We start from the raw sequence: 57671 nt of genomic DNA on the forward strand, positions 1-57671 counted from the left end.
CCTGATTGACATCGACCCCGGGCTTCCTGACCACCACCAGCAGCGGCCGCTCGTCCCACTTGGGGTGATAGATGCCGATCGCCGCAGCCTCGGCCACCGCCGGATGGCCGATCGCTGCATTCTCCAGTTCAACCGAACTGATCCACTCCCCGCCAGACTTGATCACGTCCTTGGTCCGGTCGGTCAGCTGCAGCGTCCCGTCCGGGTGGATCAGGCCAACGTCACCGGTATCGAACCACTGTCCGGCCACAACCGCATCGGCCTCGGCCTTGAAGTAGCGCTTGACGATCCACGGCCCGCGCACCTGCAGGGCGCCGGACGTCTTGCCATCGCGTGGCAGCACCTTCTCGGGGTCGCCCAGATCGACGCAGCGGATTTCAACCCCGAACGGCGGACGGCCCTGCATCGCCTTGACGGTGACCTGTTCGTCGAACGAAAGCTCATCCCAGTTCCATGTCTCGGCGCCGGTCGTGCCGATGGGCGAAGTTTCGGTCATGCCCCAGGCATGGGCCACACGCCGCCCGGCGCGCATGAAGCGCTCGATCATCGCGCGCGGCATCGCCGATCCGCCGCAGACGATGGTCTGCAGGGTCGGGGGAATCTCGCCCCCATTATGGGCATCGACATGCTGCAGCAGCGCCAGCCAGACGGTCGGCACGCCGGCAGAGCACGTCACCTTCTCGCGGTTCATCAGATCGCACAGCACCGCGCCATCGTTCACCGCCGAATAGACGAACTTTGCCCCCGCCGCCGCGCCTGCCCATGGCAGACCCCAGCTTGCCGCGTGGAACATCGGCACGATCGGCAGCATGACCGAGCGGCAGTCCATTCCGAACACCGGCGGGCTGATCGCGCTCAGCGCATGGAGCATGGTCGAGCGGTGTTCGTAGAGCACGCCCTTGGGATTGCCGGTGGTGCCGCTGGTATAGCAGAGCATGCACGGATCGCGTTCGTCGCCATCATGCCATTCGGCCTGCCCGTCCTCGCTGCCGATCCACTCCTCGAAGTGCAAGGCAGGCTCGCTGCTGTCGAAGCAGATATAGTGCTCGACCGTCGGCCAGCGCGGCTTCATCCGCTCGACGATCGGCGCCCAGACCCTGTCGAACAGCATCACCCGGTCTTCGGCGTGGTTGACGATATACTCGAGCTGATCGTCAAACAGGCGCGGGTTCAAGGTGTGGAGAATGCCGCCGACGCCAACCGCGCCATACCACGAAACCAGATGTCGGTGATGGTTCATCGCCAGCGTGGCGATCCGGTCCCCGGGCTGCACGCCAAGCTTGCGCAGAGCCTGGGTCATGCGCAGCGCATCGTGGCGGATCCCGGCCCAGTTGGTCCGCGTCTCGCTGCCATCGGCCCAGTGGCTGACGATCTCGCGGCTGCCATGCTCGCGCGCGGCATGATCTATCAGATGTGTGACCCGCAGCTTCCAGTCCTGCATCGCGCCCAGTTGCTGCATCTCTCTCTCCATCCGGTTCTTATTCGACCAGCCGCAGATGCCTTTCCGGTCTTGCGGTCAGGGCCACATTGGCGAGTCCTTCTATCGGAATCAATCGCTCGATTAAGTCGCTGTCCAGTTTAAAATCATTGCCGAGCCGGACCAGTGGCTCCTTGGGCCCGCCAGTCCGAAGCCGCGCCAGCACTTCACCGGTCGCACCGGCCCCGCGCGGCAGCAGCATCGCCAGCTCCGAAATGGCCTCGGGCTTGCTGACCTCAAGCTTGAGCAGCATCCGCGATGAGCTTGTCACCGAAGCCAGCGGCCTTGCCCCGCGCACCGTCACGCGTGGCGGCTCGTCCGGATTGGGCCGATCCAGTTCAACGTTCAGCAGCACGCAAGTGCCTTCGCGCGCCCATTGCTGGAACGGTTCGACCAGGCTTTCCTCGAAGCACGATGCAGAGAACAGCCCCGAACTGTCCGAGAAGTCCGCCATGACGAAGTCCTTGCCCTTCTTCGTCTTGCGCTTCTGCACGTTCTCCACCAGCGCCGCCATGACCGCACCCGAACGCCCGCCCGGTTCCCCGCTGCTGGTCATCAGGCTGCCATAGGAGCGCGCACCATTGGCCGACGCGACCGCGCGATATTCCTCCACAGGATGCGCAGCGAAGTAGAACCCGAAGTTCTCACGCTCCGCCGCCATCTGGTCGGCCCGGCTCCAGGGCTTGGTCTCGGCAAGGCGCGTCGCTGGCGTGGCGTGATCGTCCCCGCCGAACAACCCGCCCTGCCCCGATGTGCGCGAGCGCGCGGCCTCGTCCGCCACCGCCATCAGCAGTTCGGCATTGGCGATCACTTGCGCGCGGTTGGGCTCAAGGCAATCGAGGGCCCCGCCCGCCGCCAGCGCTTCCAGCTGCCGCCGGTTCATCGAACCCGCCGGGATGCGCTTGAACAGGTCATCGAGCGACGAATATGGCCCGTTCGCCTCCCGCTCCTCGACGATCTGCTCCATCGCCTTCTCGCCCACGTTCCGCAGGCCCGCCAGTGCATAGCGCACGGCAAAGCCATCCTGCGTCCGCTCGACTGTGAATTCGGCCTCGGAATGGTTGATGTCCGGCCCTGCGAGCGCCACGCCATTGCGGCGCATGTCGTCGACGAAGACCGAAAGCTTTTCCGACTGGTGCATGTCAAAGCACATCGATGCCGCATAGAATTCATGCGGATAATGCGTCTTCAGCCACGCCGTCTGATAGGCCAGCAGCGCATAGGCCGCAGCGTGCGACTTGTTGAAGCCGTAACCTGCGAACTTGTCGATCAAGTCGAACAACTCGTTGGCCTTGGCCGCCGGAATATCGGACACGGTCTTGCAGCCATCGACAAAGCGCTGGCGCTGCGCGTCCATTTCCGCCTGCACCTTCTTGCCCATCGCGCGGCGTAGAAGGTCGGCGTCGCCCAGCGAATAGCCCGCCAGGATCTGCGCGGCCTGCATGACCTGTTCCTGATAGACGAAGATCCCGTAGGTCTCCGACAGGATGCCCGCGAGCTTCTCGTGCGGATACTCGATGCTTTCGAGGCCGTTCTTGCGCCGCCCGAACAGCGGGATGTTGTCCATCGGGCCGGGACGATAGAGCGAGACGAGGGCGATGATGTCGCCGAAGTTGGTCGGCTTCACCGCCGCCAGCGTGCGCCGCATGCCTTCGGATTCCAGCTGGAACACGCCGACAGTATCGCCCGATTGCAGCAGCTTGTAAGTCTGCTCGTCATCCCAGGCGAGCGCCGAAAGGTCGATGCTGATGCCGCGCTTGGCCATCAGGTCCACCGCCTTGCGCAGCACCGACAGCGTCTTGAGGCCGAGGAAGTCGAACTTGACCAGCCCCGCATCCTCGACATGCTTCATGTCGAACTGCGTGACCGGCATGTCCGAGCGCGGATCGCGATAGAGCGGCACAAGTTGCGCCAGCGGCCGGTCCCCGATCACCACGCCCGCCGCGTGGGTCGAACTGTTGCGCGGCAGCCCTTCAAGCTGCATCGCAAGGTCGATCAGGCGCTTGACCTCGGGATCGCGATCATATTCGCGTTTTAGTTCCAGAACGCCGTTCAATGCGCGCGGCAGCGGCCATGGGTCGGTCGGATGGTTGGGCACCATCTTGCACAGCCGGTCGGTCTGACCATAGCTCATCTGCAGGATGCGCCCGGTATCGCGCAGCACGGCTCGGGCCTTGAGCTTGCCGAAAGTGATGATCTGCGCCACGTGATCCAGCCCGTACTTGCGCTGGACATAGCGGATCACTTCGCCGCGCCGGGTTTCGCAGAAGTCGATATCGAAGTCCGGCATGGAGACGCGTTCCGGGTTGAGGAAGCGTTCGAACAGCAGGCCCAGCTTGATCGGATCGAGGTCGGTAATGGTCAGCGCCCAGGCGACCAGCGAGCCCGCGCCCGAACCGCGCCCCGGCCCCACCGGAATATCGTTTTCCTTGGCCCACTTGATGAAGTCGGCCACGATCAGGAAGTAGCCGCCAAAGCCCATGCGGTTGATGATCGCGATCTCGAACTCGAGCCGCTTGCGGTAGTCGAGCACTTCCTCCCACACGCCCGCCACATTGAGCTGCGGATAGTCGGCAGCGTCTGGCTCTGCATCGGGGCCAAGGCACAGCACGCGTTCCAGTTCGGCGTGGGAGGCTTCGGGATAGTACGGCTTCAAACGCAGGACGAGGCCCTTGCGGCTGTCCTCGGCGCACATCCGCGCCTCGCCTTCCTGGTCGCCGGCGAGGCTGGGCAGGATCGGCTTGCGCTTGGGCGGCATCACCGCACAGCGCTGCGCCACGACCAGCGTGTTGGCGAGCGCTTCGGGGAGGTCCTTGAACAGTTCCTCCATCACCGGCGCGGGCTTGATCCACCATTCCTTGCTCGAACGCGGACGGTCAGTGCTGTCGACATGGGTGGAACTGGCGATGCACAGCATCGCATCGTGCGCATCGTAGAACCCACGCTCGGCAAAGCAGGCGGGATTGGTCGCCACCAGCGGCAAATCGCGCGCATAGGCAAGGTCGATCAGCGCCTCTTCGGAGGCCTCTTCCACTGGCTCGTTCCGTCGTGCGATCTCGATATAGAGTCGCTCTGGAAACAGCTCCTGCAACCGGTCGAGGTAGCCCTCGGCGGCACTTTGCTGCTGCCCCGCAAGCAATCGCGCCAGCGCACCCTCGCCTGCTGCAGTCAGGCAGATCAGGCTGTCGGTATGGCCGACAAGATCCGCCAGCACGACATGCGCCTCGAATTCCAGCGGCCGATCAAGGTGCGCGCGGCTGACGAGATGGCACAGGTTGTCATAGCCGCGCGCATCCTGCGCATAGAGCGCCAGCCAGTCCACGGTGGGCGCTGCAGGTCCGAACCCTGTCGCCGCCCCTTCGCGATCCGGCCGCGCCACGGCGAGCATCGTGCCGATGACCGGCTGCACGCCCATATCCTTGCACGCCTTGGCATAGGCGACGCTGCCGTAAAGCCCGTTGCGATCGGTAATCGCCGCCGCCGGAAACCCCCGCTCCGCCGCTGTCTTGGCAATCGCCTTGGGATCGATCGCCCCATCGAGCATCGTGTAGGACGAGTAGATGCGGAGCGGAACGAAGGGGGCGTGGGGCATCCCTGCAAGGTAGGAAAAAGGCCGCGCTCTTGCGAGAGGCGCTGCCTGTTTTTCCCCCGAACCGAATGCTGCTTTCAGAGCAGCTTTTCGATATCCTTCGCGATGCTCTCGGGCTTGTCGGTGGGTGCATAGCGGCGCACCACCTTACCGTCGCGGTCGATCAGGAACTTGGTGAAGTTCCACTTGATCGCCTTGCTACCGAGAATGCCCGGCGCTTCCTTCTTGAGCCAGTCGTAGAGCGGGTCGGCGTTGTCGCCGTTGACCTCGATTTTGGCCATGAGAGGAAAGCTCAGGCCGAAGTTGACCTTGCAGAAGCTCTCGATCTCGTCTGCCGAGCCCGGTTCTTGTCCGCCGAACTGGTTGCAGGGAAAGGCCAGCACCTCGAAGCCCTTGTCGCCATAGTCCTTCCACAGCTTCTCAAGGCCATCGTACTGCGGGGTGAAGCCGCACTTGGAGGCGGTGTTGACCACCAGCAGGACCTTGCCCTTCTTGTCGGCAAGGTCGAGGGTCTCACCGTTGGGCCTGCGGACCTTGAAATCAGCGATGGTGGTCGGATCGCTCATTTGAGTCCCTCTCTCGCCGCTATTTCTAAGATTTCGCTCACGTTGAGGGACTTGCCTCCGGCCACATCGATGACCAGGCGGGCGCGCTTGGCAGCATCCATCGCCGCAACTTCCGCCACCAAATCGCGCAAGGGTGCCTTTTTCAGGACACTGAAGTTGTACTGCATTTCCGAGCCTGCATCATCACGTTCGTGCAGCGTGGCTTCGGCATTCCAATCGAGACCGGACATGTATTCTCCCCTTGTCGTGCAAATGGTTCGCACGACAAGGCAAGAGGATCAACGGCAAATCAGGCCGGAAAATCTATGCGGCGTGCAAGTGAAAGAATTTCCGCCGGGCTGTACTGCCGGTCGCCCGACTTCTCGATCACCAGCGTTGCGCGCTCGTCTTCCGGCATGCGCGCGACCATGCGCACCATGTCGGCAAATGTGCCCGCATGAAGCGAGTCGAAGCCGTGAAAGACGCCATCCGCCGCTTCCCGGCGCAGCACAACGGCATGGTCGTTCCAGAACGATGCGGCATCGGCCGCCTCGGCGCGGATCGTTGTATTCATGATACGATCTCCTTCTGCTCGTGAAAACGCACGCAGAAGACGATGTATCCCTACTGCAGAACACCTTCGTGCAGGCGCACCACGCGGTCCATGCGCAGGGCAAGGCGCTCGTTGTGGGTCGCGATCAGCGCCGCACTGCCTTCGCCGCGCACCAGCTTGAGGAATTCTTCCAGCACGCGGTCGGCGGTCGCCTCGTCAAGGTTGCCGGTCGGCTCGTCGGCCAGCACCATCTCGGGCCGGTTCGCCAGCGCACGCGCCACGGCAACGCGCTGCTGCTCACCGCCCGAAAGCTGGCTGGGCCGGTGGTCGAGCCGCTTGGCAAGGCCTAGCGCCGAAAGCAGTTCCTGCGCCCTCCCCTCGGCCTGCGCTCGATCCCTGCCCGCCACCAGCTGTGGCAGCACGACGTTCTCCATTGCGTTGAAATCGGGCAGGAGATGGTGGAACTGGTAGACGAAGCCGAGGTGATCGCGGCGCAGCGCCGTGCGATCGTCGCCCGAAAGCTTCGAGGCATCGGTGCCGGCAATCTCGATCAGCCCCGAAAAGCCCCCTTCGAGCAGCCCTATGGCCTGAAGCATGGTCGACTTGCCCGAGCCCGACGGCCCAAGCAGCGCCACGATCTCACCGGGACGAATCTCGAGATTGACGCCCCGCAGGACGTCGATTGTCACCCCGCCCTGGCTAAACGAGCGGCGCAGGTCGCGCAATCTGACGACAGGATCACTCATAACGCAGCACCTGAACCGGGTCCGTACTCGCGGCCTTAAGCGCCGGGTAGAGCGTGGCGAGGAAGGAGAATAGAAGAGCCATCAGGCTGATCGTGGTGATTTCCACCGGGTCAGACCGGCTCGGCAGTTCGGTGAGGAAGCGGATCGAAGGGTCCCACAGGTTCTGCCCCGTCAGCCACTGGATCGCATTGACGATAGGCTGCCGGAAAAACAGGAACACGAAGCCAAGCGCAAGGCCCGACAGCGTTCCCAGTGCGCCGATCACGAAGCCGATCGTCACGAAGATCTTGAGCAGGCTTTTGCGCGTAGCCCCCATCGTGCGCAGGATCGCGATGTCGCGCGTCTTGGCGCGCACCAGCATGATCAGCGACGACAGGATGTTGAACACCGCCACCAGCACGATGATCGAAAGCACGATGAACATTGCCACGCGCTCCACCGCCAGCGCCTCGAACAGGCTGGCGTTGATCGTCTTCCAGTCGGTAACGACCGCCGTGCCTTCGAGCTGCTTGGTGATCGGAGCCAGCGTCTCCGACACGGTATCGGCATTGGTGGTGGTCACTTCGATCATGCCGATGGCGTCGCCCGTCAGCAGCAGCGTCTGCGCATCGACGATCGGCATGACGACATAGGCGTTGTCGTAGTCATAGATGCCGACTTCGAAAATGGCCGAGACGGTATAGGCGATTTCGCGCGGGACAGTGCCGAACGGAGTCGCGCGCCCTTGCGGGTTGATGATCGTTATGCTGTCGCCCACCCGCGCACCAAGGTTCTGCGCAAGGCGCGATCCGATGGCGACATTGCCGGAACCCGGCCGCAGCGAGGCGATCACACCGTCGACGCGCTTGTCCTCAAGCCGCTTGATGTCACCCGCCGTGTTGCCACGCACGAGGATCGCCTCGACCCGGCCATTGAAGCTGGCCAGCAAAGGCTGCTCGATCAGTGGCGAGGCATGGGTGACGCCGGGCGTCGCCTCGACCTTCTTGAGAATGTCCTGCCAGTTGTCGAGCCGCCCACCATAAGCCTGGATGATCGCGTGGCCGTTAAGCCCCACGATCTTGTCGAGCAGTTCGGCACGAAAGCCGTTCATCACGCTCATCACGATGACGAGCGCGGCCACGCCCAGCATGACCGCGACAAGGCTGATGCCCGCGACAAGGGCGATGAACGCTTCCCCTCGCCCCGGCAGCATGTAGCGCTTGGCGATGGTCCATTCGAAAGGGGACAGGATCAAGCAGGAGTCCTTTGGCAGGATGACGGCTCAGAGACAGAACGTGCGCAATGCGCCTCGACCGGGGACGATGTAAGCCGGAGCGCGGCAAACGGCAATGCTTGCGCTAAAGCGCGATGCGCTAGCCGTAGGTGGGCAGCGAGCGTTCGAGTTCGGCGATGCGCGCTTCCATCGCGCGCTTCTCGATGATCCGGCGATGGCGCTCGCACGACAGGGGCAGCGCCGCCAGCACGGTTACGCCCACGTAGAGCTGGAAGAACTGGATGCGATCGCCAAAGGCGATGTCCATCCCGGCTATGGGGCCATGGCCCATAATCGTCATCGTGCCGCCGATCGCGATCAGCAACAGCGGCAGCAGCGTCGTGATCGCCGCCGGCGCGAGCGCCGAGGCAATCACCAGGAACACCAGCGGAAAAACCAGCAAGGCGCGCATGTCCAACGCGAACACCAGCATGGTCAACAGCATGAAAGAGCCGAACACCAGCGTCGCCAGTGGCCACTGTCGCGCAGCGGGTAGGAAGCTGCGGCCACGAGACAAACGGTGATAGACGAAATGGAACACCGGCAGGCAGGCGACCAGCCCGAGCGCATGACCGATGATCCAGCGCGTGAAGTTCTCGACTGGTGGCTGATCGAGGATCACCCACGCAACCAGCGCAGCAAACGCTCCGGTCAGCGAGGGCACCGTCAGGCCGATGCCGATGTAAAACGATCCCACCCATTCGAGTATGTCGTGCGGCCAGAACTCTCTGGTGATCCATCGCCACACGAGAGCGACAAGCATGGCCTCCACCATATTGATTATGGCAAAGGGCACGGCACAGGCCCAGCCGAGCCCGAACAGACCTGTGATTACCGTGCTGGCGATCCCGCACGGCAACAGCCAGTGCCACCAACGCCGGAAGGGTTCTTGGACCAGTCGCGCCGAAAGTAGCGCGCTTGCCAGCCACACCATGGCGACGCCGCCGGTAAAGCGTCCGAAATGCACCGCGCCATATGCCAACGCCATGTAGGCGATGGCTGTGGCGAGAGGGCCTGCCAGGATCTGTGCGGGGCGCATGCCCCTGGATATCGCGCATTGTGGTTAAGAATTCCCGTCGTCCCCATGCATGTCTTTGCTGGTTTGCCAAAAACCACGAAGGGAGCGGCCGACCGGAAAGGCCGTGTCGCGGCTGCCATTACGCACAGGGCGCGCGCAGGTTCCCCGCCTCGTGAGCCCGAGTGGTCCCAACTCGCGAACCTTGCCCTTGCCATTGGCGGCAAACGTCGCCATTTGGGCGCCAGCAATTGGCCGGCGCATATGCGCCCACGCGAGTCCACGGGACCCATGACCACAGATCACGAATTTCTCGACGCAACACCGTGGGATATCGGTGCCGATGACGACAAGCTGCGCGAGGAGTGCGGCATCTTTGGCGTACTTGGCGTTCGTGACGCGGCTGCGACAGTCGCGCTCGGCCTTCACGCCCTGCAGCATCGCGGGCAGGAAGCCGTTGGCATCACCAGCTTCGACGGGCAGGAGTTCTACTCGCGCAAGGGCATCGGCCACGTTGCGGCAAACTTCTCGACCGGCTCGGCCATTGCCGAACTGCCCGGCACCATGGCATCGGGCCATGTCCGCTATTCGACCACGGGTGGCGCTGGCCTGCGCAACGTGCAGCCGCTCTTCGCCGATCTTGCCTCGGGCGGCTTCTCGATCGCCCACAACGGCAACATCTCCAACGCGACTTTCCTGAAGCGCGACCTTGTCCGCAAGGGCGCAATCTTCCAGTCTACGTCCGACACCGAGGTGATCATCCACCTCGTCGCGACGAGCCGCTACCCGACCTTGCTCGACCGTTTCGTAGATGCCCTGCGTCTGGTCGAAGGCGCTTATTCGCTGATCTGCATGACGCCGCAGGGCATGATCGCCTGCCGCGATCCGCTCGGCATCCGCCCGCTGGTCATGGGCAAGCTCGGCGATGCTGTGGTCTTCGCCAGCGAGACCGTGGCGCTCGACGTGGTCGGCGCTGACTTCGTGCGCGAAGTCGATCCGGGCGAGTTGATCCAGGTCGACCTCGACGGCAATCTCAGCACGCACCGCCCGTTCGGCACGCCCGATGCGCGCCCCTGCATCTTCGAGCACGTCTACTTCAGCCGCCCGGATTCGATCATGGGCGGAAACTCGGTCTATCAGGTGCGCAAGGCCATCGGCGCGCAGCTTGCGATGGAAAGCCCGGCCGACGCCGATCTCGTCATCCCCGTGCCGGACAGCGGCGTTCCTGCGGCGCTCGGCTATGCCCAGCAGTCAGGCATTCCGTTCGAGCTTGGCATCATCCGCTCGCACTATGTCGGCCGCACCTTCATCCAGCCCTCGGACGGTGCCCGCAACGCCGACGTGAAGCGAAAGCACAACGCCAACCGCGCTCTGGTTGCCGGCAAGCGCATCGTGCTGATCGATGACTCTATCGTGCGGGGCACAACCAGCCTCAAGATCGTGCAGATGATGCGCGATGCGGGCGCTGCCGAAGTGCACATGCGCATTGCCAGCCCGCCGACGGAGCATTCCTGCTTCTACGGCGTCGACACGCCCGAACGCTCGAAGCTGCTCGCCGCGCGGATGGATGTTGCCGCCATGGCCGAGTTCATCCACGCCGACAGCCTCGCCTTCGTCTCGATCGATGGCCTGTATCGCGCGGTCGGCGAGGCCGAGCGCAACAAGGCTTGCCCGCAGTACTGCGATGCCTGCTTCTCGGGCGAATACCCGACGAAGCTGACCGACCTTGCCGAGCGCGACAATCCCGACCAGCTTTCGCTTCCGGTCGGAAAGGTCGCCTGAGGTGAGCCTGCAGGGGCAACTGGCGCTGGTGACGGGCGCAAGCCGTGGCATCGGTGCGGCCACGGCCAAGGCACTGGCTGCGCAGGGGGCTCATGTGATCCTCGTGGCGCGCAACGCCAAGGATCTTGAAAAGGTCGAAGAAGAGATTTTCGAGGCTGGCGGCAGCGCCACTATCGCCCCGGTCGATCTTGGCGAGCCCGAAGGTATCGCACGCCTTGCCACGGCCATCAGCGGGCGCTGGAGCGCGCTCGACGTGCTGGTCATCAATGCTGCAGTCCTGCCCACGCTGACCCCGGTCTGGCAGATTGACGCGGGCGAATTCAACAAGGCGCTTACGCTCAACGTGCTGGCCACGCAGGCGCTCCTCGCCGGGTTTGACGTCATGCTGCGAAAGAGCAAGGACGCCCGCGTGATCGGCGTGACCAGCAGCGTCGGTGCGACGCCGCGCGCCTATTGGGGGGCTTATGGCGCTTCGAAAGCCGCTTTCGACAACCTGCTGAACTCCTACGGGCAGGAAGTGCGCAACACCGCCTCGATCCGCGTTGCTGTCGTCGATCCCGGTGCTACCCGCACCAAGATGCGCGCCCGCGCCTATCCCGGCGAAAACCCCGAGAGCGTGAAGCCGCCCGAGGTAGTTGCTGACCGGATCGTTACGCTTCTTGGTGAACAGTTCGCCAGCCCGCACCGCATCCGCGTTAACCAGGACTGATAGGCCTGAGTTAACGAAATTCCGCGATTCTCTGCAATGGTTTGTCACGCTCCGTGATGGGCCCCATGCAGCAGAGGGTCGAGGTGTCCGGCATGACGACGGCGGACTGGAACACGAACATCTACGGGCAGGCCGCGCTCGAAGATCGCAGCGCACCGCGCCAGCGCGTCAACATCCCGGCGACCCTGCGGCCCTCGGGCGGCAAGGGCTTTCAGACCGTAGTGCTCGACCTGTCACTTGGCGGTTTCTGCGCCAATGCCCTCCAGCGGATGCACAGCGGCAACCGCTGCTGGCTCACGCTTCCCGGCATGGAAGCGCTGCAGGCCGAGGTCATCTGGTGGGATTCGGGCCGTGTCGGCTGTGCCTTTGCCAATTTGCTCAGCCCCATCGTCCACGACAACATCCTCGCCCGCTATCGCGGCGATGGCGTGTTTCGCAGGCCTTGAAGTTCAGAGTTTGACCAGCGTCACCTGGCTGACATTGATCCCGCCGCCGCGGAATCCGCCTTCGCAGTACATCAGGTAATAGCGCCACAGATCGACAAAGCGCTGGTCAAAGCCTGCAGGCAATCCGCCCTCGGCCACAGTTCGATCCAGCGCCTCGCGCCACAGTTTGAGCGTCCGCGCATAGTCGAGGCCAAAGTCCTCGCGGTCCTGCCAGCTCAGCCCGCGCTCGCCCGCCAACCTTGCAAACTCACGCTCGCTGATCAGCAACCCACCCGGAAAGACATAGGCCTGGATGAAATCCGCGCTGGCAGCATAGGCATCGAACAGGTCGTCGCGGATGGTGATGTATTGCAGCGCTGCCCGTCCGCCAGGCTTGAGGCAACGGGCAAGGCAATCGAAGTAAGATGGCCAGTATTCACGGCCAACCGCCTCGACCATCTCGACGCTGGCGATGGCATCGAATTGACCTGCGACGTCGCGGTAGTCCTGATGCCGATATTCGATGCCCGGAAGGCCAGAAGAGGCCAGTTCGCGCCGAGCCCATTCCAGCTGCTCATCCGACAGGCTGATCCCGGTCACCCGTGCGCCATAGGTCTGGGCGAGCCGGCGTGCGAGGAAGCCCCAGCCACAACCAATCTCCAGCACCTCGCTACCCGGCTTAAGACCAAGTCTCGCGCCGAGCCGGTCGACCTTGTTTGCCTGTGCCTGTGCGAGTGGCGCGTCGGCGGCGATGCCGTCCCATAGCGCACTCGAATAGCTCATCGTCTCGTCGAGCCACTGCCGATAGAAATCGTTTCCGAGATCGTAGTGCGCGGCAATGTTGCGGCGCGCCTGCGCCTTGGAATTCTTGCGCAGGAAGTTGAGGGCCTTGCCCGCCAGTCGCCACGGCCCCTTGGCCCGCCCGACATCCCCGAGCGTAGCCGCATTGCGCATGAACAGGTCGAAGATCGGGACCGGATCAGGGCTTTCCCATTCTCCTGCCGCCCAGGCTTCGTACCAGCCGATGGAGCCCGCTGTCGCCAACCGCATGATCGCGTTCCAGCTGCGCAGATGGATTCGCGCCACCGGCCCCTCGCCTCGTCCGCCCACGGTCCGCTGGCTGCCATCGGGCAGGATCGCGTGGATCGTACCGTGGACCAGACCACGGTCGATCCGCTCGACCACCGCATCGAACCGACCGGCAAAAATACGTGCGATCCAGCGTCCGGCGGCGGAGATGTTCCAGCCCCCGGCAACCAGATGCCTCCCCCTCGTTGGCGTCTGCGCGTTCATGGAGCGGATATGCGGTGGCAAAGCGATGCGCGCAAGGTCAGGCTTGCGCCTTCATGGCATCATGCGCGGCAAGCGCCCGCGCGCGCGCCTCGGCGTGCGGGACGATCTTGGGCACATAGCCCTGCGGCGGAAAGACGGGATCGTGGATGTCGGCGTCGGAAAGCTTGGCGAGTTCCGGCACCCATTTGCGGATGTAGCCCGCCGCATCGAACTTCGGAGATTGCGTCAGCGGCGCCATGATCCGTACGAACATGTTCGAATCGACGCCTGTCCCCGCCGTCCACTGCCAATTGACCGCGTTCGAGCCATAGTCGGCATCGACGAGCGTATCCCAGAACCACCGCTCACCCTCACGCCAGTCGATCAGCAGATGTTTCACCAGGAAGCTCGCCGCGATCATCCGCACACGGTTGTGCATCCAGCCGGTGTGCCACAGCTCGCGCATCCCGGCATCGACGATGGGGTAACCGGTGCGACCCTGCTGCCAAGCCTGCAGCCCCTCCGCATCATCACGCCACTGCAGACGGTCATAGGCCTCGCGCGCGTTCTTCGAACCGTAGTCGGGGAACTGCAAGGTCACGTTCTGCGCATAGTCGCGCCAGCCCAGCTCGCTCAGGAACACGTCCACCGAGCCGCCTGCAGCGGCCACACGCTGCCAGACGGTGGAGGGGGAGACCTCACCGAAGTGCAGGTGCGGCGAGAGACGCGAAGTGCCTTCGATGGAAGGCAGATTGCGGCACTGCTCGTAGCGCTCGGCGCGATCGGCAAAGTCCTCGAGCCTTTCAAGGGCGCCCTTTTCCCCGGGCGTCCACTCCTCGCGGAAACCCCCAGCCCAGTCGGGGGCGGTCGGGAGAAGCTTCCAGTCGTCAAGCTTGTCGCTCGCAGGCCAATGCTCCGGAGAGTCGAGCTTAGCCGGTGCCTCGGACGGGTGAGCGGGCGGCATCCGATCCTTCAGTGCGTGCCAGAAGGGCGTGAAAATCTTGTAGGGTGCGCCACTTCCGGACTTCACGGCTCCGGCCGGGGCGAGGTAATTCCCGTCGTGAAGGACAATCTGCATCGTCTTGGCGACGGCCTTTTCCGCATTGCGCCACCACGGCTCGTAATGGTGCAAGGCGTGGACTACCCGCGCCCCGGTTTCGCGACGAATCGCTGCCAGTTCCTCGTGAACCTTGCCACGCCGCAGGATCAGCCGCGAACCCAGCTTTCGAAGCGAGGCATCAAGGCTGGCAAGACTGTGGTACAGCCACCAGCGCGACGCGCCGCCCATCCGGCAGTGCTTGGGGGTTTCATCATCTAGCACATAGACGGGAATCACGGCCCCTGCTTGTGCGGCTGCCAGCAGCGCTGCCTGATCGGCCAGGCGCAAGTCGCGGCGGAACCAGACGATGGACGGTTCACCTGCGCTCACGGACGACACGCATACCCTTTCTTCACTTCGGCGAGGCGATAAGACATTGTGCAGGAACAAGCATTGCGCTCGTATCGTTCCTAGAAACCGATGATCGAAGCCGCCCCCGAAAGACACCTGCCCCAAAGGGCACGCAGCTGGCGCATCTCTCCGCGCCATGCCCTGATTGCCGCAGCGATCTGCTGGACGGGGTTCGTCGTCGTGACCGTGCTGGTGCTTGGCGGACGCAGCAGCGGCATCGACAATGCAGGTCTTATGTTCTGGCGGCGCGGCGCAGAGCTCGCTCCCGCAGGTCCGCAATGGCTGCTGGAGGCAGTGCGTGACCTCACTTCGCTCGGCGGAGTGCTTCTGCGCAACCTGATCATGGCAGGCGTTCTTGCAGCCCTGCTGTTCCTGCGCCTGCGCCGCGAAGCCGTGCTGCTGGCGGCAACCGCCATGGGTGGCTGGGTGGTCAATTCGCTGGTAAAGCTCGCGGTCGGACGACCACGTCCGCTGATCGTTCCGCATCTGACCGAAGCAGGCGGGCAAAGCTTCCCCAGCGGCCACAGCTTCAATTCGGCAGTCGTCTATATCGCCATCGCCCTTGCCTTTGCGGCGATGAGCCCGCGACGGGACGTGCGCTGGACGCTGGTGGCGACGGCAATCGTCCTGAGCATCGCCATAGCCATCAGCCGGGTCTGGCTCGGCGTTCATTTCCCGACAGACGTCGCGGCAGGCTGGCTCGGCGGAGCCGGCTGGGCCTTCCTCGCTTCGGCCCTTCTCCATCGTCCCGCCAAGGCCATGGCCGAGCAGGCAGGCGACATGCTCGATACCCTGACCCCGCGCGGCTAGCAGGTCTTGAGATCGACCACCGTGTTGAAGTTCCGTGCCATGGCTGGGCCGGTAAAGCGCGCATCGGCGAAGGTCACCTTGGCCGTGCAGCCGGAGCGTTCTATCTTCGCGACCGGCATCTGCGACCAAGCTAGAAACTTCACGGCCTCGGGCGTGGCCTGCGCGGCCTGCTGGACAAGAGGGTTGCGCATGTTGTCCCGCACGGACTGTTCCTTGGCGTCCAGGTGCGCCAAAGCGCGGAGCGGATTGTAATGCCCGAACCCGATGAGGCCGCGCTCCCGCCATACCATGTCTCGCTCCCAGAACCTCACCGGTGCAGGCGATGCAAAGATGCGGTCGGGCTGTGGATAAGGTTCGCTCATCACCAGCGCGTCGCGGGCGAGAGATGAGATGCCGATGTTGGCGGCGATGAACAGGACGCTTGCCCCCAGCGCAGCAACGGCCGGAGCCCCCCTGCCCCAGCGCCTCGACAGCCAGATGCCCAGACCCAGCATCGCAAGCAGCCAAGGCGAGACGATGAACAAGCCATCGGTGTGGTACCAAGCCTCGCGCATCGGCGAGAGCAACTGGACGGCATAGACGTTCTGCAGATCGAGCAGCGGATGGGTGATGGCGCCGAAGTAGCTCAAGAGCACCAGCCATCCGAAGCGCAGTGGCGGCGCGTCTGTCGCGATCGTCCCGCGCGACGTCTGCCAGCGATCCAGCAGCCACAGCAAACCAGCCAGCAACGGTGGCATCAGAAGCACGCCGCCGACCAGGCCATGCGTGAACCCGCGATGCATGGCGAGTGGTGCCCACGGAGCCCAGCCGAAGAACACATCGATGTCCGGCATGTTCGCCGCCAGCACCAGCGCGGCCACGCCTTTGCGCGTCCGGTGCTTCAGCCCCGTCTCCGCCAGCGCCCATCCGGCAAGGCTATGCGTCAGGTTGTCCAATGCGTGACCTCAAACAGAAAGGCCGCAAGGGCACGACCTGTGTCGCATCCTTGCGGCCTTCGAAGCCTTTGGGAAACCCGGCAATCAGACCGGATCGGCAGCTGTTCCGCTGACGGTCCAGGTCTGGCCCTTGCCAAGAAGCTTGGCGAGGTTGGCGTCCTTGCCCTTGCGGGCCTGTTCGTCCTGGCCGAGCAGCACTTCCTCATAGGACGGACGAGCATCGTCGTAGATCACGCCCAGCGCCATCGGGAACGGGCCGAACGGCATTTCCACCAGCATGTGCGCGAGCGCGCGGTTCTTGACGTTGTGGACGATCACGCCCGCCGCCTGCCAGTCCCCATCCAACACGTCGACGACCTTGAGGCTGAGCGTCTCCATGTCGAGCGCGATGCCCTTCACGCCGCCCGACTTTTCCGAACCGAACAGCATCGGCTCACCATCGGTCAGCCACAGCTGGTTCTGGTCGGCCACGCCCTTGGCGACGAAATCGTCGAAGCGGTCCTTGTTGTAGACGATGCAGTTCTGGAAGATTTCGACGAAGGCCGCGCCCTTGTGGGCATGGGCGGCCTTGAGCACGCCGGGCAGGTTCTTCGACACGTCATAGGCCCGCGCGATGAAGCGCGCGCCCGAACCCAGCGCGAAGGCGCAAGGGAGGGCGGGACGGTCGACCGAACCCAGCGGCGAAGTCGGCGAATTGGTGCCCTCGCGGCTGGTCGGCGAGAACTGGCCCTTGGTCAGGCCGTAGATCTCGTTGTTGAACAGCAGGATCTGCACGTTCACGTTGCGACGCAGGATGTGCATCGTGTGATTGCCGCCGATCGACATGCCATCGCCATCACCCGTCACCAGCCAGACGTCGAGGTCTGGGTTCGCCAGCTTGATGCCGGTGGCAAAGGCCGGCGCACGGCCGTGGATCGTGTGGAAGCCGTAGCTTTCCACGTAGTATGGGAAGCGGCTCGAGCAGCCGATGCCCGAAACGAACACGGTGTTCGAAGGATCGGCGCCGATCTCCGGCAGGGTGCGCTGCACCGCCTTGAGGATCGCGTAGTCGCCGCAACCCGGGCACCAGCGCACTTCCTGGTCGGTTTCCCAGTCCTTGAGCGTGGTCTGGACCGCGATCTTGGTCATCTCGTTCATTGTCGTAACCTTTATGCGAGCGCAGCTTCGATCGCGGCTTCGATTTCCGCGATGGTGAAGGGCTGGCCGCTGGTCTTGTTGAGCGGCTGGGCGTCGATCAGGAACTGGTCGCGCAGCACCGTCTTGAACTGGCCGGTGTTCATCTCGGGCACCAGCACCTTGTCGTAGGACTTGAGCAGGTCACCCAGGTTCGACGGCATCGGCCAGATGTGGCGGACGTGGACGTGGCTGACGTCGAGCCCCTTGCGGCGGGCGCGGCGCACGGCCTGATAGATCGGTCCGTAAGTGCTGCCCCAGCCGACGACCACGAGCTTGCCCGAGGCCTCGCCGTGGTTGACTTCCTGCAAGGGAATCGAGTTCGCAACGCCTTCGACCTTGGCCTTGCGGGCGTCGGTCATGATCTGGTGGCTGGCGGGCGAATAGTCGATGTTGCCGGTGCCGGGGTTCTTCTCGATGCCGCCGATGCGGTGCATCAGGCCAGCGGTGCCGGGCTTGATCCACGGACGCGCGCCCTTTTCATCGCGCGCGAAGGGCAGCAGTTCGCCGTTGGGGCCGTTCTTCTCTTCGAGGAACGTGACCGGGAAAGGCTTGAAGCTTTCGGGATCGGGCACCTTCCACGGCTCGGCCGCGTTGGCGATGTATCCGTCGGTCAGGAGCATGACCGGGGTCATGTATTCCACCGCGATACGGCAGGCCTCGATGGCGACCTCGAAGCAGTCCGAAGGGCTGCGCGAGGCGATAACCGGCATCGGCGCGTCACCATTGCGGCCATAGACTGCCTGATAGAGGTCCGACTGCTCGGTCTTGGTCGGAAGGCCCGTGGAGGGGCCGCCGCGCTGCGAGTTGACGATGACCAGCGGCAGCTCGGTCATGATCGCAAGGCCCATCGCCTCGCCCTTCAAGGCGATGCCAGGACCCGACGACGAGGTCACGCCCAGCTGGCCAGCATAGCTTGCGCCGATGGCCGAGGCGATTGCAGCGATCTCGTCTTCCGCCTGGAAGGTGGTGACGCCGTATTCCTTGAGCCGGGCAAGGTTGTGCAGGATCGCCGAGGCCGGCGTGATCGGATAGCCGCCAAAGAACATGTGCAGATCGGCAAGCTGCGCGCCCGCAACCAGACCAAGGCTGATCGCCTCTGCGCCGGTGACGGTGCGGTAAAGCCCTGCTTCGCTCTCGACCGGGGCGATGTGGTACTGCTTGAGCGGGCCCGACAATTCGGCAGTTTCGCCATAGGCGTGGCCTGCGTTCAATGCGGCGACGTTGGCTTCGGCCAGAACCGGGTTCTTGGCGAACTTGGCGTTCAACCAGTCAATCAGCGGCTGGCGGTCACGGTCGAACATCCACAGGGCAAGGCCCAGCGTCCACATGTTCTTGCAGCGCAGCGCTTCCTTGTTGCCAAGGCCGAAGGGCTTTACCGCCTCTAGCGTCAAAGCCGAGATGTCGAACGCCAGCAGTTGCCACTTCTCGAGGCTGCCATCCTCGAGCGGATTGACTTCGTACTTGGCCTTCTCGAGGTTGCGCTTGTTGAACTCGCCGGTGTCGGCAATGATCAGGCCACCGGCCTTCAATGCGCCGACGTTGGTCTTGAGCGCAGCCGGGTTCATCGCCACGAGCACGTCGGGCTGATCGCCCGCAGTATCGATCTCGGTCGAGCCGAAGTTGATCTGGAAGGCAGAGACGCCGAACAGCGTGCCTTGCGGCGCACGGATTTCAGCCGGGAAGTCCGGGAAAGTCGCAAGATCGTTGCCCGCAAGCGCGGTCGAAAGCGTAAACTGACCGCCGGTCAGCTGCATGCCGTCGCCCGAGTCACCGGCAAAGCGCACGACCACCGCTTCGGGAGCCTGCGTTTCCTTGCCGCCCGTCAGTGCGTCCGGTCCATCAACAAGTGTAGCCATATCGTCCTCTGCTGCGCCCGGGAGTTTCACCCAGTGCTGACACGCGCCTATGCCCCTCCCGTTCCGTTCGCAAAGAAGAAAAACTGCGCGTGACGAAAAATCCTCCTGCGCTCTTGATTCCTATCGCGCTTGCCAGTCAAGTTGCAAAAGCCAACTTACCGCGGTGTTTATAACGAATCCTGTCAACAGGGTGAGGAACAGTCATGACCGAGCAGAAGACCCATTACGTGCGCCCAGATGTCCAGGGCTTCCTGGCTTTCCTCAATGGCACCGATGCCCCGCCAATGAGCCAGCTCGGACTCGAGGCTGCGCGCGAGAGCTACCTCGCGATGGGCCAGCTGGCTGAGGCCGAGCCCCGCGAACTGGCCGTGATCCGGGACCTGACGTGCCCAGGACCTGCCGGTGACATTCGCTTGCGCCTATACGATCTGCGCGACACCCGCGAGCCCGGCCCCGCCGTGATGTTCTTCCACGGCGGAGGCTTCGTCATCGGCGATCTTGAAAGCCACCACAGTCTCTGCACCGAAATTGCCGCTGAACTCGACATGCCAGTTATCGCGGTCGACTATCGCCTTGCCCCCGAACACCCCTTTCCAGCCGCGCCTGATGATTGCGAGGCCGCCTCGCGCTGGGTTGCGGCGAATTCGGCTGTACTGGGCCGCGAGATAACCGGCCTGATCCCGATGGGTGACAGCGCGGGGGGCAACCTCGCCATCGTCGTCACGCAGGCGCTGGTCGAAGAGCCCGCCGCAGTGCCAGTGATCATGCAGGTGCCGATCTATCCTCTCTCTGACGACAAGCCCGACCACCAATCGTTCCTCGACTTCGCAGAAGGATATCTGCTGACAGCGGACACGATGCAGTGGTTCGCCAATGCCTATCAGGCGGTCACTGGCCACAAGCGCGCCTTTCCGATCTACGGCGAGCACTCGACCACGCCGCCAACGGTGCTAGTGACGGCAGGACTTGACCCGATTCGCGACAGCGGCCGGGTCTATGGTGCGGAACTGATCCGTGCCGGGGCCGAAGTCGTGTTCCTCGAGATGAAGGGCACGATCCATGGCTTCACCCAGGTGCGCAAGGCTATTCCGAGCGCGCAAGGCGACATGCAGTCCATCTTCAAGGCCGTAAGATTGCTGCTGGAAAGGTTGAAATGAGCGACGAATTTGCCGGGCTTCCCTACCGTCCCTGTGTCGGTGTCATGCTTGTGAACAGCGCCGGGCGCGTGTTCGTGGGCAAGCGGATCGACAACAAGGAGGTAAATGCGGACGCCTGGCAGATGCCGCAGGGCGGAATCGACGAAGGGGAAGAACTCCACCCCGCTGCCTTGCGCGAGCTTGCCGAGGAAACCGGCGTTTCACCCGATCTCGTGACCATTATCGCCGAAAGCCGCGAAGAACACTTCTATGACCTGCCCGATTTCCTGATGGGCAAGCTTTGGGGCGGCAAGTACCGCGGCCAGCGCCAGAAGTGGCTGCTGATGCGCTTTGCGGGCGAGGATACGGACATCAACCTCGAAGCCCACGAGCATGCCGAGTTCGAAGCGTGGAAGTGGGTCGAGCCCGAACTGCTGCCCGAACTGATCGTGCCGTTCAAGAAGCGGGTCTATCGCCAGGTGGTCGAGGAATTCCGCGATCTGATCTGAAGATCAGCGCCGCGCCCCCGCGAAAGCGGGGGTTTAGTCGGCTTGAACATCGACTTCCTGACAGCTCTGAGATCCCCTCCTGCGCGGGAAATCAGTTCGTCTCGACCTTTTCGGTCGGCATCACGGCCTGCGCCGAGACGACCTTGGGCGCGGGGCCGCGCGCGATGGCGGCGGAGAGTTCGGCGGTTTCGGCGCAAGTCTTGCCGCACAGGCCCTCGAGCCGGGCGAGATTGCGGCGGGCTTTTTCCAGCGCCCCCTTCTCGACCATCGCGCCGCCTTCGCCGGAAATGGCGACGACGTTGTTGGGTTCGCGCGAGAGAACCTCGCGGTAATAGTGGATCGCCTTGCCCTGCAGGCCATCACGGCGGGCGGCATCGGCCAGTGCCAGTAGCGTGGCATTGCTGGCCGGATCTATCGCAAGCGCAGCCTCGAAGCTGTCAGTGGCCGCCGAAACGTCACCCTTGGCCAGAGCCGCGCGGCCGTCCTTGAGCAGCATTTCGACGCGCGGATCAGACGATACCGGGTTCTTCGCCACACCCATGCTTCCGGTCACGCCGACAACCAGCGACAAGGCAAGAGCAAAGGGGGCGTAACGCATCAGCAACTCCTTGGGGTGTCTGCCTTGGCGCAGACCATTACTGAATGAACCATCGTCCATGACGCTTCAGTTAACACGGCGTACGAGCGTTGCGAAGAAAAACCCGTCCGTGCCATCCCCAAAGGGTGTAAGCCGGATGCCCTTGCCGCGCGGACATCCTGCGGGAAGCGGCGGCATGTCCACCTGCCAACCCGGGTTGACGGCAAGGAACGTATCGATCCGGTCGGGCCCCTCTGCATCGAGCAGCGAACACACCACATAGGTCAGGCGCCCACCGGGCCGCACCAGCGACGCGCCGATGCCCAGCACATTCGCCTGCATCGCGCAGTAGCGGTCTATGGCCTTCGTATCGAGCCGCCAGCGCGCTTCGGGATTGCGCCGCCATGTGCCGGTGCCGGAACAAGGCGCATCGATCATCACCGCGTCCGCCCTGCCCTGCCAGTCGGCGAGCATTTCAATCTCGCGCCCCGGATTGAGCAGGCGCGTCTGGACCAACACGCCCGCGCGCGCGGCACGCTCAGGCAAACGCGACAGGCGCGGGCGGTCGATATCGCAGGCGAGAAGCTCGCCCCGGTTTTCCATTGCCGCGCCGAGCGAAAGCGTCTTGCCTCCCGCTCCAGCGCAAAGATCGACCACGGCCTCGCCCGGCTGCACGCTCAGCGCCAGGCAGGCAATCTGGCTGCCCGCGTCCTGAACCTCGAACAGGCCTTCGGCAAACTCCGGCAAGCTTTCCACGGCCGTGCCTGATTGCAGCCGCAGCGCATGTGGGGCGATGGCGGGTTCCGCCTCCACCGGCAGACGGGCGCGAAGATCCTCGCACGAAATCTTGAGCGTATTGGCCCTGATATCGAGCGGTGCCCGGCCAAGCAGCGCCGCCCTTTCCTGATCATCAAGGCCCGAGGCCGCCAGACGCTCGACCAGCCAGCCCGGTGCGACGCCACCCGTGGCCATCGCCTCCCCCGCCTTGATCGGCGCTGGGCCATAGTTCGAACCGTCGAACAATGCGGTGAGCGCGGCATCGCCTTGCGCCACGCGGAGCATGGCAGCGCGCCCGGAAACCGGCACATCGCCGCATGCCCGGATGGCGCTCCACACCAGTTCGCGAATGGCGCGACGGTCCTTCGAGCCGACATAGCGCCGCGCCCGGAACCAGTCCGCTGCAATCCTGTCCGCCGACGCCCCCTGCCCCTTCGCCGCCGCGATCACCGCATCAAGCAGGTCGATCGCAGCCTGTACGCGCGCAGAAGGTGTCACCGGCCAGGCTCAGCCAGCCTTGTAATTTGGCGCCTCACGCGTGATCGTCACGTCGTGGACGTGGCTTTCGCGCAGGCCCGCATTGGTGATGCGCACGAACTGCGCGCGCTTGCGCAGATCCTCGATCGTCCTGCTGCCGGTATAGCCCATCGCGGCCTTCACGCCGCCGACAAGCTGGTGGACCACGTCCTTTGCCGGCCCCTTGTAGGGCACCTGACCTTCGATCCCTTCAGGCACCAGCTTCATCTGGTCCTTGATGTCCTGCTGGAAGTAACGATCGGCACTGCCGCGCGCCATTGCGCCGACCGAGCCCATGCCCCGGTAGGACTTGTAGGCGCGGCCCTGGTAGAGGAACGTCTCGCCCGGCGCTTCTTCCGTGCCTGCCAGCATCGAACCGATCATGACCGAGCTTGCCCCGGCAGCGAGCGCCTTGGCCGCATCGCCCGAAGTACGCAAACCGCCATCGGCGATGACAGGAACGCCGGACTTCTCCGCTTCCTCGGCGCACTCCATGACCGCGGTGAGCTGCGGAACGCCAACGCCCGCGACGATACGCGTGGTGCAGATCGAGCCGGGCCCGATGCCGATCTTCACGCCATCGGCGCCTGCGTCGATCAGCGAGCGGGTGGCTTCGGCAGTGGCAACGTTGCCCGCGATGACCTGGACGGAATTTGACAGCTTCTTGGCCGCTTCGACAGCGCGAGCGACATCGCGGTTATGGCCATGCGCAGTGTCAATAATGACAACGTCGCACTCCGCTTCGACCAGCGCTTGCGTGCGCAAAAGGCCCTTTTCGCCAACTGTGGTGGCGGCGGCGACGCGCAGACGGCCAGTGGCATCCTTCGTCGCGTTCGGGAAGGTCACGGCCTTTTCAATGTCCTTGACCGTGATCAGGCCGATGCACTTGAACGCATCGTCCACTACCAGCAGCTTCTCGATCCGGCGCTGGTGGAGCAGACGGCGCGCATCGTCACCGCTGGCGCCAAGCTTCACCGTCGCGAGGTTCTCGTGCGTCATCAGTTCGCGCACGGGCTGCTGCGGGTTATCGGCAAAGCGCACATCGCGATTGGTGAGGATGCCGACGAGCTTGCCCGAGGCTTCGACCACCGGAATGCCGCTGATCTTGTGCTGGCGCATCAGAGCCTGCGCCTCACCCAAAGGTGCGTCGGGCGCGATAGTGATCGGGTTGACCACCATGCCGCTTTCGAAGCGCTTGACCGCGCGGACCGCAGCGCACTGTTCCTCGATCGAGAGGTTGCGGTGAAGCACGCCAATGCCGCCAAGCTGGGCCATGACGATCGCCATGTCGGCCTCTGTCACGGTGTCCATCGCCGAGGACAGGATGGGGATGTTGAGCCCGATGCCGCGGGTCAGCCGCGTGCGCGTATCGGCCATCGAAGGCACGATGTCCGACTCGGCAGGACGCAGCAACACGTCGTCGAAGGTAAGGCCGAGAGGGATGTCCATGATGCGCGCCACTTCTGTGAGGTCCGGTAGATTCGTGGCGGCCCATGTAAACAGGAAGGTGCGGATGCGCTAGGGGGTATTCGGGCGCCTTGAAGGCGTGGTTCCCGACCTGCCCGGATAGCGCTTTGGATCGGCAAAGGCGCGAAGCAGTTCTACCTGCAGGTTAACGTCGTCGGCCATCCCGGCATAGTCGATCCCTGCCCCCGCCTGATCGCTTGGCCGGTGATAGGTGTCCTCCATGAAGCGCTCGATCCGGTCCATGTCACCATAGGAATTGCTCACCATGACCGTGGGCACATCGTGCTGCATCAGGATCCAGCTGTCCTGCCTTCGGATATAAGCGTTGGGACCATCGCCGGCCACGAGCTTGCGCTTCATGCGCTTGACGACATCGGCAATCAGCGGATCGAGCGGAGTCAGGCCCTTGCCAACCACGCCTATGGGACCGCCCGGCGGGACAAGCCCGGTGCTGTCGACATTGAACGCGGCGACGAAGCGATCAAGCGGGATCGGCGGGTTCTCGGCGAAGGCCATAGCCCCCAGCAGGCCCAGCTCTTCCCCAGTCGTCGCGAGAAAATAGACATCGCGCTCCATTGGGCGCCCGCGCGAGAGAATGCGCGCGGTCTCGGTCAACACGGCGAGGCCCGATGCGTTATCGATTGCGCCGTTGCAGATCACGTCCTCGGCAGGAGCGGCTCCGCATTCCCCGAAGTGATCCCAGTGCGCGATCATCAATACCGCGCCCGCCGCCGGATTGCGCCCCTCGAGCTTGCCGATAAGATTGTGCGTCTTGATCCGCGTCTCGCGGCTGGTCGCCTCGAACGTGCCGGTCAGCCCGAGTGGATAGGGGGCGAAGCCGGGCGCGGCTGCATCGTCGCGCAGCCGGGCAACGGTGGGACGCGCGGTTCCGGCGAGCAACAGGTCGGCGGTTGCCGGAGTGATGAATGCCTCGATCTCACTGCCGATCGTTTCACCCGACACGGCATAGCCGGCGCGGCGGCGGCGTGCGATGACGTCCTCGAGCCCGCGATGGTCGTCGAGCACCGTCAGCACGGCAAGAGCGCCTGCATCGAGCAGTTTGCCCGCGCGGTCACCGTTCTTGGCGGGGTCAGCGCCCTCAGGCAGGCTGTCGAGCATGACCACAACGCGCCCCGCAAGTTCTGCGCGCGGCAGTGCCGGAGTCGCCGCATGGCCGACGAACAGCATCGGCGCATCCTGCACCAGACTGCGTAGGCCCGAGGTCACTACAAAGACGCTGTCGGCAGGCAGGTTTACCCGCTTTCGCCCGCGCATGAAGCTGGCACGCGAAAGCACCGGTTCGCGCTCGACCAGTTCGACAGGGGCGAACCAGCCACTGCCGGGGATATTGGTGCCGGCCTGCATGCCGATGTCGAACCACTGCCGCGCGAGATAGCGCAGAGTCTTGGTCTCACCTTCGGTGCCGGGCTCGCGCCCATCGAAGTCATCGCTCGCCAGCGTTTCGACATGCACGCGCAGGGTCTGTTCGAGAGGCGTGGGCTTGCGAGGAGCGGGCCGCGCGGCGACGAGCATGAGCGCGCCGAGGAGCAAGGCCCCCGTCATCGCAGTCCGCAAGCCCCCAAAACGCTTCATCGCCGTCCCCAAACGCTTCGTCGCTCGCCCTTGCTCTCAAAAGCGCGAGCGCAGCGCAAGTTCCCAATTGACCGGGGCTGGATGAACAGAAGTTTACGCGGCGGCCTCGGAACCAGCCTTATTGCGCCACCCAGCCCCCATCGACGCTGTAGTTAGCACCGGTGATGTTGCGCGCCGCGTCCCTGCAAAGGAAGACAGCGAGGGCCGCCAACTCGTCAGGCTGGACGAACTGCTTGCTGGGCTGGCGCTCCAGCATGACGTCGTTGATCACCTGCTCGCGCGTCATGTTCCGCGCCTTCATCGTGTCGGGGATCTGGTTTTCAACCAGCGGCGTCCAGACGTAGCCGGGGCTGATGCAGTTGGCGGTAACGCCATCCGTTGCCAGTTCCAGAGCCAGCGTCTTGGTCAGCCCGGCAATGCCGTGCTTTGCCGAAACATAGGCGGCCTTGAACGGCGAAGCGGTGAGCGAGTGTGCCGAAGCCGTGAACAGGATTCGCCCCCAGCCCTTGGCCTTCATCCCCGGAATGCAAAGACGGCAAGCATCGAAGGCTGAGGTGAGATTAAGCGCGATGATCGCATCCCACTTCTCGACCGGAAAGTCTTCGACCGGAGCCACGTGCTGCATGCCGGCATTGTTGATCAGGATGTCGACTGCACCGAACTCTGCCATCGCTGTGGCGACCATGGCTTCGGTACCTTCGCGCTTGGTGAGGTCCCCTGCCGCAAAGATCGCCCGACCTCCGCTGGTCGCTGCCAGTTCCTCGCACAGCGCCTGGATCTGGTCTGGCTCACCAAACCCGTTCAGCACGATATCCGCGCCCTCAGCCGCCAATGCTCGCGCATAGGCAAGGCCGATGCCCGAGGTGGATCCGGTGATGAGCGCGCACTTGCCCTTCAGGAACATTCGATTACTCCGGGGTTTGTGGATGGATTGATCGCGCTGGCATCGCGGGCGGCTCGCCGCTTGTCCAGTCGCAAACGCAAAAAAGGGGATTGCCCATGCGGCTCGACGATTTCGACAGCTCCATCAATGTTCAGGATCAGCGTGGAGGCGGAGGGGGTTTTCCCTTTGGCGGCGGCGGCAAGGTTGGATGCGGTTCGATCGTCATTGCTCTGATCGCTGCCGTGGTGTTCGGGGTGGATCCGATGCAGATGCTTGGCTCCATGCAGCAGGGCCAGGTCTCGGCGCCCGTCGAACAGCAGGGCGGCGCATCGCTGGCTGAAAGCTGCACAGTCAACGAGTTCAGCAAGGAAAGCTGTAACGCGCTATCGTCGCTCAACAAAACCTGGGGCCCGCTGTTTAAGCAGGCCAACATCCCGTTTGAAGCGCCGACTCTGGTGTTCTATTCTCAGAATGGCCAGTCCGGCTGCGGCGCGGCGCAAAGCGCAATGGGGCCGTTCTATTGCCCGAGCGATAGCGGGATCTACATTGATACCGACTTCTATAGCGAGATGGACCGGCAGATGGGCGCAGGTGGTGACTTCGCCCGCGTTTACGTGATGGCCCACGAATACGGCCACCATATCCAGAGCCTGCTGGGCACATCGACCAAAGTCCGGCAGCTGCAGCAGCAAAGCCCGAGCCAGGCCAACCGCTATTCGGTGGCGCTGGAATTGCAGGCAGATTGCTATGCCGGTGTCTGGGCAGGCCGCAATCGTGACCGCATCGAGGCGGGCGACATCGAGGAAGGCATGCGCGCGGCGCACCAGATCGGTGACGATACGCTGATGAAGGCGGCGGGTCGGCGTCCGGTGGAAGATGCCTTTACCCATGGCAGCGCGGCACAGCGAATGCAGTGGCTGCGAAAGGGCCTTGAAACCGCCGACGAGGATCAGTGCGACACGTTTGCCGCGCTTTGAGTGATCGACGTTAACAATAATTCACGGAACCGAAAGGCTCTCTATGGCTTCCTTTGCTAAACAGGGGAAGCACATGAAGTTTACCAAGGCCCTTCGGTTCGCAACGATAATGCCTTGCACGCTCGTCGTCGCCGCTCCTCTATCTGCGCAGACCGCAGTATCGGAGGAGAAGGTGACGGCGGGTGATGTCGTTACCAAGCCACTCTCAGACTTCAACATCAAGAAGGATGAAGTTCCGGACGTTCTGGTGGCAGCCCGCAACAAGCCATATGATATGTCGGGGCTGAAGAAGTGCCCCGCGATCGCTGCTGAGGTGACAAAGCTCGATGCCGTTCTTGGCGACGATATCGATGTGGCACGCGATGACGGGAACTCCACGATCAAGATGGGCAACATTGCCAAATCTCTGGTCAGTTCACTAATCCCCTTCGGTGGCGTGATCCGCGAGATCAGCGGCGCAAACGCCCAGCAACGCAAATGGAACGAGGCGATTTATGCCGGTTCAGTGCGGCGCGCATATCTCAAGGGCATGGGCGAGCAACGCGGTTGCAAGTACCCTGCTCGCTCGGCAACGCCAAAGGACGTGTCGACGCTCTGGGCAGCTCGAGAAGCCGCCGAGGCGAATGCGAAGAGCGAAAGGAAGAAGGACGACGACAAGAAGGATTCGAAGGACAAGTCGGCTAAATCTGAACCCGCCCGTTTCGAGAGCAAGCCGGTCGTCCAACGGACGCAGTAAGGCCGCCCGTCAACCTTTGGCCTTGAGCTTCGCCATCTCGGCATCAAGCTCGTCCAGCACCTGTTTGCGGATTGAATCGGACAGGGATTTGTCACGGGCGATCTCGTCGCGCGCACGACGGATGCCATCCAGCGCTTCGGCCATGGCATGTTTCTCGATATCTGCCTCGCTGCCGCAAGTCCGGATGCGGACGCGTGTGACCTTTCCGTCCTTTTCCTCGGACGTATCGACATTGGCGAAGGCATTCTTGCCCTCGCAGTGCGGGCCATCCTCGGAGACGATGTCGGTCACGCCTTCGTTGTCGCCATCGATCACGATCACCCGCTGGATCCGCCGCTCCCCGTTGCCGGCGCCGGGATACACGGGCGAGATTGGCGGAACAGGCCGAATGCCCGCCTCTGCGCGAGCGATCTTTGCTTCGACGTCGGCATCGGACATCGGCTGGTCGCTCTTGAACACGAAGGTCTTACCGTCGCGGGTGACGGTGCGCACGTATTCCTGACCATCTTCCCCGCCATGCTTTTCGACGATGACGATCTGGTGCGCCATGCCCGGTTCGGGTGGCGCTGGAGGTGCAGGCGGTGACGGAGGTGCGGGCGGAGCTGGCATCTCCGCCATGCCTTGCGCCATGGCCCCTGCCGCCGTGACGACCAGCGCGGCCCCGGCGATCAGCGCCAGCTTCGAATGCTTCCAACCGTTCTTCATCGAACTGCCTCCCCAGGCTGCCCATTTTGAAGGGCCCCAAATGACTGATGCCGGAGTATCACACCCCGGCATCACATCATTTCAACTTCGACGAACCGCCGGTCCCAATGGACCAGCGTCAGGTCAGTACACGCGCTTCTTGGGCTTGATGTACTCGACGTCGTCGGTCAGCGTGTACTCGTGGACCGGGCGGTAATCGAGCTTGACCTCGCCGCCCTTGCCGCCCCAGCCGTTGAACCAGGCGGCGGTGTGCTTCATCCACTCGGCATCGTTGCGATCGGGGAAATCCTCATGCGCGTGGGCGCCGCGGCTTTCCTTGCGATTGTAGGCCGAATGCATCGTGACCGAAGCCTGGCTGATCAGGTTGTCGAGCTCCAGCGTTTCGACGAGGTCCGAGTTCCAGATCAGCGAACGGTCGGACACATGGATGTCCTCCATGCGCTTGTAGGTGTTGGCAAGCTTGACCTTGCCTTCGGCCATCAGCTCGTCGGTGCGGAACACCGCGGCGTGGGCCGACATCGTGCGCTGCATCTCGATGCGCACTTCCGCCGTGGGCGAGCCGCCCTTGGCATGGCGGAAATGGTCGAGGCGAGTCAGCGCGAGGTCGGCGCTGTCCTTGGGCAGCGAGTTGTGCGACGTGCCCGGCTTGATCAGTTCCTTGAGGCGCAGGCCAGTGGCGCGGCCGAACACGACAAGGTCGATCAGCGAGTTCGAGCCGAGGCGGTTGGCGCCGTGGACCGAAACGCAGGCAGCTTCACCCACCGCGAACAGGCCGGGGACGACCGTCTCGGGGTTGCCGTCAGCACCGATGGTGACGACTTCGCCGTGGTAGTTACAGGGGATGCCGCCCATGTTGTAGTGGACGGTCGGCACCACCGGCAAAGGCTGACGCGTAAGGTCGACACCAGCGAAGATCTTGCCGCTCTCGGTGATGCCCGGCAGACGCTCGGCCAGGACGCCTGCATCGATGTGATCGAGGTGCAGGTAGATGTGGTCCTTGTGCGGGCCGACGCCACGCCCTTCGCGGATCTCCATCGCCATCGAACGCGACACGACGTCTCGCGAGGCGAGGTCCTTGGCCGATGGGGCATAACGCTCCATGAAGCGCTCGCCCTCGGAGTTGGTGAGGTAACCGCCCTCGCCGCGCGCACCTTCGGTGATCAGCACGCCGGCACCGTAGATGCCGGTCGGGTGGAACTGGACGAATTCCATGTCCTGCAGCGGAAGGCCCGCACGCAGGACCATGCCGCCGCCGTCACCGGTGCAGGTGTGGGCCGAGGTTGCAGTGAAGTAAGAGCGACCGTAGCCACCGGTTGCAAGCACGACGGCGTGGCTGCGGAAGCGGTGGATCGATCCATCGTCCATGCACAGCGCGATGACGCCACGGCATTCACCGTTCTCCATGATAAGATCGATCGCGAAGTATTCGATGAAGAAGTCCGCATCGTACTTCAGCGACTGCTGGTACAGCGCGTGAAGCATGGCGTGGCCGGTACGGTCAGCCGCGGCGCAGGTGCGCTGGACCGGCGGGCCTTCGCCCATGTTCTGCATGTGGCCGCCGAACGGACGCTGATAGATCGTGCCTTCGGGGTTGCGGCTGAACGGCACGCCAGCGTGCTCAAGCTCGTAAACCGCAGCAGGCGCTTCGCGCACCATGTATTCGATGGCGTCCTGGTCACCCAGCCAGTCCGACCCCTTGACGGTGTCGTACATGTGCCAGGTCCAGTGATCCGGCGAATTGTTGCCGAGCGAGGCAGCGATGCCGCCCTGCGCCGCAACGGTGTGCGACCGGGTCGGGAAGACCTTGGTGATGCAGGCGGTGCGCAGGCCGGCCTGGGCCGAACCCATGGTGGCGCGCAGGCCCGAACCGCCGGCACCGACGACGACGGTGTCGTAGGTGTGGTCGATGATCTTGTAGGCAGGCTGAGTCGTCATGTCTTATGCGCCCCCGAGCGCAATGCGCAGAACCGAAAGAATGCCGAAGGCGGCAGCCGCGAAGGGCACGATGTTGACCAGCAGCCAGGCCGCGATCTTGCCACCTTCCTCGTGGACATAATCCTCGAGCATGACCTGGACGCCCATACGGGCATGGGTGAAGGTGTTGATCATGATCAGGATCAGCGCGATCGATGGCAGCGGCCGGGCGACCCAGCCACGCACGGTAGCGTAGGCATAGTCGGGCAGCAGTGCGAGGCTGACGATCAGAAACGGAATCAGGACGAGGTTACCCACGGCGGTAAGCCGTGCGGTGAGCCAGTGATGCGTGCCTTCGTGGCTGGAGCCCAGCCCGCGAACGCGACCGATGGAGGTGCCGTTACCCATGGGAGTAAGCCTTCCTTGCTTGCGGTTCGTGCCGGCGCTCAGCGCAGCAGCACGAAAGCCCAGAATGCGATGGTGAGAAGGACCGAGATGACGATCGTCAGACTCGACCAACGGGCGTTGGTTTCAAGTTCGTAACCCGCGCCGACATCAAGGATCAGGTGGCGGATACCCGATGCGGCGTGCTGGAAGAACGCCCAGGTCAAGCCGACGAGCACGACCTTGCCCAGAATCGCGGTCACGGTCTGAAGTCCGCCGCCGGTACCGAGCCAGACATAGTCCAGGAAGGTCTGATAGGCTTCCGCCCCGCTTGCCAGAGCACCGATCCACCACAGCAGCAGCCCGAGTCCTGCAAATGCAAGGCCATTGCCGGTGACGCGGTGCAGGATCGAAACCAGCATGGCCGGGCCCCAGCGCCAGATCTGGAGATGCGGAGAAATCGGCCGTGCCTTGCGCGCCTGCGCCATGAACATACCCCCTCGACTAGGTATAGGAACGCAAGGGTGCCCCTGCGATGAATGCCGAGTCCTATTAGTCGAAAAGACCCGGCGTGCAAGCGTATGCGGGATGTAAAAAAGGACAGCCCGAAACTGCTCCACCCTCGGCGGTTGCGCTGGGGTAAAGCGCTGCCTAGACGGAGGCCATGACCATATCCACCCTGATCGCTCTTGCCGCTGCCGCACAGCCGCTCCCGTCCTCTGGCGTCACGGGGCAGGAACTGCTGCAGTCGTGTGAAGGCAAGCAGTCCTTCACCGACCTTGCCCCGCCTGCCCATGTCTTTGGCAACGTATGGTATGTGGGCACCTGCGCGGTGACAGTCCTCCTTGTTACTTCGCCAGAAGGGCACGTGCTCATCGATGCAGGAATGGCGGAGACGGCTACCGATGTGGTGGCGAATATCCGCCGCCTCGGCTTCGACCCGCGCGACATAAAGTGGATCGTTTCGAGCCATGAGCATTTCGATCACATCGGTGGCCTTTCGGCGCTCGAAAAGCTGACAGGCGCGAAGTTCGCCGCGACAGCGGAGGCGGCCAAGGTCATTCGCAGCGGCAAGATCAGCCCGTCCGATCCGCAGGCGCAGGAAATCCATGGCAGCAAGCCTGCCCGCGTCGATCGTATCATCAGCACCGGCGACGTCGTCAGCGTGGGCCCGATCCGCCTCACCGCCTTTGCCACGCCCGGCCACACCGAAGGCTCGACAAGCTGGCACTGGACATCGTGCGAAGGTCAGCTTTGCCGCACCATCACATATGTGGACAGCGTGACCGCCCTGCCCCTCGGCACTTACCGTTTCACTGACCATCCCAAGCGGGTCGCCATGTTCCGCAACACCTTTGCGCAAGTGGAGGCGCTGGAATGCGGCATCCTGCTGACCCCGCACCCCGGAGCGAGCGCGATGTTCGAGCGCATGGGCGGGGCAGAGCCGCTCGAAGACTCAAAGGCTTGCAAGGCATTGGCCGGACGCGCGCGCGCGCAGCTCGACAAGGCCCTGACAAAGTGAGTGCGGCGAAATGAGCTGGAAAGTCACCGTATTCGCTCCGCGCGATGTTATTCAGGCAGCGCTGATCGCGCATGAGGATGCCTGGGACTGGGACCACGATATCGTCATCGCAGGTAGCGAGATCGCGGAGGACAAGCCCGACGACTGGCAGCTCGAGGCCTGGCTCGATCGCAAGCCGACCAAGGCCGACCAGAATGCCATTGCCGACCTGTTCGAAGGAACGCCCCCCAAGCTCGATATCGAGAAGCTGCCCGATACTGACTGGGTAACATTGAGCCAGCAGGGCGTCGAACCGATCCGCGAAGGCGTGTTCCACGTCCATACTCCTGAATATCCCCCCCTCGCCGAGCGTGGCGTGCGTGACTTCGTCATCCCTGCCAGCCAGGCCTTCGGCACTGGCCAGCACGCGACGACCGCAGGTTGCCTTGCCATGCTTACCCACATGAAGCAGCAGGGCGTGACTGTGCGAAACCTGGCCGACATCGGCACCGGAACCGGGCTGCTCGGCTTTGCGGGGCTCCACCTGTGGCCAACCGCCCGCGCGACTGCGAGCGACATAGATGCGGTGTGCGGCCCGGTGGTTGCAGAGAACGCAGCCAACAACGGGATCCGTCTCGGGGATGGTATAGGGCGCATGGCCATGGTGATCGCGGCCGGCATGGACCACCCGCTGCTCGAAGCCGCTGGCCCCTATGACCTGCTCATCGCCAACATCCTTGCGGGACCACTTGTTGAATTGGCTCCGGACTTTGCCCGCGCAGTCGTGCCGGGCGGGAGCGTGCTTCTGGCCGGACTGCTCGAGACGCAGGAAGCTACCGTGCGTGCGGCTTATCGCAAGGCTGGCCTGCGGCTCGCAGCGCGGATGGTGCGCGGCGATTGGTCCATCCTGTGGCTGAGACGCAGGGCCGGTGGCAGCGTGCGGGCAAGCAGGGTTGGCGCCCTGCCGGAATGGTCCAAGCGCTGGTAATACCCGAAGGGGCTTGTGCATCGCGTCCGCCCGCTTAATCATTCGATTAAGGTGGGAGATGCGAGATGGATTACGAGACCTTCACTGTCGAAAAGCGCGGCGCGGCAGATTGGTTGACGCTCAATCGGCCTGAGGTGCTGAACGCCATCTCACTGCAGATGGTGCACGAGCTTTCAGACTATTTCGGCAAGCTGTTCCATGATCGCGAGACGCACGTGGTTGTCCTGCGTGGTGCGGGAAAGGCGTTCTGCGCGGGGCTCGACATCAAGGAGCGTTCGGAGAACCGCGAGCAGATCCCTTTTGCCGGCGGGTTCGGCTTCCAGGGCTATCTCGCAGACGTCTATCTCAGGATGCGGCGATGCCCGCAGCCGATCATCAGCCTGGTTCACGGCGCAGCTTGCGGTGGCGGATTCTCGTTCGTGCTGGCCTCAGACATCCGCATTGCTGGTGAGAGTGCGAAGATGAACGCAGCTTTCATCAAGCTTGGGCTATCGGCCTGCGACATGGGCTGCAGCTATTTCCTGCCGCGTCTTGTCGGCACTTCGGTTGCAAGCGAACTGATGCTGACCGGGCGCTTCATCCATGCGCCGCGCGCATTGGCGACCGGGCTCGTCTCTGAGGTCGTACCAGACGAACAGCTCGAAGCTGTCGGCCAGACGTATGTCGACGACCTGCTGGCAGCCTCACCAATGGGGCTGAGGATGACCAAGGAGGGCCTTAACCTTGCCATCGATGCGCCCAGCCTTGAAGCGGCCATGGCGATCGAAAACCGTAACCAGCTGATGACTTCGGCAAGCCCGAACTTCCGGGAAGGCATGCAGGCATTCCTCGAGAAGCGAAAGCCCGACTACGTTCCCGAGTGAGAGGCCAGTGAATCTCGCAAGAGGCCAAGGGCCGCGGCCGTGAAGGCCTGCATGTTGGCAAGGCGATCGTCGCTTTCGGTAAGAATGCGGACCGAGGCTTCATGTCCACCCGGCCCGACTACGCCGATCGCGCTGGTCCCAGAGGCGACGCCGCGGGGATGCGAACTGCCGCCGGAAGCCCCTGTCTCGGCAATGCCCCAGTCGGCGCTGTAACGTTCGCGGATCAGACGGGCCTGTGCGAGTGCATAGTCTTCCTGCGCAGAGCTGTAGCCGCGCAACGAGCCCGGTGCATGACCCAGAACGATGCGCCGCCCTTTGAGGGTATAAATCACCCCGCCACCGAGATAGAACGCTGATGCCCCCGGCATGGCAAGTAGGCTCGCGGAGATCAGGCCTCCAGTCGATCCGTCGACGACCGCGATGGTCTGCTTGCGTGCCTTGAGCATTGCACCCGCTTCGGCGCCAATGGCAGCGAGATGTTCCAGCATCGGTGCAAATCCCCCGTCAGGTCCGCGAAAGCAGCATACCGATACCGAAAGCTGCAAACACGCCCCCGGTTACGCGGTTGAACAGGGTCTGCATGCTCGGCCGTGTCATAGCCCGCGCAATCGTCCGGCCGCCGAGCGCGTAGACGAAGAACCACGAAATCTCGATCACACCGAACGTAAAAACCATGATCGCGAACTGGGGCACTTCGGGCCGCGAGGAATCGATGAACTGCGGCAGGAAAGCTGCGGCAAAGAGCAGTGCCTTGGGGTTGGAAATACCCACGCCAAACGCAGTCCGGAAAATGCGGGCGGAAGAAAGTGCCGGCTCCTCGCCCGATTCAGCCAAATCGACCTTCGTTGCGCGCGTGGTCCACGCCTTGTAGCCCAGCCACAGCAGATAGCCTGCGCCCAGAATGCGAAGAACGGTGAAGGCACCGGGCAAGGCAGTGAGAACTGCCGTCAATCCCATTGCCGACGCCGTGAGCAGGCTGAGCACGGCAAGAAAGCAGCCCGCCATGGCAAACAACGTCCTGCGCAGGCCGAGTTCGACGCTACGGCTCATGATATGAAGCATGTTTGGACCGGGCGAGCCCGAAATGAAGAAAACCGTGACCGCAAACAACCACCAGGTATGGAATGCCATGGCCGTTTATCCCGCGGCCTTGACGATTTCGGCCCAGGCAGCCTCATCGATGACTTCGATGCCCAGCGCGGCAGCCTGCTTCAGTTTCGACCCGGCACCGGGACCGGCAACGACAAGGTCGGTCTTGGCCGAAACCGAACCGGCAGCGCGGGCACCGAGGGCTTCGGCCTGCGCCTTGGCCTCGTCGCGGCTCATGGTCTCGAGCTTGCCGGTAAACACAATGGTCTTTCCGGCAACTGCGCTGTCCTTCGTCTCAACCACGTAGGGCGGAGGAGAAACCTCGGAGAGCAGATCCTCCCATACCGCGATATTGTGCGGTTCGTGGAAGAAATCCCCCAGCGCTTCGACCACGACGGGGCCGACCCCTTCGATGGACAGCAGTTCAGCCGTGGCATCGCCACCTTCCCGCGCGGCGATGGCTGCATCCCCCAACGCGGGCAGCGTGACAAAGCGCTTCATCAGATCACGTGCTGTCACCGCACCGACATGGCGGATCCCGAGGCCGAACAGCAGGCGCGCCGCGTCAGGCTCACGCTTTGCCTCGATCGCTGCCAACAGGTTGTCCACAGACTTGTCCTTCCAGCCTTCGCGCCCGACAATGTCGCTACGGCGCTTGCGCAGGCGGAAGATGTCAGCCGGGCTTTCGAGCCAGCCGAGCTGGAAGAATTCGATGATCGTCTTTTCGCCCAGTCCTTCGATATCAAGTGCGGCGCGGCTGACGAAGTGCTTGAGGCGCTCGACACGCTGGGCGGGGCAGATCAGCCCGCCGGTGCAGCGAACATCGACCTCGCCTTCTTCCGCCACGGCTTCGGACTGGCATTCGGGGCAATGGTCGGGGAAGCGGTAGGGATCGCGCGGTTCGTCGCGCGTGAGGTTTTCAACCACTTGCGGGATGACATCGCCCGCACGCTGGAGAACGATGCGGTCACCGACGCGAAGACCGAGGCGGCCGATCTCGTCGCGGTTATGCAAAGTGACGTTGGTGACGGTAACGCCGCCGACAAGCACTGGCTTGAGGCGCCCGACCGGCGTCAGCTTGCCCGTGCGGCCGACCTGAATGTCTATCGCCTCGAGCGTGGTCTCGGCCTGTTCGGCTGGGAACTTGTGGGCGATGCCCCAGCGTGGCGCCTTCGCAACGAAGCCGAGACGCTCCTGCCAGTCAAGCCGGTCAACCTTGTAGACGACCCCGTCGATATCATAGGGGAGATCGGCGCGCTGCGCGCCGATGGAGCGATAGTGCGCGACCATTTCCGCAGCCGACGAGCAGCGCACCAGCAGTGGCGACACCGGTACGCCCCAGTCCGCGATCTTGCGCATCATCTCGAACTGGGTGGCTGCCGGAACTTCGCTCGCTGCGCCCCATCCATGGGCAAGAAAGCGCAAGGGACGGGCAGCAGTTACGCTGGCGTCCTTCTGGCGCAGCGATCCCGCGGCAGCATTGCGGGGATTGGCAAAAATCTTGTCGCCCGTTTCGGCTTGCCGGGTATTGAGTGCAAGGAAGTCTGCCTTCGACATGTAGACTTCGCCACGGATCTCGAAGACGGCGGGGATATCGAAGAGGCCCGCTCCCTTCAGCTCCTGCGGGATGTCGGCAATATGCGCGACATTCGCAGTCACATCCTCACCCACCTGCCCGTCACCGCGCGTGGCGGCGCGCACCAGCCTGCCGTTTTCGTAACGGAGGGAGCAAGACAGGCCGTCGATCTTGTCCTCGGCGGTCATCACCACTTCGGCGCCCTCGGGCAGGGCAAGAAAGCGGCGGACGCGAGCGACGAAGTCCTCGACCTCGTCATCGGTGAAAGCGTTGTCGAGGCTCATCATGCGAACCTCGTGCGCTACTTTGCGCAAAGGCGAGGACGCGACTTCATGGCCGACCTGTGCGCTCGGGCTGTCGGGCCGGATCAGGTGCGGAAATGCGGCTTCGAGCTCGGCATTGCGGCGGACAAGCGCATCGTACTCGGCGTCGCTGATCTCGGGCGCGTCCTCGGCATGATAGAGCCGGTTGTGCTTGGCGATCTGCCGCGCGAGACGCATCAGTTCGTTGGCCGCATCGGCCTCGGTAATCTCGATCATCATTCAGGTCCAAGCAGCGTGGCAACCATCGCGCGGCGGGCGCGGAAGCCGAGGCTTTCGTAAAGGCGTATGGCGGAGGCGTTGGTTGCGTAGCTGTGCAAGTACGGCACTTCTCCGCGTGCGGCCATGCCTGCCATGACCTTGCGGATCAGCCGTGCCGCAAGCCCTTGCCCGCGAAACTCGGGCCAGGTGCAGACGCCACTCACTTCCGCCAGATTGGCTGTGGGCCGCATGCGCTCCCCCGCCATCGCGGCGAGCCGACCGTTTATGCGGACCCCATGGAACTGGCCGTAGCGCCAGGTTTGCGCCGCCCAAGGCCCGGGTTCTGTCGCCAGAGCAAGATCGGCCATCTGTGCCGCATCAGCTTCGCCCAGAGGCACGATCTCAGGATCGTCGAAAGCGGCAATCGGCCCCTCAGCGATCATCTGGAGAAGCGGGGCTTCGCGCAGGACTTTCAGGCCCTGCGGCGCCGGAAATGCGTCAGTTTCGACCAGCCAGACCTCACCGCCAAGCATATGGTCGCGCAGGGTGTCTTCCGCCCCCGGCGAGACGGCTGCGAAGGGGCCAAATCTGGGGTCGAGACGGCGCACAGCGCCCTGCCCCACATCCAGCGACCGTTGCGGCCCGCCCAGCGAATGCCACACGGGACGGTCCAGAACTTCGATATCCGAAAGCGGCTTCATGACGGCGTCAACGCTTGCCTCCAGCCGCTTCCACTTCTGCGCGCGCGCCAAAGCCCGAAATGATCGGGCGAGCCTTGCGGATGGCTTCCTGCACCTGCGGAAGAGCCAGGCTTGCCTTGTGCGAGGCTTCGTCCTTCCACACCTCGGTGATCCAGATGCTGTTCTCGTCCGCCTTGTCGCGCCAGATCTGGTAGGCGAGATTGCCCGGCATGGCATTGCTGCCTTCAGCCAGATAGCCGATCAATTCCTCGCGTTTGCCCGGTGCCGCCATGATCTGGCCGATGAGCGCATAAGTGGTTGCAGGATCGATCTCTTCCATGGTCCATCCCTTGAGGGGTAGCAGTGCGACGGCGGCCGCTCCGCCAACGAAGGTACGGCGCGAATAGATCACGCTCGTTCCAGCAGCCGGTCAGCCTGCGCGCGAGCCTCGGCCGTGACTTCTGCGCCCGACAGCATTCGGGCGATCTCTTCCTTGCGGGCAGCAGCGTCGAGCAGGTTTACCGACGTGCGCGTCACGGTACCCTCGGAGGACTTGGCGATCATGTAATGCCGGTCTCCGCGCGCGGCGACTTGCGGGCTATGGGTTACCGCCAGCAACTGGCCACCGCTGGCAAGACGCGACAGGCGATCGCCGATGGCGCTTGCGACGGCACCGCCGACCCCGCGGTCGATCTCGTCAAAGATGATCGTTGCGGCCCCGCCCTCTTCTGCCAGCGCAACCTTGAGCGCGAGGATGAAGCGCGAGAGTTCGCCGCCCGAGGCAATCTTTCCCAGTGGAGCGAAGTCTGCGCCGGGGTTGGTGGAAATCAGGAATTCAACCGCATCGATACCGCCCGCGCCCCAGCGATCCTCAGGGAGGCGAAGCACAGCGGTGTGGAATTTCGCCGAATCGAGCTTCAACGGGGCGAGTTCGGCGGCGACGGCCTTGTCGAGGCGGCGGGCTGCTTCGGCGCGCTGTACAGACAGCGTCTCCGCCTTTGCCTGATAATCGAGCGCGGCTTCGCGTGCAGCGCGCTCCAGCCCTGAAATCTGCGCCTCGCCGCCTTCGATGGCATCAAGCGCACTGCGCATCTCGGCCATCTTGTGCGGAAGATCGTCAACCGTGCATGCATGCTTCCGGGCCACGGCGCGCAATTCGAAAAGGCGTGTCTCTATCCGGTCAAGCAGCGCCGGGTCGTGGGCCAGCGCCTCAGCTGCGCGGGCAAGCTTGTCTTCCGCCTCACCCGCTTCGATGACCGCCCGGTCAAGCGCCTCAAGCGCTTCGGCCAACATCGGATGCTCACCGGCGATACGATCGAGCCTGCGCGCAGCGCTTCGCAAGGTTGCAAGCGCAGAATCTGACCCTTCCCACAGGCGCTGCAGTTCGACGAGATCGCCTGAAAGCCGCTCTCCCTTCTGCATGTCCGCCCGCTGTCCGGCGAGGTCCTCCTCCTCACCCAACACCGGGGCAAGCGCATTGAGTTCGGCAAGATGAGCCAGAAGCAGGTCCTGCTCCTCGGCAGCGCGCGAAACTGCAGCGCGGGCGGTGGCGAGCGCATCTTCGGCCTTGCGCCACTTCACCCATGCGCCCTCGACGCCCGCAACGTCTGCCCCGGCGTAGCGATCGAGCAGGGCGCGGTGACCGCGTGCGTTCACGAGACCGCGATCGTCATGCTGGCCGTGCAGTTCGACAAGGCTTCGGGCAAGCTCACGCAGCAGCGCAACTCCGACTGGCTGATCATTGACGAAGGCCTTCGAGCCACCATCAGCGCGCACGCGGCGCTTGATGATCAGGGGCTCCCCCGGTTCCAAGTCGACCTCCGCCTCACCCAGCGCAGAGCGTATCGCAGCGGGCATGCGGTCAAACTCAAAAGTGGCGGTAACGCTGGCCTGATCCTCGCCCGCACGGACTAGGCCGCTGTCCGCGCGATCGCCGAGAATAAGACCGAGGGCATCGAGCAGGATCGACTTGCCCGCGCCGGTTTCGCCCGTCAGCACGCCCAGCCCCGTGGCGAAGGTGAGATCGAGCGCCTCGATGAGTACGACGTTACGGATCGACAGGCTGGTGAGCATCGCGCGATTCTCTAGCCGGTTGCGCTGCGCTCGTCCACGCAAGGCTGCGGCATTCGTTCACCACTTGTTTCATTGCGGTGACACAGTGCCACACGCCCGCAACGCGAATCCGGCAGGGCCATATCCGACATGGAGAAAGGTTCGCTCATGGCATCCCGTGCGAAGCTCGACGGCAAGTCGCCGTTCAAATCCGCCGCCGATCTGGTTTCCTCGGCCCCCGCCTGGCTCGACCTGCCCGAACCGCGCGGCTTCCGGCCAAAGCGCAAGTATCGCACGGTATGGATTTCGGACATCCACCTCGGCACGCGGGGCTGCAATGCCACGCTGTTGCTCGATTTCCTGACCGCTATCGAATGCGAGACGCTCTATCTTGTTGGCGATATCGTCGACGGATGGCGGCTGAGCAAGGGCTGGTACTGGCCCGACGCCCACAACGAAGTCATCCGCAGAATCCTCAAGATGGCACATCGTGGCACGCGGGTGATCCTGATCGCGGGCAATCACGACGAAATGTTGCGGCCCTATGCGGGCATGAGCTTTGGCGGGGTGGAACTGGCGCTGGAGATGATCCACGAGACGGCCGATGGACGCCGCCTGCTGGTGACGCATGGGGACGGGTTCGACGGCGTGGTGCTCTATGCCCGCTGGCTCGCCTTCCTCGGCGACAAGGCCTATTCGTTGCTGCTGCGGGCGAACGTGCTGTTCAATGCCGTCCGCCGACGGATGAAGATGCCATACTGGTCGCTCTCGGCCTATCTCAAGAAAAAGGTCAAGAACGCGGTCCAGTTCGTCTGCGACTTTGAGGAAGCCGTAGCGCACGCCGCTCGCGACATGGGCGTCGACGGCGTGGTCTGCGGCCATATTCACTGCGCCGAAATCCGTCAGATCGGCGACATCACCTATTACAACGACGGCGACTGGGTCGAAAGCTGCACGGCGCTCGCCGAGGATTTCGACGGCGCGATGTCGATCATCGACTGGGCTGAGGAGAGCCGCCGGACAGCAGCCCTGAAGGCGGTGCTCAAGCCCATCCCGCAACTCGAGGAGGAACCCGCATGAGGATCGCCATTTGCACCGACGCCTGGCACCCCCAGGTAAATGGCGTAGTCCGCACCTTGGCGGCGACAGTCGACCGGCTGATCGCATACGGTCACGAGGTCGAACTGGTGACACCGAGCCAGTTCCGTACGATGCCCATGCCCGGCTACGGCGAGATTCGCCTGGCCATGCTGCCACGTTTCGGCACGCGCCGCACGCTTTCCGATTTCGCGCCCGATGTGGTCCATATCGCCACCGAAGGCCCGATTGGCTGGAGCGCGCGCAGCTGGTGCAAGGCGAACGGCGTGCCGTTCACCAGCGCCTTCCATACCCGCTTTCCTGAATATGCCGCCGTGCGCACGGGCCTGAGCGTCAACCGTTTCTGGCCGGTCATGCGCCGGTTCCACGGGCCGAGCCGGGCGGTGCTGGTATCCACACCGAGCCTCGCCGACGAACTGGCACAGCAGGGCATTAAGCAAACGCGGCTGTGGACACGCGGCATTGATCGCGACCTGTTCGTGCCGGGGCGCGAGCCGCTGCCCGAGTTGGCCGACCTCCCTCGCCCGATCATGCTCAACGTGGGCCGTGCTGCGATCGAAAAGAACCTGGTGGCATTCCTCGAGGCGGATGTTCCGGGCACGAAAGTGGTCGTGGGCAGCGGGCCGGATCTGATGCGGCTGCAGGCCCGCTTTCCCGAAGCGGTGTTCCTTGGCGCGCGGCATGGGGAAGACCTGGCTCGCGCCTATTGCTCTGCAGACGTCTTTGTCTTCCCGAGCCGGACCGACACCTTCGGTCTGGTGATGATCGAGGCCATGGCTTGCGGCGTGCCCGTCGCGGCATTTCCGGTGCCGGGGCCATTGGACGTGGTCGGCTCGCAAGGACGTGGCCCAGCCAACGATCTGCCGATGCAGATAGGCGCGCTCGACGAAGACCTCTCGCTAGCCATCAACAAGGCGCTGCGGTGCGACCGGCTTGGCGCGGCAGTTCAAGGCGCGCGTTACAACTGGGACCGTGCAACCGAACAGTTTCTCGCCGCCGTAAGCCAAGCGATCCAACCCGTGCGTGAGATGGAACCTGCCTGAACTGAATTCTGATTATCTCATGATAACAAGGCATTGATGACAAAGCTGTGGCAAGGCCGCGCGCCTGCGTGTTAAGGGCGCGGACATGGAATGGTCTTACCCATGATTGGCATTGCAGCACTTTCCTTCGCCCTTGTCGCGACAACCGCTGAACCGGTTGCCAGCGATGCAGCTTTGCCAGCAGGCGTAGCCGAAATGATCGATGCCGCGCTCTCATCGGGTGATCAGGCGGAAGTCGAGGCGGTACTGCGCGCGGCGCGACGTGCCTACCCGGCAGCGGGTGAAGCCATCGATCATCGAGTCGCCGCTTGGAAGGCGACGCGGCTGGTTTCGACTCCCACGCCTGCTGCGGCAGTGCCCGTGAAGGCGACGACTTCAGCTTCGGAACCACCTGCGCTGGTCCGTGCGGTCAAATGGACTGGCGAAGGCGAAGCCGGGGCTTTTGCGAATACTGGAAACGCGCCAGGAATCGGGCTGGTCGGCGGATTCAAGTTGCTGGTCGAAGGCGAAAACTGGCGGGTCGGCACGACGGCCCGGGCCGATTATCAGGAAACAGACAGCGTAGTAACGCGCGAGCAGTACCGTTTCTCGGCCGAGCCCAACTACAAGTTCGACGATCGCGGCTATCTCTACGGGCTCGGCCAGTACGAGAAGGACCGCTTTCAGGGCTTTGCCTCGCGCTACAGCATCTCGGGCGGCCTCGGCTACAGTGTGCTGAAAGACGAAGGTGCAAAGCTGAGCGTCAAGGCAGGGCCGGCATGGCGAGTCACCAATGCCGTAGGTGGTGAGCGCGAATCGGTCGTCGCTGGCCTTGCCTCACTGGAAGCCAAGGTGAAGCTCGGGCCTGGCCTCGAATATAGTCAGGACGCCAGCGCCTACGTCGATGCGCAAGGCAGCACGTTCTACACCCTCGCCGCGCTCGATTCGCGCCTTATCGGCAAGCTCAAGGCGCGGCTATCGTACATGGTGCAGCACGAGACTGCACCGGAACTGGGTCGCTTGGGGACGGACACGACCAGCAGGTTGACGCTGGTCTACGGCTTCTGAACGGCCAGTTTCAGACGGCCTTCGTGCCCGGCGCGTACTTGTTCATCAGCTCGAATGAACGTTCGTACCACTTGCTGCCGGGGTAGTTGGTGCCGAGCACCGCAGCGGCCTTCTGCGCTTCTTCGGGCAGGCCGAGCGTCAGGTAGCTTTCAACGAGACGGTAGAGCGCTTCGGGCGCGTGGCTGGTGGTCTGGTACTTTTCCGCGACCGTGCGGAAACGAAGCGTGCCTGCAAGCCACTTGCCGCTGCGCTGGTACATGCGACCGATCTCCATCTCCTTACCAGCAAGGTGATCGTTGATCAGGTCGATCTTGAGGCGCGCGTCGGCGGCGTAGTCGGTGTTGGGATAGCGGCGGACCAGCTCGTTCATCGCGGTCAGCGCCTGCTGGGTGATCTTCTGGTCACGCGTGACGTCGGAGATCTGCTCGTAATAGCAAAGCGCCACGAGATAGTAGGCGTAAGGCGCGTCCTTGTTGCCCGGGTGGATCGACAGGAAACGCTGTGCCGACTGGACCGACTTGGAATAATCGCGCGCCGCATAGTAGCTGAACGCGCTCATCAGCTGTGCGCGGCGCGCCCAGGGCGAATAGGGGTGCTGGCGCTCGACTTCATCGAACAGGGCCGCAGCCTGTTTGGCATCGCCACGATCGAGGCGATCCTTGGCGGCGGTGTAGAGCGTATCGACGTCGCGCGCGACGTAGGCCACGTCCTTCTTCTTGTTTCCGCCGCCTGCACAACCGGCAGTGACGCCCATGGCGACGGTGGCTGCAGCAAGGACGGCGAAGCGCATGGAGCGGCGCATGTCGAGGACGTTCATGCCGACCCTATAGCCAGCCGGTTCCTGAACGCCAAGTGAAGTTACTGCGTTTTACGCGTCGGCGAAGGGCGCTTCGACCGCGATCGGATCGGCAAGTGTGATACGGTCGAGGATCGCGGCGGTTTCGTCGCGCAATTGCAGCATGAGCCCACGCAGGCGGCATTCCGCCTCGGGCAGGCAATTGTTGCAGTGTTCGTGGGCATTACGCGCGGCGCAAGGGACCAGGGCGAGGCTGCCGCGGGTCAGACGGATGATGTCGCCATAGCGGATATCGACCGGTGGAAGCGCGAGTTCGTAGCCACCATCCCTGCCCCGATGTGAAATGACGATGCCTTCACGCGCCATTTCCGAGAGGATGACCGTGAGGAATTTGCGCGGAATGTTCTGCGCCTCTGCGATGTCATCCAGACGCACCGGCCCCTGGCCGAAAGTGTCGGCAAGGTGTTGCAGCGCCCGGATCGAATATCGCGTCTTTTGCGAAAGCATGCGAAAGAAATGGCCACTCGCGCGCGAATGTCAACGTGCGCGGTAGAATTACCTGTTCAGGTCTTGCCGTATCCGCCACCGCCGGGGGATTCGATCACGAAGACGTCGCCGGGTTCCATATTTGCCGAAGCAGTTGCGGGCAGGACTTCGACCGTTCCGTCAGCCCGCTCAATCCGGTTGATGCCGCAGGCTCCGGCGCCGCCACCAGCAAGGCCGAACGGCGGCACAACGCGTCGGTTGGCAAGGATGCCGGCGTCCATCGCTTCGAGGAAGCGAACGCGGCGGATGGCACCGTCGCCGCCACGGTACGCGCCCTTGCCGCCCGAGCCTTGCCGAATGGCGAAGGCTTCGATCAGCACCGGGAAACGTGTTTCAAGCACTTCAGGATCGGTCAGGCGTGAATTAGTCATGTGGGTCTGGACGACGCTGGCACCATCGAAATCGGGTCCGGCCCCTGACCCGCCTGCGATCGTCTCGTAATACTGGTGGCGTTCGTTGCCGAAGGTGAAGTTGTTCATCGTCCCCTGCGCCGCAGCCATCGCGCCGAGCGCGCCGAACAGCGCATCGGTGACGACCTGACTGGTCTCGACATTGCCCGCGACAACAGCCGCAGGGGCGCGGGGGTGGAGCATCGAGGCTTCCGGCACGATCAGGCGGATCGGGCGCAGGCATCCTTCGTTCATTGGCACAGCATCGTCGATCAGGCAGCGAACGACGTAAAGCACGGCTGCGCGGACGACGGGGAGCGGGGCGTTGAAGTTGTCGGTGAGCTGCGGGCTGGAGCCGGTGAAGTCAATGGTTGCTTGCGCCTTGTCGCGATCAAAGGTGACGGCGACGGAAACCTTCGCGCCATTGTCCATGGCGTAGGTGAATGCACCGTCTGACAAGCGTCCGATCAGCGCACGCACAGCGCGTTCGGCGTGGTCCTGCACATGTGCCATGTAGGCATCGACGGTGGCGCGGCCCTGCTCCGCGGCGAGGCGCACGAGTTCAGCAGAGCCGCGGGTGCACGCGGCAAGCTGGGCCTTGAGATCAGCGATGTTGAGATCGATCGCGCGTGACGGGTGCGGTCCACTGGCCAGCAGAGAGCGCAGTTCGGCTTCGCACAGGCGGCCTTCGTCAACCAGCAGGACATTATCGAGCAGGACGCCTTCGTCGTCGAGCGTGCGGCTGTCGGGCGGCATCGAGCCGGGAGCGATGCCGCCGATGTCGGCGTGGTGGCCGCGCGCGGCGACGAACCATGCAGGTCCTTGGCGGTCGTCGGGCGTAAAGACGGGCATGACGACGGTAACATCGGGCAGATGCGTTCCGCCATCATAGGGCGCGTTGAGAACATAGGCATCCCCGCGGCGGATGCCGCGACCGTCGATGCTGCGCCGGGAAAGGATCGTGCGCACGCTCTCGCCCATCGAGCCGAGGTGGACCGGCATGTGCGGGGCATTGGCGATGAGGTTGCCAGCGCGGTCAAAAAGGGCGCAGGAGAAATCGAGCCGTTCGCGGATGTTGACCGAGCGGGCCGAGTGTTGGAGCGCAGCGCCCATTTCCTCGGCAACGGCCATGAACAGCCCGCCCATCACCTCGAGCCGAACGGGATCGAGAGCGGTGTGGTCTGCGACCTTGGCCGCGCGCGGCTGCGTGCGGGTGAGGATCAGGTTGCCGATCGCGTCAACACGCGCCTGCCACTCCGGCTCGACCACGATGGTGCTGACCGGATCGACGATCAGCGCGGGGCCGACGACCGTGCTTCCGGTGGCCAGATCCTCGCGCCTCCACAGTGGTGCGTCGTGAGGGCGGTCGGCGGTGTGGAGCACGACGGTTTCTATGGGTGCGCCGCTGGCCAGCGGCAGCGCGGCCACCGCAACTTGCGCGTGGGCACTGGGCAGGATTGCCTCGACGCGCAGGGAATCGATGACGACATCGTCGTCGACGGCGAAGCCGAAGCGGGATTGCCATTGCTTGGCGAAATCGGTCCGGATGGTGTCGAGCGGACCGATGGGGACCTCGAGAACGGATTCGCTGCGCTTGGGACGAATGTTGAGCGTGACTTCGGCATGGGATGCCTCGCCCAAAGTGGAAGTTGCTTCCTTGGCAAGACGGGCAGCAAGGACTTGCGCTTCGCCAAGTCCTGGGGCGTCAAGAAGTACGCCCAAGCTGGCCTCGCGAATGGCTCGTCGGTCGGCAAGGCCCATGCCATAGGCCGATAGCACCGAGGCGAGCGGGTGGCATTGGATGGTGTCGATCCCCAGCGCATCGGCGACAAGACAGGCATGCTGCCCCCCTGCCCCGCCGAAGCACGCCAGCGTGGCACGGGTGACATCGTGCCCTCGCCGGACAGACACGGCCTTGATTGCATTGGCCATGTTGGCGACCGCGATGGCGAGGAAGCCTTCGGCGACCTGTTCAGGCGCCATCGCCTGCCCAGTGGCGGCTGTGATTTCCTCGCACAGCGTGGCGAAGCGAGCAGCAACGGCATCACGGCTCAGCGGTTCTCTGCCTGAAGGGCCGAAGACGTGCGGGAAATGCGCCGGTTGCAGTTTGCCGAGCAGCACGTTGCAGTCGGTCAGAGCAAGCGGGCCGTCGCGACGATAGCTGGCGGGGCCCGGCACTGCTCCGGCAGACTCGGGGCCGACGATCAGCCGCGTGCCGTCAAACCGGCAGATCGAGCCGCCGCCTGCCGCGACGGTGTGGATGCGCATCATCGGCACGCGCAGTCGCACGCCCGCCACGCGCGCCTCGCTCTCGCGCTCGTACCGGCCCGAAAACCACGAGACGTCAGTCGAAGTGCCGCCCATGTCGAAACCGACGACGGCGTCGAAACCGGCTGCTCTGGCTGTCGCCGCCATGCCAACGATGCCCCCTGCCGGCCCCGACAGGACCGCGTCCTTGCCCCGGAACGAAGCCGCATCGGCAAGCCCGCCGCCCGACTGCATGAACAGGGCTGACACGTCAGGCCCGAGGCCTTCTGTCAGCCCCGCGATGTAGTGATCAAGGACCGGCGACAGATAAGCGTCCGCTACCGTGGTATCGCCGCGCGAGATAAGGCGGATGAGCGGGGCAACTTCGTGGCTGACCGAAATCTGCGAGAATCCGATTTCTCTCGCGATACTGGCCAGCGCGCGTTCATGGGCCGGGTAGTTCCAACCATGCATAAGCACGATGGCGATGGCGCGAAGACCACGATTGTATGCCGCTTGCAGGCCCGCACGGGCATGAGCTTCATCGAAGACCAACTCCACCGTGCCATCAGCCCTCACCCGCTCGACGATTTCGAGGACTTCGCAGGCGAGCGGTTTGGGCAGATCAATCCGGCGAGCAAAGATGTCGGGCCGCTCCTGCGTACCGATGCGCAGGGAATCGCCGAAGCCGCGCGTAATGGCCAGCAAGACAGGTTCGCCCTTGCGTTCGAGCAGGGCGTTGGTGGCAACGGTCGTGCCGAGACGCAGTTCAGCGCGAGGCAGCGGACCGGCAAATGTTCCGGTAAGCCGCCGCATCGCCTCCACTGCAGCATCGCCGTAGCGGCCCGGGTCTTCGGAGAGAAGCTTGGTGCGGTGAAGCTTTCCGGCAGGGTCGATCGCAACCACGTCGGTAAACGTGCCGCCCCGATCCACCCAGAATTTCCAGTCTCCACATGTCACGCCCGGCTCCTTAGCGGTGCCGGGCGTGTGGCGCCATGCCTGCGTTGCGACCCGTAAGGCTCTTTGGGCCGATGACGGGAAACATGTCTGAAATTTAGGTCAGCGCCATATGGCTTTTCGACACAATTCCGCGTCTCGGAGCTCATCTCATTTTCTGGAAATGGTCTGTCCTTCCAGCGTGACAGGACCGATCAAGCCTGACGGGCGGAGCGGTGCATTGGCGGAGTACGTCGGGATCGCGGTCCACGTGACCTTTGTCGCCCCAGCTTGCGCATCGCCGATCAGGCGGTTGACCCAGAGGTTGGCGACCTTCACCTCGATGGCATTGGCACCCTTCTTCACGAACTTCGAGACATTGACGCGATAGGGCTTGTGCCAGGCGTAACCGGCATGGCGACCATTGACGGAGACTTCGGCAATCTCGCCGACATCGCCGAGATTGATCCATAGCGGTTGGCCGGGCTTTGCTCCCATGGGCAAGGTAAATGTGGATGAGTACGTCGCGAGACCAGAGAAGTACTTCAGGCCCTGATCGGCCTGCTCCGTGAGCGATGCGAGCTTGGATAGCGTAAGTGACGGCGGTGCCCCCCGCCTGGGTTGCAGGGCGACCTTCCACGATCCCTCAAGCGTCGACAGCGGTACTGGTGCGAGCTTCTTGATTGCCAGCGCATCGGTTGCGGCTGCCTTGCGGAACACGACAAAGACCGAGCTTTCGGGATCAAGCGTGAGTGGGACGATCGTCTGGCCATTCTCGATGCGATAGGAGACGGCTTCCGTCAGGCCGGTATCGGCATGCCAGAGCTCGGGCTGCTTGCCGGTGACGCGGAAGCGGGCCTCGACGGTTTCGGGCGCGGCGTTACGGTTGTTGAGGAACCAGATGTCACCATCGCTCACCGCTCGGTGGACGAACAGGATCTCGGCATTCTCAGACTTGCCCGATAGCACGAGATCCGGCCCAACGCCTGCGCCTGCCAACGCTTCATCGATCGACGACGACGTGATGACCTGGCCCTTGCCCACCTTGGTCGTCGGTGCGCCACTCCAAAGTTTGCTGACGAGCGCCGCGTACTCAGCCGGATCGTCGCCCAATGCGGGCGAGGCGACCGGTGCCTTCCCGACGAGTGTGGCCCCGGCCTCGACCAGTCCAGCAAGACGGCGGAGCGTCGGCAAGGTCATCTTCTGCGAGGACCCGCCGAGCTGGATCGCCTTGTACCGCGCCCCGCCCTTGCTGACGACTTCCCCGCCCTGCACCTCGACCGCGTCGAAAAGCGCGTCGCGGTTTATGAAGTCCCATGCATGGACCTTCGGGGCATCATCAATCAGCTTCTTTCCGTAGAGCCCGGTGATAGGGCCCTCCTCGCCGTAGAAGTAAGCGACATCGGCCACGTTGCGGCCAGCCTGCAGCAGCAGCGAGGAACGCGCCATGTAATCGACCCAAGGCCTCGCCAGTTCCGCCCATGCCTCGTGCCGGTTGAAGAACTGGCCGAAGATCATGAGCGACATGCCCGGCACCTTGTCGTCGACCGGCTGGTGAACGGACGTGTGGACGACAGGCCGATTAATGCCGGTGGCGAACTCAAGGTCGATGATGCGGCGCAACTCGTTAGGCGCGTAAGCCCATGGGGCGAGCGCGGAAGTCATCGATTCTGCCGCTACAAGATTTTGACCGTAAATGTGCGCAACCGAGGCGGCGCCCTTCATGTCCGCAATGTAGCTGGGATTTGGGCCGGTCTTACGACCGAAAGTCCAAAGCGCGGCCATGGGTACGTCAGCGTGCGACCGCATCGACATGTCATCGCCAAGCGAAGGGCGGTTGTCCTCAAGCGCTTCACCATAGACTTTCAGGCCATTCTCGTGCGCGACCTTGGCGACCGTGCCGTAATGCTCGGACGCCATCAGGTCGGCAAGAGTCTGGCGATAATCGCGCAGGAAGCGATCCGACTGTTCGCGTGTACCGATGAGCACGCCTGCGAGGGCCGGAAGGTAGGGCGTCGGATCATAGCCGCGCAGACGCTTGAACTGATCGACCATCCTAGGTGTCCAGTTCGCTGCGCCTACTTCGATGGAATCGGTAAGGATCGCCCTCACCCCGCGCTTTCCAATCAGGTCTGGCCCGGCCGCGTCGCGGTACATGCCGATGTAATGCTCGAGATACCGACGCACCGCATCGCCATCAAACTTGTCGACTTCGAGGCCAGTCGCTTCGGGCGGCGCTGGATGGTTTGTGGTGCCGAGCAAGCTCGCGCCTAAGCGGATTATGCGCCAACGGCCTTTGGGTGGGGTCCAGTCGAGCGAGCCATCACTCTTGAGCATCGACGTAAGGTCGATGACCTTGGCTGGATCGATGCCGACCGTGCCGCTTTCTGGAACTGTGAGTGCATCATAGTCCTGCACGACCGCGAATCCGGCCTTGCTTTCGAACTGGTCAATCTGCGGTTCGGACGAGAGGCGAAACTGGCGGATGTCAAAGGGCGCACGGGCGGCAGCGGCCATCATCTCGACAAAGCCACCGGAAGGGGCAAGGCCGGGCACCGGATCGCCCATATTGGAGCCTTTGAACGGCAGAGGGGCCAGCACGAGGCGGAAATGTTTCGCGGTAGCCGGTGAAAAGCCGACCGTCGAAGGTGCGGCGGTGATCGGGAAATCGGCGATCTTGCGCCAGAGCTGCCCGTCATCGCTCGCCTCGAGACTGGCTGTGACAGTGGGGCCGGAAAAGATGCCCTTGGCGCCAGGAATTGCAATCGTTGCAGAGCGGATAGTTTGTGGCTTAGCGTAGGTCGCAATCAGTGTAGTCGGCGCTTCTGGCGACCCGCGCGGGACAGTCACACCGCTGAGGAGCGAACTGTCGGACAAGACCGCGCCTTCGAGCGTTTTGCCTGCAGACGAGTACTTCGGCACGGCTTCGATGGACCTCAGATCCGGTACTGCGAACACGGCGATGTCACTGTAGTGCTGCGGTGCCTTGAAACCATGCTCGCCCGTCAACGCTGCAAGCGGATCGGAGATCGGCATATCGAAAAACGGACCAGTTGCAGATGGCGGTGCAGACAGCTTGCCAGTGAAGCGCTTGCCCCCCTTCAGCCGCGTTTCACTCCAGACGACCTTCTTCAGCCCGTCCTCGGCCTTGACCCAAGGCCCGCCGGTTTCCGACCAACCCGGTGAGGCAGCGATGGCAAGTTCGAGGCCAAGGCGATCGGCTTCGGCAGCCGCGAAGCGGAAGGCGTCCTTCCACTCCGGCGTCATGTAAACGAGACGCTTCTCGACCACCTGCGGTGTATCTAGCCCGGCATCGAAATTCTGCAACCCGCCGATGCCTACGCGCTTCATCCAAGCAAGGTCCTTGGCGATTCCGTCCTTGGTGATGTTGCCATTCATCCAGTGCCACCACACACGCGGACGTGCTTCAGCGGGTGGATCCTGGAACTGCTGTTCGAGGGCGTCGGCAGGGGCAGTAGCCTGCGCAGGCGTCGCGCTTTGGGCGGAGGCTACCGGAGTGAGCAAAGTGGTCGTGGCTAGGATCGTGGCGACCGTCAGGCCCCTGCGAATGGTCATGCTGCTCTCTCCGATTTCTTTTATGATTTTCAGGTGTCAGACAATGCCGGCACCGAGGCCGACCGCCTTGCGCTCCTGCGCCTTGCGGCTGCGGTACTGGCTGAGACGGTAGGCCTCGAGCACGTCGATCGCCCCGCCTGCTTCCAGCCTTGCCTTGGCAAGGATCGGGGCGACATCGACGTTATAGGCGCGGCGCAGCGCCTGAAAGGCCATCATCGTGTCATTCGATGCCTGCGCTTCGTGAAGGGCTTCGCGGTTGACCAGTTGCGCTTTAGCAAAGCACTGGGTGATGGTTTCGGCCGACGACAGCATGGACTCGATCGGGTCGGTCACGTTGTGCGACTGGTCGATCATGTAGCTGGGATTGAAGCCATCCCGCGGGTTGAGCTCAGCTTCGACCAGTTCGTTGAACACGAGGAACAACTGGTGCGGGTTGATCGAGCCGCTGTCGAGATCGTCATCTCCGTACTTGCTGTCGTTGAAGTGGAAGCCGCCAAGCTTGCCGAAGCGGTGGAGGCGCGCCACGATCTGCTCGATGTTCACGTTGGGCGCATGGTGGCCGAGATCGACCAGGCACTTGGCCTTCGGTCCCAGTTCCTGAGCGGCGAGGATGGAAGAGCCCCAGTCGCTGATGACAGTCGAGTAGAAAGCCGGTTCGAACATCTTGTGTTCGAGCAGCATGCGCCAGTCATCTGGCAGCGCGGCGTAGATCTTCGAGGCGGCTTCCAGATAGCGGTCGAGGCTTCGGCCGAGATCCTGCTGGCCTGGAAAGTTGGTCCCATCGCCTACCCACACGGTAAGGTCGGTGGAGCCTAGCTGCACGCCGATTTCGATGCATTCGATGTTGTGATCGACAGCCTGTTGGCGTGTCGCGGAATCCTGCGCGGCGAGCGAGCCGTTTGCGTAAGTGTGGGCCTGCCCCTGCTGGTCCTGAAAGGTGTTGGAATTGACCGCATCGAAGCCGAGGCCGAGGCTCGCCGCCTCTTCGCGGAGGGCTTTGTAGTCGCTGACCTTGTCCCAAGGGAAGTGCGGGCTGACGCGCGGCGTCACGCGGCTAAGCTGCTGGACGACCGCGCAATCCTCCAGCTTCTCGTGGATATTGGTCGGCTCGCCCGCAATCGGGAACTTGGCAAAGCGCGTGCCGCCGCGCCCTGCCCCCCACGAAGGCACAGCGACCGAAAAGCCGGCTACGCGCTCCTTGATCGCATCAATGTCGATGCCGGCGCGCGAGAGCTTGCGCCCGAGTGCGGCATAGTCGTCTTCCAAAGCCTCGGCATGGGCAGAATTGCGCTCGGCGATCAGGTCGGCCGAAATAGGCAGCTCAGTCATGTCTTGTGCTCTCCCGGAGACTTAGCGCGTAAAAGCCTGCGCGTTGCCCGCGTCGACGTTGATCATGTTGCCCGTCGACTTTGCGCTCATGTCCGAAGCGAGAAAATAGACGGCTTCGGCAATATCTTCAGGCAGGACATCGCGCTTGAGCATCGAACGCTGGCGGTAGTGCTCTTCCAGTTCTTTCCCGCTGTCGATGCCGTGGGCTCCGGCGCGTTCCTTGCGCCAGTCGCCGTCCCAGATACGGCTGCCCTTGATCACCGCATCGGGATTGACGACGTTGACGCGGATACCGTGGGGGGCGCCTTCAAGGGCGAGGCAACGCGCAAGATGGTTCGCTGCGGCCTTGGCTGATGCATAGGCGCTGGCATTGGTGGCTGCGGCAACGCCGTTCTTCGAACCGATGAACACGACAGATGCACCGCCCTGAGCCTTCATCCGCTTGAGCAGCGGCCAGGCCGCGCGGCTGGTTAGGAAGTAGCCCTGCGCCAGCACGTCGTAGTTGCGATTCCACAACTCGATCGTGGTTTCCTCAAGCGGGGCGGAACTGGCGATACCGGCATTGGCAACGAGGATATCAAGGCCGCCGAACTCGCGCGCGGCGAGGTCGAAGGCGGCTTGGACCTGTGCTTCGTCGGTCACATCGCAGACGGCAGCACGGACGACATCCTTGCCGAACTGCCTTGCGAACCCGGAGCGGACCTCTTCAACCGCTGCAGCATCACGGTCGGCCAGAACGACGCATGCCCCATCCCGAAGCAGACGGGCGGCCGTGGCTGCGCCGATGCCCCCTGCGCCGCCGGTCACGAGCGCGATCTTGCCGACCAGCGGCTTGGGCGCAGGCATGCGCTGAAGCTTGGCTTCCTCGAGCAGCCAGTACTCGATGTCGAAAGCTTCCTGCTCATCAAGCGCAATGTATTCACCGATGGCTTCAGCCCCGCGCATCACGTTGATGGCGTTGCCATAGAACTCGCCCGCGAGGCGTGCGGTGGTCTTGTCAGTGGCGAACGTGATGCGACCAACGCCCGGCACCAGCACGACGACGGGGTTGGAATCACGCATCGCGGGAGAGTTGGCGCGCTTGCAGCGTCCGTAATACGCGGCATAGAGCTTGCGATAGTCCGCGATCTTCTCCTCGAGATAGGCATCGTCCTGCAGGCGTGTGGGATCGAGCGTCAGCGGGGCGATCTTGGTGCGCAGAAAGTGATCGGGGCATGAGGTGCCAAGCGCGGCAAGGCGCTCGAAGTCGACGCTGCCAACGAACTCCAATGCCTCGGCATCGTCGGAAAAATGACCGAGCTTCTGGCGCGCGCCTGTCATGAAACCGCGCAGCCGAGGCATGAGGTCAGCCGCAATGACGGTGCGATCTGGGTTGGCCGCAATAGCCTGACCAGCAAATGCTGGCTTGCCCGCCAGCTTCCTATTCAGATAGTTCGCGGCATCGGCGATCAATTTGACGGTGTGCTCGTAGCAGGCTTTGGCGCTATCGGCCCAGCAGATGATCCCGTGGCCTGCGAGCATAACGCCTTCCACCTGCGGATTGGCCTTCACGTAATCGCGCAGCATCACGCCCAGCGTGTACCCCGGGCGCTTCCACGGTAGCCAGCCAATCCTTCCGCCCCAAATTTCCTGAGTCGCCGCCTGACCACCCGACGAAGCTGCCAGCGCGATGATCGCATCGGGGTGGACGTGATCGACATGCGCGAACGGAAGGAGCGAATGAAGCGGGGTGTCGATCGATGCCGCGCGACCGTTCAGGTTGAACGTGCAGTGCGGCAGGAAGCCGACCATCTTGTCGTCGTCATCAGGACCCGAATAGTGCGCCTCAAGCCCCAGCAGCTTTGCCTGATAGAGCGTAGCAAAGCCATCGAGCTTCATCGAGCCGATGTCGCCGCCCGATCCCTTGACCCACAGGACCTCAACCTTCGCGCCGGTCAGCGGATCAAGTTCCTCAAGCTTTGCGGACGTGTTGCCGCCGCCAAAATTGGTGACGGTGAGATCGGAACCAAGCAGGTTCGAGCGGTACAGCAGCAGTTCTGCGGGCGAAAGCGAGGCCGCAATGACATCGTCCCACCGGCTGGAAGGAACGGCAAAAGGCAGTGCAGCGGCAATCGGGGTATGGGCGTTCATGGCATCCCTGCAGACAAATATGCGCGGTTTCGCGGCGGTTGCAGAGTTGATAGCATTGTGCGCACAAACGATCAATAATGATCATTTATGATTGCTTCATTTCTCCTATCACAGCAAAAGCCCCCGCAGCCTGTCGGATGCGGGGGCCAAATTACCTTAAAATCAAGGCTGGAGATTAGCGCGCCGATTGCTGCAGGAATGCAATCAAATCTGCACGGTCCTGAGGATTCGCCAGCGGTGGAAAAGCCATGCGATTGCCGGGAACATACTTCGATGGACCGGACAAGAACGCGTCGAGAGATCCCGCGTCCCAGACCACAGCCTTGTCTTTCAAGGCTTGTGAGTAATTGAAGTTCGGCATCGTGCCCGAAGTACGCCCGACCACCCCCTTAAGCGAAGGTCCCAATCGCGTGGCGCCGGTGTTCAGATCATGGCAGGCTGCGCAGCGCGCATAGACCGACTTGCCTCGCACAGGATCACCCGCCGCGCTTCCGGCGGACTGGGCCATTACGCCCCCCGCAGCAGCAAGCGCGAAGGCGGCAATCACGCCGGGAATGATCTGCTTCATCGAAGGGAATCCTTTGTACATCGCTGCGAGATAGCAAGGATGCGATGTCCCCCGCCTGAACGTCAATCCTTCGCCGGAGCCGAGAGATAGAGCTTCATGAGGATGCGGAAAAGTTCGGACTTTTCCCGCGCCGTCAGCGCAGTCGTCAACTGCTCTTCATGTTCGGCAATGGCCTGACGCGATTTGGTGAGAACCTCGCGCCCCTCGTCGGTCAGCCACAGCCCACCGGCGCGTCGATCAAGCTTCGACGGCTCGTTGATCAGAAAGCCGTTCTTGATCAGTTGGCGCACGAACTGGTGAACCGTGGGGCGTTCGATCTGGAAGAAGCGCGAAAGATCGGTCTGCTTCACGCCCGGGTTGGCATTCACCAGCCAGAGGATCGCAACCTGCTTGGGCGTGACACTCAGCGGATCGAGCCGCTTTTCGAGACGGCTCACGAACAGCGTGTTGACCGTGCCGATGTGCAGCCCGAGGACCGAGTCGAGGTCGTCGAGATCAAGCTCGGGGACGACTGACTGGCGGGTTATCTCTGCCGTGGCCACGGATGGTCCTTCCAACGCAAGAAAGCGCGCAGCTTTCGGCCAATTTCTCAATTCCGGATGGAAAGCGCGCGGCGAACGGACTTTCCATTAGTAAAGCATACAAAGAGTGCAACGCCTTTTGTAATGCGGGAAGCCGCTTCGCGCCGCATTTGCGAACTGCAACTCCGTGCGGTCAGCGTGCCGAGACAACGGGAAATGGGAGAAAACAATTGAATATCAGAACTTTAATCCTCGTGATTGCGCTGGTGGGCGTGGGTTCGCCACTTCGCGCAGACGAAGGTACGCACGCACCTCCACCAACACTCTCTTACGCCTTTTCAGTGCGTGCAACGCTGGCTCCCCCCGTCGAGCAAGGAGAAGTGGACCAGGGTCGCAAGCGCTTCATTGC

At 63.4% G+C, this 57671-nt stretch carries 51 protein-coding genes (1 of these 51 running past the window's edge); 15 read left to right on the forward strand and 36 right to left on the reverse strand.

Annotated features, from left to right (window positions below):
* From IQ25_RS17305 to IQ25_RS17340, 8 genes are all read right to left on the reverse strand, one after another.
* Positions 1–1459, reverse strand: a 1459-nt coding sequence (locus tag IQ25_RS17305; RefSeq protein WP_144907530.1) for a long-chain fatty acid--CoA ligase, incomplete at its 3' end; no start/stop codon positions are given.
* A 19-nt stretch (positions 1460–1478) separates the two neighbouring features.
* Complete coding sequence (dnaE, locus tag IQ25_RS17310; protein WP_144907531.1) at positions 1479–5069, reverse strand: DNA polymerase III subunit alpha; 3591 nt, start codon at positions 5067–5069, stop codon at positions 1479–1481.
* 74 nt (positions 5070–5143) lie between these two features.
* Entirely contained in the window at positions 5144–5632 is a 489-nt protein-coding gene (locus IQ25_RS17315) for a glutathione peroxidase (protein ID WP_144907532.1), read from the reverse strand.
* Entirely contained in the window at positions 5629–5862 is a 234-nt protein-coding gene (locus IQ25_RS17320; protein ID WP_144907533.1) for a hypothetical protein, read from the reverse strand. Before IQ25_RS17320 ends, IQ25_RS17315 begins: the two co-directional genes overlap by 4 nt.
* Positions 5863–5921: 59 nt before the next feature.
* Positions 5922–6185 carry a hypothetical protein gene (locus IQ25_RS17325; protein WP_144907534.1) on the reverse strand — a complete coding sequence of 88 codons (264 nt, stop codon included), beginning with the start codon at positions 6183–6185 and terminating at the stop codon, positions 5922–5924.
* A gap of 50 nt (positions 6186–6235) precedes the next feature.
* Complete coding sequence (locus tag IQ25_RS17330) at positions 6236–6910, reverse strand: ABC transporter ATP-binding protein (protein WP_144907535.1); 675 nt, start codon at positions 6908–6910, stop codon at positions 6236–6238.
* Positions 6903–8144: a lipoprotein-releasing ABC transporter permease subunit gene (locus tag IQ25_RS17335; protein WP_144907536.1), complete on the reverse strand. Its 1242-nt coding sequence runs from the start codon at positions 8142–8144 to the stop codon at positions 6903–6905. The genes IQ25_RS17330 and IQ25_RS17335 overlap by 8 nt, the downstream gene beginning before the upstream one ends.
* A 118-nt stretch (positions 8145–8262) precedes the next feature.
* Positions 8263–9201 (reverse strand): MASE1 domain-containing protein, encoded by a 939-nt coding sequence (locus IQ25_RS17340; RefSeq protein WP_144907537.1) that lies wholly within the window; start codon positions 9199–9201, stop codon positions 8263–8265.
* A 267-nt stretch (positions 9202–9468) separates the two neighbouring features.
* Between IQ25_RS17340 and purF the strand changes: the two genes are divergently transcribed.
* From purF to IQ25_RS17355, 3 genes are all read left to right on the forward strand, one after another.
* Positions 9469–10959, forward strand: coding sequence for an amidophosphoribosyltransferase (purF, locus tag IQ25_RS17345; RefSeq protein WP_144907538.1), 1491 nt, complete (start codon positions 9469–9471; stop codon positions 10957–10959).
* A 1-nt stretch (position 10960) separates the two neighbouring features.
* A complete protein-coding gene (locus IQ25_RS17350; protein ID WP_144907539.1) occupies positions 10961–11668 on the forward strand; it encodes an SDR family NAD(P)-dependent oxidoreductase in 708 nt (235 codons plus the stop codon).
* Between the two features lie 92 nt (positions 11669–11760).
* A complete protein-coding gene (locus IQ25_RS17355; protein ID WP_144907644.1) occupies positions 11761–12114 on the forward strand; it encodes a PilZ domain-containing protein in 354 nt (117 codons plus the stop codon).
* A 3-nt stretch (positions 12115–12117) separates the two neighbouring features.
* On the opposite strand, the gene IQ25_RS17360 is transcribed toward IQ25_RS17355, so the two are convergent.
* Positions 12118–13386 carry an SAM-dependent methyltransferase gene (locus IQ25_RS17360; protein ID WP_144907540.1) on the reverse strand — a complete coding sequence of 423 codons (1269 nt, stop codon included), beginning with the start codon at positions 13384–13386 and terminating at the stop codon, positions 12118–12120.
* A gap of 37 nt (positions 13387–13423) precedes the next feature.
* Entirely contained in the window at positions 13424–14803 is a 1380-nt protein-coding gene (locus IQ25_RS17365) for a cryptochrome/photolyase family protein (RefSeq protein ID WP_258537063.1), read from the reverse strand.
* A gap of 81 nt (positions 14804–14884) precedes the next feature.
* On the opposite strand from IQ25_RS17365, the gene IQ25_RS17370 reads away from it, so the two are divergent.
* The gene (locus tag IQ25_RS17370) at positions 14885–15625 is read left to right on the forward strand and encodes a phosphatase PAP2 family protein (protein WP_144907542.1); all 741 of its coding nucleotides are present in this window, start codon (positions 14885–14887) and stop codon (positions 15623–15625) included.
* Here IQ25_RS17370 and IQ25_RS17375 read toward each other — a convergent pair.
* From IQ25_RS17375 to IQ25_RS17385, 3 genes are all read right to left on the reverse strand, one after another.
* A complete protein-coding gene (locus tag IQ25_RS17375; RefSeq protein WP_144907543.1) occupies positions 15622–16560 on the reverse strand; it encodes a metal-dependent hydrolase in 939 nt (312 codons plus the stop codon). The genes IQ25_RS17370 and IQ25_RS17375 overlap by 4 nt on opposite strands.
* 84 nt (positions 16561–16644) lie before the next feature.
* On the reverse strand, positions 16645–17697 hold the full coding sequence (locus IQ25_RS17380) for a 2-oxoacid:ferredoxin oxidoreductase subunit beta (protein ID WP_144907544.1): 1053 nt from the start codon (positions 17695–17697) through the stop codon (positions 16645–16647).
* Positions 17698–17708: 11 nt separating this feature from the next.
* The gene (locus tag IQ25_RS17385) at positions 17709–19592 is read right to left on the reverse strand and encodes a 2-oxoacid:acceptor oxidoreductase subunit alpha (RefSeq protein ID WP_144907545.1); all 1884 of its coding nucleotides are present in this window, start codon (positions 19590–19592) and stop codon (positions 17709–17711) included.
* A 203-nt stretch (positions 19593–19795) separates the two neighbouring features.
* On the opposite strand from IQ25_RS17385, the gene IQ25_RS17390 reads away from it, so the two are divergent.
* The gene (locus IQ25_RS17390; RefSeq protein ID WP_144907546.1) at positions 19796–20749 is read left to right on the forward strand and encodes an alpha/beta hydrolase; all 954 of its coding nucleotides are present in this window, start codon (positions 19796–19798) and stop codon (positions 20747–20749) included.
* Positions 20746–21237, forward strand: a complete 492-nt coding sequence (locus tag IQ25_RS17395; RefSeq protein WP_144907547.1) for an RNA pyrophosphohydrolase — start codon at positions 20746–20748, stop codon at positions 21235–21237. The genes IQ25_RS17390 and IQ25_RS17395 overlap by 4 nt, the downstream gene beginning before the upstream one ends.
* Before the next feature lie 91 nt (positions 21238–21328).
* Here IQ25_RS17395 and IQ25_RS17400 read toward each other — a convergent pair whose 3' ends face one another.
* The 5 genes from IQ25_RS17400 to IQ25_RS17420 all read right to left on the reverse strand — a co-directional run bounded on the left by IQ25_RS17400 (position 21329) and on the right by IQ25_RS17420 (position 27071).
* A complete protein-coding gene (locus IQ25_RS17400; RefSeq protein WP_246415557.1) occupies positions 21329–21835 on the reverse strand; it encodes a tetratricopeptide repeat protein in 507 nt (168 codons plus the stop codon).
* Between the two features lie 66 nt (positions 21836–21901).
* Positions 21902–23089 (reverse strand): RsmB/NOP family class I SAM-dependent RNA methyltransferase, encoded by a 1188-nt coding sequence (locus IQ25_RS17405; RefSeq protein WP_144907549.1) that lies wholly within the window; start codon positions 23087–23089, stop codon positions 21902–21904.
* Positions 23090–23098: 9 nt separating this feature from the next.
* Positions 23099–24556 (reverse strand): IMP dehydrogenase, encoded by a 1458-nt coding sequence (gene guaB / locus IQ25_RS17410; RefSeq protein ID WP_144907550.1) that lies wholly within the window; start codon positions 24554–24556, stop codon positions 23099–23101.
* 69 nt (positions 24557–24625) lie between these two features.
* Complete coding sequence (locus IQ25_RS17415; RefSeq protein ID WP_258537064.1) at positions 24626–26167, reverse strand: M28 family metallopeptidase; 1542 nt, start codon at positions 26165–26167, stop codon at positions 24626–24628.
* Between the two features lie 118 nt (positions 26168–26285).
* Complete coding sequence (locus IQ25_RS17420) at positions 26286–27071, reverse strand: 3-hydroxybutyrate dehydrogenase (protein ID WP_144907551.1); 786 nt, start codon at positions 27069–27071, stop codon at positions 26286–26288.
* A gap of 95 nt (positions 27072–27166) precedes the next feature.
* Here IQ25_RS17420 and ypfJ point away from each other — a divergent pair, with 95 nt between their 5' ends.
* Together ypfJ and IQ25_RS17430 are read left to right on the forward strand one after the other, a co-directional pair.
* Positions 27167–28027: a KPN_02809 family neutral zinc metallopeptidase gene (gene ypfJ, locus IQ25_RS17425; RefSeq protein WP_144907552.1), complete on the forward strand. Its 861-nt coding sequence runs from the start codon at positions 27167–27169 to the stop codon at positions 28025–28027.
* 73 nt (positions 28028–28100) lie between these two features.
* Positions 28101–28763, forward strand: coding sequence for a hypothetical protein (locus tag IQ25_RS17430; RefSeq protein WP_181447270.1), 663 nt, complete (start codon positions 28101–28103; stop codon positions 28761–28763).
* A gap of 9 nt (positions 28764–28772) precedes the next feature.
* Here IQ25_RS17430 and IQ25_RS17435 read toward each other — a convergent pair whose 3' ends face one another.
* The 4 genes from IQ25_RS17435 to sdhC all read right to left on the reverse strand — a co-directional run bounded on the left by IQ25_RS17435 (position 28773) and on the right by sdhC (position 32254).
* Positions 28773–29468, reverse strand: a complete 696-nt coding sequence (locus IQ25_RS17435; RefSeq protein WP_144907553.1) for a hypothetical protein — start codon at positions 29466–29468, stop codon at positions 28773–28775.
* Between the two features lie 123 nt (positions 29469–29591).
* The gene (sdhA, locus tag IQ25_RS17440) at positions 29592–31403 is read right to left on the reverse strand and encodes a succinate dehydrogenase flavoprotein subunit (protein WP_144907554.1); all 1812 of its coding nucleotides are present in this window, start codon (positions 31401–31403) and stop codon (positions 29592–29594) included.
* 3 nt (positions 31404–31406) lie between these two features.
* Positions 31407–31790, reverse strand: a complete 384-nt coding sequence (gene sdhD / locus IQ25_RS17445; protein ID WP_144907555.1) for a succinate dehydrogenase, hydrophobic membrane anchor protein — start codon at positions 31788–31790, stop codon at positions 31407–31409.
* 38 nt (positions 31791–31828) lie between these two features.
* A complete protein-coding gene (gene sdhC, locus IQ25_RS17450) occupies positions 31829–32254 on the reverse strand; it encodes a succinate dehydrogenase, cytochrome b556 subunit (RefSeq protein WP_144907556.1) in 426 nt (141 codons plus the stop codon).
* A 176-nt stretch (positions 32255–32430) separates the two neighbouring features.
* Here sdhC and bla point away from each other — a divergent pair, with 176 nt between their 5' ends.
* The 3 genes from bla to IQ25_RS17465 all read left to right on the forward strand — a co-directional run bounded on the left by bla (position 32431) and on the right by IQ25_RS17465 (position 35118).
* Positions 32431–33288 (forward strand): subclass B3 metallo-beta-lactamase, encoded by an 858-nt coding sequence (gene bla, locus IQ25_RS17455; RefSeq protein ID WP_144907557.1) that lies wholly within the window; start codon positions 32431–32433, stop codon positions 33286–33288.
* Positions 33289–33298: 10 nt separating this feature from the next.
* Positions 33299–34255, forward strand: a complete 957-nt coding sequence (locus IQ25_RS17460) for a 50S ribosomal protein L11 methyltransferase (protein ID WP_144907558.1) — start codon at positions 33299–33301, stop codon at positions 34253–34255.
* 65 nt (positions 34256–34320) lie between these two features.
* Positions 34321–35118 (forward strand): enoyl-CoA hydratase/isomerase family protein, encoded by a 798-nt coding sequence (locus IQ25_RS17465; RefSeq protein WP_144907559.1) that lies wholly within the window; start codon positions 34321–34323, stop codon positions 35116–35118.
* Here IQ25_RS17465 and IQ25_RS17470 read toward each other — a convergent pair.
* The 6 genes from IQ25_RS17470 to recN are packed head-to-tail and all read right to left on the reverse strand — an operon-like array spanning position 35103 to position 41057.
* Positions 35103–35606, reverse strand: coding sequence for a CinA family protein (locus IQ25_RS17470; protein ID WP_144907560.1), 504 nt, complete (start codon positions 35604–35606; stop codon positions 35103–35105). The genes IQ25_RS17465 and IQ25_RS17470 overlap by 16 nt on opposite strands.
* Before the next feature lie 16 nt (positions 35607–35622).
* Positions 35623–36249 carry a LysE family translocator gene (locus tag IQ25_RS17475; RefSeq protein WP_144907561.1) on the reverse strand — a complete coding sequence of 209 codons (627 nt, stop codon included), beginning with the start codon at positions 36247–36249 and terminating at the stop codon, positions 35623–35625.
* Positions 36250–36255: 6 nt separating this feature from the next.
* Positions 36256–38322: an NAD-dependent DNA ligase LigA gene (gene ligA / locus IQ25_RS17480; protein ID WP_407070604.1), complete on the reverse strand. Its 2067-nt coding sequence runs from the start codon at positions 38320–38322 to the stop codon at positions 36256–36258.
* Positions 38322–39005: a GNAT family N-acetyltransferase gene (locus IQ25_RS17485; RefSeq protein WP_181447271.1), complete on the reverse strand. Its 684-nt coding sequence runs from the start codon at positions 39003–39005 to the stop codon at positions 38322–38324. The genes ligA and IQ25_RS17485 overlap by 1 nt, the downstream gene beginning before the upstream one ends.
* A gap of 7 nt (positions 39006–39012) precedes the next feature.
* Positions 39013–39396: a putative quinol monooxygenase gene (locus IQ25_RS17490; protein ID WP_258537065.1), complete on the reverse strand. Its 384-nt coding sequence runs from the start codon at positions 39394–39396 to the stop codon at positions 39013–39015.
* Entirely contained in the window at positions 39393–41057 is a 1665-nt protein-coding gene (gene recN / locus IQ25_RS17495; protein ID WP_144907563.1) for a DNA repair protein RecN, read from the reverse strand. Before recN ends, IQ25_RS17490 begins: the two co-directional genes overlap by 4 nt.
* 147 nt (positions 41058–41204) lie before the next feature.
* Here recN and IQ25_RS17500 point away from each other — a divergent pair, with 147 nt between their 5' ends.
* From IQ25_RS17500 to IQ25_RS17510, 3 genes are all read left to right on the forward strand, one after another.
* Positions 41205–42116: a UDP-2,3-diacylglucosamine diphosphatase gene (locus IQ25_RS17500; RefSeq protein ID WP_144907564.1), complete on the forward strand. Its 912-nt coding sequence runs from the start codon at positions 41205–41207 to the stop codon at positions 42114–42116.
* On the forward strand, positions 42113–43177 hold the full coding sequence (locus IQ25_RS17505) for a glycosyltransferase family 4 protein (protein ID WP_144907565.1): 1065 nt from the start codon (positions 42113–42115) through the stop codon (positions 43175–43177). Before IQ25_RS17500 ends, IQ25_RS17505 begins: the two co-directional genes overlap by 4 nt.
* A gap of 102 nt (positions 43178–43279) precedes the next feature.
* On the forward strand, positions 43280–44224 hold the full coding sequence (locus IQ25_RS17510; RefSeq protein ID WP_144907566.1) for a DUF481 domain-containing protein: 945 nt from the start codon (positions 43280–43282) through the stop codon (positions 44222–44224).
* 10 nt (positions 44225–44234) lie between these two features.
* Here the strand turns inward: IQ25_RS17510 and IQ25_RS17515 are convergent, their stop codons facing one another.
* The 8 genes from IQ25_RS17515 to IQ25_RS17550 form a co-directional block, all read right to left on the reverse strand.
* Positions 44235–45041, reverse strand: a complete 807-nt coding sequence (locus IQ25_RS17515; RefSeq protein ID WP_181447272.1) for an outer membrane protein assembly factor BamD — start codon at positions 45039–45041, stop codon at positions 44235–44237.
* A gap of 51 nt (positions 45042–45092) precedes the next feature.
* Positions 45093–45527, reverse strand: coding sequence for an RrF2 family transcriptional regulator (locus tag IQ25_RS17520; RefSeq protein ID WP_144907567.1), 435 nt, complete (start codon positions 45525–45527; stop codon positions 45093–45095).
* Between the two features lie 56 nt (positions 45528–45583).
* Positions 45584–49162 (reverse strand): hydantoinase B/oxoprolinase family protein, encoded by a 3579-nt coding sequence (locus IQ25_RS17525; RefSeq protein WP_144907568.1) that lies wholly within the window; start codon positions 49160–49162, stop codon positions 45584–45586.
* Between the two features lie 147 nt (positions 49163–49309).
* Entirely contained in the window at positions 49310–52714 is a 3405-nt protein-coding gene (locus IQ25_RS17530; protein WP_144907569.1) for a glycosyl hydrolase, read from the reverse strand.
* A 36-nt stretch (positions 52715–52750) separates the two neighbouring features.
* Entirely contained in the window at positions 52751–54043 is a 1293-nt protein-coding gene (locus IQ25_RS17535) for a TIM barrel protein (RefSeq protein WP_144907570.1), read from the reverse strand.
* Between the two features lie 21 nt (positions 54044–54064).
* Positions 54065–56173 carry a bifunctional rhamnulose-1-phosphate aldolase/short-chain dehydrogenase gene (locus IQ25_RS17540; protein ID WP_144907571.1) on the reverse strand — a complete coding sequence of 703 codons (2109 nt, stop codon included), beginning with the start codon at positions 56171–56173 and terminating at the stop codon, positions 54065–54067.
* A gap of 175 nt (positions 56174–56348) precedes the next feature.
* Positions 56349–56741, reverse strand: a complete 393-nt coding sequence (locus tag IQ25_RS17545; RefSeq protein WP_144907572.1) for a c-type cytochrome — start codon at positions 56739–56741, stop codon at positions 56349–56351.
* Between the two features lie 62 nt (positions 56742–56803).
* Positions 56804–57283, reverse strand: a complete 480-nt coding sequence (locus IQ25_RS17550) for a MarR family winged helix-turn-helix transcriptional regulator (RefSeq protein ID WP_158637784.1) — start codon at positions 57281–57283, stop codon at positions 56804–56806.
* 2 nt (positions 57284–57285) lie between these two features.
* On the opposite strand from IQ25_RS17550, the gene IQ25_RS17555 reads away from it, so the two are divergent.
* Positions 57286–57671, forward strand: partial view of a DUF3237 domain-containing protein gene (locus tag IQ25_RS17555; RefSeq protein ID WP_246415554.1) — the 5' portion only. 358 nt of this gene lie beyond the right edge of the window; only the first 386 of its 744 coding nucleotides appear in the window; its start codon is at positions 57286–57288; its stop codon lies off the right edge, out of view.

It is taken from the genome of Novosphingobium taihuense (genome assembly GCF_007830315.1).
Taxonomy (GTDB): domain Bacteria; phylum Pseudomonadota; class Alphaproteobacteria; order Sphingomonadales; family Sphingomonadaceae; genus Novosphingobium; species Novosphingobium taihuense.

Excerpts from the sequence above, each read along its gene's own strand:
- IQ25_RS17415 (WP_258537064.1), bottom strand. The coding sequence starts at position 26,167 with ATGAAGCGTTTTGGGGGCTTGCGGACTGCGATGACGGGGGCCTTGCTC.
- IQ25_RS17330 (WP_144907535.1), bottom strand. The coding sequence starts at position 6,910 with ATGAGTGATCCTGTCGTCAGATTGCGCGACCTGCGCCGCTCGTTTAGC.
- IQ25_RS17520 (WP_144907567.1), bottom strand. The coding sequence starts at position 45,527 with ATGCTTTCGCAAAAGACGCGATATTCGATCCGGGCGCTGCAACACCTT.
- IQ25_RS17380 (WP_144907544.1), bottom strand. The coding sequence starts at position 17,697 with ATGAACGAGATGACCAAGATCGCGGTCCAGACCACGCTCAAGGACTGG.
- sdhC (WP_144907556.1), bottom strand. The coding sequence starts at position 32,254 with ATGGCGCAGGCGCGCAAGGCACGGCCGATTTCTCCGCATCTCCAGATC.
- IQ25_RS17400 (WP_246415557.1), bottom strand. The coding sequence starts at position 21,835 with ATGCGTTACGCCCCCTTTGCTCTTGCCTTGTCGCTGGTTGTCGGCGTG.
- IQ25_RS17360 (WP_144907540.1), bottom strand. The coding sequence starts at position 13,386 with ATGAACGCGCAGACGCCAACGAGGGGGAGGCATCTGGTTGCCGGGGGC.
- IQ25_RS17320 (WP_144907533.1), bottom strand. The coding sequence starts at position 5,862 with ATGTCCGGTCTCGATTGGAATGCCGAAGCCACGCTGCACGAACGTGAT.
- IQ25_RS17460 (WP_144907558.1), top strand. The coding sequence starts at position 33,299 with ATGAGCTGGAAAGTCACCGTATTCGCTCCGCGCGATGTTATTCAGGCA.
- IQ25_RS17465 (WP_144907559.1), top strand. The coding sequence starts at position 34,321 with ATGGATTACGAGACCTTCACTGTCGAAAAGCGCGGCGCGGCAGATTGG.
- bla (WP_144907557.1), top strand. The coding sequence starts at position 32,431 with ATGACCATATCCACCCTGATCGCTCTTGCCGCTGCCGCACAGCCGCTC.
- IQ25_RS17515 (WP_181447272.1), bottom strand. The coding sequence starts at position 45,041 with ATGAACGTCCTCGACATGCGCCGCTCCATGCGCTTCGCCGTCCTTGCT.
- IQ25_RS17510 (WP_144907566.1), top strand. The coding sequence starts at position 43,280 with ATGATTGGCATTGCAGCACTTTCCTTCGCCCTTGTCGCGACAACCGCT.
- IQ25_RS17340 (WP_144907537.1), bottom strand. The coding sequence starts at position 9,201 with ATGCGCCCCGCACAGATCCTGGCAGGCCCTCTCGCCACAGCCATCGCC.
- IQ25_RS17385 (WP_144907545.1), bottom strand. The coding sequence starts at position 19,592 with ATGGCTACACTTGTTGATGGACCGGACGCACTGACGGGCGGCAAGGAA.
- IQ25_RS17355 (WP_144907644.1), top strand. The coding sequence starts at position 11,761 with ATGACGACGGCGGACTGGAACACGAACATCTACGGGCAGGCCGCGCTC.
- ypfJ (WP_144907552.1), top strand. The coding sequence starts at position 27,167 with ATGCGGCTCGACGATTTCGACAGCTCCATCAATGTTCAGGATCAGCGT.
- IQ25_RS17530 (WP_144907569.1), bottom strand. The coding sequence starts at position 52,714 with ATGACCATTCGCAGGGGCCTGACGGTCGCCACGATCCTAGCCACGACC.
- IQ25_RS17475 (WP_144907561.1), bottom strand. The coding sequence starts at position 36,249 with ATGGCATTCCATACCTGGTGGTTGTTTGCGGTCACGGTTTTCTTCATT.
- IQ25_RS17395 (WP_144907547.1), top strand. The coding sequence starts at position 20,746 with ATGAGCGACGAATTTGCCGGGCTTCCCTACCGTCCCTGTGTCGGTGTC.
- IQ25_RS17505 (WP_144907565.1), top strand. The coding sequence starts at position 42,113 with ATGAGGATCGCCATTTGCACCGACGCCTGGCACCCCCAGGTAAATGGC.
- IQ25_RS17470 (WP_144907560.1), bottom strand. The coding sequence starts at position 35,606 with ATGCTGGAACATCTCGCTGCCATTGGCGCCGAAGCGGGTGCAATGCTC.
- IQ25_RS17485 (WP_181447271.1), bottom strand. The coding sequence starts at position 39,005 with ATGAAGCCGCTTTCGGATATCGAAGTTCTGGACCGTCCCGTGTGGCAT.
- dnaE (WP_144907531.1), bottom strand. The coding sequence starts at position 5,069 with ATGCCCCACGCCCCCTTCGTTCCGCTCCGCATCTACTCGTCCTACACG.
- ligA (WP_407070604.1), bottom strand. The coding sequence starts at position 38,322 with ATGATCGAGATTACCGAGGCCGATGCGGCCAACGAACTGATGCGTCTC.
- IQ25_RS17370 (WP_144907542.1), top strand. The coding sequence starts at position 14,885 with ATGATCGAAGCCGCCCCCGAAAGACACCTGCCCCAAAGGGCACGCAGC.
- IQ25_RS17545 (WP_144907572.1), bottom strand. The coding sequence starts at position 56,741 with ATGAAGCAGATCATTCCCGGCGTGATTGCCGCCTTCGCGCTTGCTGCT.
- IQ25_RS17500 (WP_144907564.1), top strand. The coding sequence starts at position 41,205 with ATGGCATCCCGTGCGAAGCTCGACGGCAAGTCGCCGTTCAAATCCGCC.
- recN (WP_144907563.1), bottom strand. The coding sequence starts at position 41,057 with ATGCTCACCAGCCTGTCGATCCGTAACGTCGTACTCATCGAGGCGCTC.
- IQ25_RS17325 (WP_144907534.1), bottom strand. The coding sequence starts at position 6,185 with ATGAATACAACGATCCGCGCCGAGGCGGCCGATGCCGCATCGTTCTGG.
- IQ25_RS17390 (WP_144907546.1), top strand. The coding sequence starts at position 19,796 with ATGACCGAGCAGAAGACCCATTACGTGCGCCCAGATGTCCAGGGCTTC.
- guaB (WP_144907550.1), bottom strand. The coding sequence starts at position 24,556 with ATGGACATCCCTCTCGGCCTTACCTTCGACGACGTGTTGCTGCGTCCT.
- IQ25_RS17535 (WP_144907570.1), bottom strand. The coding sequence starts at position 54,043 with ATGACTGAGCTGCCTATTTCGGCCGACCTGATCGCCGAGCGCAATTCT.
- IQ25_RS17540 (WP_144907571.1), bottom strand. The coding sequence starts at position 56,173 with ATGAACGCCCATACCCCGATTGCCGCTGCACTGCCTTTTGCCGTTCCT.
- purF (WP_144907538.1), top strand. The coding sequence starts at position 9,469 with ATGACCACAGATCACGAATTTCTCGACGCAACACCGTGGGATATCGGT.
- IQ25_RS17420 (WP_144907551.1), bottom strand. The coding sequence starts at position 27,071 with ATGTTCCTGAAGGGCAAGTGCGCGCTCATCACCGGATCCACCTCGGGC.
- IQ25_RS17435 (WP_144907553.1), bottom strand. The coding sequence starts at position 29,468 with ATGAAGAACGGTTGGAAGCATTCGAAGCTGGCGCTGATCGCCGGGGCC.
- sdhA (WP_144907554.1), bottom strand. The coding sequence starts at position 31,403 with ATGACGACTCAGCCTGCCTACAAGATCATCGACCACACCTACGACACC.
- IQ25_RS17315 (WP_144907532.1), bottom strand. The coding sequence starts at position 5,632 with ATGAGCGATCCGACCACCATCGCTGATTTCAAGGTCCGCAGGCCCAAC.
- sdhD (WP_144907555.1), bottom strand. The coding sequence starts at position 31,790 with ATGGGTAACGGCACCTCCATCGGTCGCGTTCGCGGGCTGGGCTCCAGC.
- IQ25_RS17430 (WP_181447270.1), top strand. The coding sequence starts at position 28,101 with ATGAAGTTTACCAAGGCCCTTCGGTTCGCAACGATAATGCCTTGCACG.